53 protein-coding genes and 1 tRNA gene (1 of these 54 running past the window's edge) are annotated in these 57,671 nt (G+C 36.6%); 32 read left to right on the top strand and 22 right to left on the bottom strand.

The genetic code is table 11. The annotated features are described in order from the left end of the window. On the top strand, nt 1-673 hold the 3' portion of the coding sequence (gene gltS, locus M983_RS07420) for a sodium/glutamate symporter (RefSeq protein WP_066749389.1). It extends 542 nt beyond the left edge of the window; the window shows 673 of its 1,215 coding nt (coding positions 543-1,215); its start codon lies beyond the left edge, outside the window; its stop codon occupies nt 671-673. Nucleotides 674-771: 98 nt separating this feature from the next. Here gltS and recG read toward each other — a convergent pair whose 3' ends face one another. The 6 genes from recG to M983_RS07390 form a co-directional block, all read right to left on the bottom strand. Beyond that, a complete protein-coding gene (gene recG, locus M983_RS07415) occupies nt 772-2,859 on the bottom strand; it encodes an ATP-dependent DNA helicase RecG (RefSeq protein WP_066749386.1) in 2,088 nt (695 codons plus the stop codon). Nucleotides 2,860-2,862: 3 nt separating this feature from the next. Next, entirely contained in the window at nt 2,863-3,585 is a 723-nt protein-coding gene (trmH, locus tag M983_RS07410) for a tRNA (guanosine(18)-2'-O)-methyltransferase TrmH (protein WP_066749383.1), read from the bottom strand. A gap of 2 nt (nt 3,586-3,587) precedes the next feature. Further along, nucleotides 3,588-5,714: a bifunctional GTP diphosphokinase/guanosine-3',5'-bis pyrophosphate 3'-pyrophosphohydrolase gene (spoT, locus tag M983_RS07405; protein ID WP_066749381.1), complete on the bottom strand. Its 2,127-nt coding sequence runs from the start codon at nt 5,712-5,714 to the stop codon at nt 3,588-3,590. A 30-nt stretch (nt 5,715-5,744) separates the two neighbouring features. Beyond that, a complete protein-coding gene (gene rpoZ, locus M983_RS07400; RefSeq protein ID WP_064718162.1) occupies nt 5,745-6,020 on the bottom strand; it encodes a DNA-directed RNA polymerase subunit omega in 276 nt (91 codons plus the stop codon). 54 nt (nt 6,021-6,074) lie between these two features. Beyond that, nucleotides 6,075-6,698 carry a guanylate kinase gene (gene gmk / locus M983_RS07395; RefSeq protein WP_066749379.1) on the bottom strand — a complete coding sequence of 208 codons (624 nt, stop codon included), beginning with the start codon at nt 6,696-6,698 and terminating at the stop codon, nt 6,075-6,077. Between the two features lie 315 nt (nt 6,699-7,013). Next, the gene (locus tag M983_RS07390; RefSeq protein ID WP_066749377.1) at nt 7,014-7,631 is read right to left on the bottom strand and encodes a trimeric intracellular cation channel family protein; all 618 of its coding nucleotides are present in this window, start codon (nt 7,629-7,631) and stop codon (nt 7,014-7,016) included. Nucleotides 7,632-7,766: 135 nt separating this feature from the next. On the opposite strand from M983_RS07390, the gene M983_RS07385 reads away from it, so the two are divergent. Next, nucleotides 7,767-9,053: a YidR family protein gene (locus M983_RS07385; RefSeq protein ID WP_066749375.1), complete on the top strand. Its 1,287-nt coding sequence runs from the start codon at nt 7,767-7,769 to the stop codon at nt 9,051-9,053. A 257-nt stretch (nt 9,054-9,310) separates the two neighbouring features. Continuing rightward, nucleotides 9,311-9,742: a selenium binding protein gene (locus M983_RS07380; RefSeq protein WP_066749372.1), complete on the top strand. Its 432-nt coding sequence runs from the start codon at nt 9,311-9,313 to the stop codon at nt 9,740-9,742. Between the two features lie 79 nt (nt 9,743-9,821). Here the strand turns inward: M983_RS07380 and glyS are convergent, their stop codons facing one another. Next, the gene (gene glyS, locus M983_RS07375) at nt 9,822-11,894 is read right to left on the bottom strand and encodes a glycine--tRNA ligase subunit beta (RefSeq protein WP_066749371.1); all 2,073 of its coding nucleotides are present in this window, start codon (nt 11,892-11,894) and stop codon (nt 9,822-9,824) included. 9 nt (nt 11,895-11,903) lie between these two features. Next, complete coding sequence (gene glyQ / locus M983_RS07370) at nt 11,904-12,812, bottom strand: glycine--tRNA ligase subunit alpha (RefSeq protein WP_066749369.1); 909 nt, start codon at nt 12,810-12,812, stop codon at nt 11,904-11,906. Nucleotides 12,813-13,049: 237 nt separating this feature from the next. Here glyQ and M983_RS07365 point away from each other — a divergent pair, with 237 nt between their 5' ends. From M983_RS07365 to M983_RS07355, 3 genes are all read left to right on the top strand, one after another. Then, nucleotides 13,050-13,634 carry a DNA-3-methyladenine glycosylase I gene (locus M983_RS07365; RefSeq protein WP_066749366.1) on the top strand — a complete coding sequence of 195 codons (585 nt, stop codon included), beginning with the start codon at nt 13,050-13,052 and terminating at the stop codon, nt 13,632-13,634. A 170-nt stretch (nt 13,635-13,804) separates the two neighbouring features. Continuing rightward, nucleotides 13,805-15,067, top strand: a complete 1,263-nt coding sequence (locus M983_RS07360) for a valine--pyruvate transaminase (RefSeq protein ID WP_066749364.1) — start codon at nt 13,805-13,807, stop codon at nt 15,065-15,067. Between the two features lie 766 nt (nt 15,068-15,833). Beyond that, nucleotides 15,834-16,193 carry a YceK/YidQ family lipoprotein gene (locus tag M983_RS07355; RefSeq protein ID WP_066749361.1) on the top strand — a complete coding sequence of 120 codons (360 nt, stop codon included), beginning with the start codon at nt 15,834-15,836 and terminating at the stop codon, nt 16,191-16,193. A 43-nt stretch (nt 16,194-16,236) separates the two neighbouring features. On the opposite strand, the gene M983_RS07350 is transcribed toward M983_RS07355, so the two are convergent. Continuing rightward, nucleotides 16,237-16,542: a DUF5339 family protein gene (locus M983_RS07350; protein ID WP_066749358.1), complete on the bottom strand. Its 306-nt coding sequence runs from the start codon at nt 16,540-16,542 to the stop codon at nt 16,237-16,239. 295 nt (nt 16,543-16,837) lie between these two features. Here M983_RS07350 and M983_RS07345 point away from each other — a divergent pair. The 10 genes from M983_RS07345 (at nt 16,838) to M983_RS07300 (ending at nt 29,580) form a co-directional block, all read left to right on the top strand. Continuing rightward, nucleotides 16,838-16,914: transfer RNA gene (locus tag M983_RS07345), tRNA-Pro, on the top strand. Nucleotides 16,915-17,119: 205 nt separating this feature from the next. Then, entirely contained in the window at nt 17,120-18,814 is a 1,695-nt protein-coding gene (locus M983_RS07340) for a ShlB/FhaC/HecB family hemolysin secretion/activation protein (protein WP_066749356.1), read from the top strand. Between the two features lie 521 nt (nt 18,815-19,335). Further along, nucleotides 19,336-20,943 (top strand): dipeptide ABC transporter periplasmic-binding protein DppA, encoded by a 1,608-nt coding sequence (gene dppA / locus M983_RS07335; protein ID WP_066749353.1) that lies wholly within the window; start codon nt 19,336-19,338, stop codon nt 20,941-20,943. Between the two features lie 170 nt (nt 20,944-21,113). Beyond that, on the top strand, nt 21,114-22,133 hold the full coding sequence (gene dppB, locus M983_RS07330) for a dipeptide ABC transporter permease DppB (RefSeq protein ID WP_066749350.1): 1,020 nt from the start codon (nt 21,114-21,116) through the stop codon (nt 22,131-22,133). Nucleotides 22,134-22,145: 12 nt separating this feature from the next. Next, nucleotides 22,146-23,048 (top strand): dipeptide ABC transporter permease DppC, encoded by a 903-nt coding sequence (dppC, locus tag M983_RS07325; protein ID WP_066749348.1) that lies wholly within the window; start codon nt 22,146-22,148, stop codon nt 23,046-23,048. A 12-nt stretch (nt 23,049-23,060) separates the two neighbouring features. After that, complete coding sequence (dppD, locus tag M983_RS07320) at nt 23,061-24,044, top strand: dipeptide ABC transporter ATP-binding protein (protein WP_066749346.1); 984 nt, start codon at nt 23,061-23,063, stop codon at nt 24,042-24,044. Then, on the top strand, nt 24,037-25,041 hold the full coding sequence (gene dppF, locus M983_RS07315) for a dipeptide ABC transporter ATP-binding subunit DppF (RefSeq protein WP_066749340.1): 1,005 nt from the start codon (nt 24,037-24,039) through the stop codon (nt 25,039-25,041). The genes dppD and dppF overlap by 8 nt, the downstream gene beginning before the upstream one ends. A 113-nt stretch (nt 25,042-25,154) precedes the next feature. Continuing rightward, nucleotides 25,155-26,924: a two-partner secretion domain-containing protein gene (locus tag M983_RS07310; RefSeq protein WP_066749337.1), complete on the top strand. Its 1,770-nt coding sequence runs from the start codon at nt 25,155-25,157 to the stop codon at nt 26,922-26,924. Between the two features lie 227 nt (nt 26,925-27,151). After that, a complete protein-coding gene (locus M983_RS07305; RefSeq protein WP_066749334.1) occupies nt 27,152-27,862 on the top strand; it encodes a HAMP domain-containing protein in 711 nt (236 codons plus the stop codon). Nucleotides 27,863-28,035: 173 nt separating this feature from the next. Continuing rightward, complete coding sequence (locus M983_RS07300) at nt 28,036-29,580, top strand: M16 family metallopeptidase (protein ID WP_066749331.1); 1,545 nt, start codon at nt 28,036-28,038, stop codon at nt 29,578-29,580. Between the two features lie 97 nt (nt 29,581-29,677). Here M983_RS07300 and M983_RS07295 read toward each other — a convergent pair whose 3' ends face one another. From M983_RS07295 to M983_RS07280, 4 genes are all read right to left on the bottom strand, one after another. Then, a complete protein-coding gene (locus M983_RS07295; protein ID WP_066749328.1) occupies nt 29,678-30,688 on the bottom strand; it encodes a serine hydrolase domain-containing protein in 1,011 nt (336 codons plus the stop codon). Nucleotides 30,689-30,759: 71 nt separating this feature from the next. Further along, nucleotides 30,760-30,969 carry a 2-hydroxymuconate tautomerase family protein gene (locus tag M983_RS07290; protein WP_066749326.1) on the bottom strand — a complete coding sequence of 70 codons (210 nt, stop codon included), beginning with the start codon at nt 30,967-30,969 and terminating at the stop codon, nt 30,760-30,762. A gap of 66 nt (nt 30,970-31,035) precedes the next feature. Beyond that, on the bottom strand, nt 31,036-32,055 hold the full coding sequence (gene yhjD / locus M983_RS07285) for an inner membrane protein YhjD (protein ID WP_083954570.1): 1,020 nt from the start codon (nt 32,053-32,055) through the stop codon (nt 31,036-31,038). Nucleotides 32,056-32,345: 290 nt separating this feature from the next. Further along, nucleotides 32,346-32,738 carry a DUF1090 domain-containing protein gene (locus M983_RS07280; RefSeq protein ID WP_066749325.1) on the bottom strand — a complete coding sequence of 131 codons (393 nt, stop codon included), beginning with the start codon at nt 32,736-32,738 and terminating at the stop codon, nt 32,346-32,348. Nucleotides 32,739-32,917: 179 nt separating this feature from the next. On the opposite strand from M983_RS07280, the gene M983_RS07275 reads away from it, so the two are divergent. From M983_RS07275 to M983_RS07260, 4 genes are all read left to right on the top strand, one after another. After that, nucleotides 32,918-33,760 (top strand): 23S rRNA (adenine(2030)-N(6))-methyltransferase RlmJ, encoded by an 843-nt coding sequence (locus M983_RS07275; protein ID WP_066749323.1) that lies wholly within the window; start codon nt 32,918-32,920, stop codon nt 33,758-33,760. 142 nt (nt 33,761-33,902) lie between these two features. Then, nucleotides 33,903-35,255, top strand: a complete 1,353-nt coding sequence (gene gorA, locus M983_RS07270; RefSeq protein WP_066749313.1) for a glutathione-disulfide reductase — start codon at nt 33,903-33,905, stop codon at nt 35,253-35,255. A 429-nt stretch (nt 35,256-35,684) separates the two neighbouring features. Further along, entirely contained in the window at nt 35,685-37,109 is a 1,425-nt protein-coding gene (locus tag M983_RS07265; protein ID WP_066749310.1) for an NAD(P)/FAD-dependent oxidoreductase, read from the top strand. Nucleotides 37,110-37,154: 45 nt separating this feature from the next. Then, nucleotides 37,155-37,652 carry a RidA family protein gene (locus M983_RS07260; protein WP_066749307.1) on the top strand — a complete coding sequence of 166 codons (498 nt, stop codon included), beginning with the start codon at nt 37,155-37,157 and terminating at the stop codon, nt 37,650-37,652. A gap of 80 nt (nt 37,653-37,732) precedes the next feature. Here the strand turns inward: M983_RS07260 and M983_RS07255 are convergent, their stop codons facing one another. Next, entirely contained in the window at nt 37,733-38,713 is a 981-nt protein-coding gene (locus M983_RS07255) for a LacI family DNA-binding transcriptional regulator (protein ID WP_066749303.1), read from the bottom strand. 209 nt (nt 38,714-38,922) lie between these two features. Between M983_RS07255 and M983_RS07250 the strand changes: the two genes are divergently transcribed. After that, nucleotides 38,923-40,581, top strand: coding sequence for an alpha-glucosidase (locus M983_RS07250; protein ID WP_066749299.1), 1,659 nt, complete (start codon nt 38,923-38,925; stop codon nt 40,579-40,581). 49 nt (nt 40,582-40,630) lie between these two features. Here M983_RS07250 and mobB read toward each other — a convergent pair whose 3' ends face one another. Both mobB and mobA read right to left on the bottom strand, forming a co-directional pair. Beyond that, complete coding sequence (gene mobB, locus M983_RS07245; RefSeq protein ID WP_066749296.1) at nt 40,631-41,161, bottom strand: molybdopterin-guanine dinucleotide biosynthesis protein MobB; 531 nt, start codon at nt 41,159-41,161, stop codon at nt 40,631-40,633. Between the two features lie 14 nt (nt 41,162-41,175). Continuing rightward, a complete protein-coding gene (mobA, locus tag M983_RS07240; RefSeq protein WP_066749293.1) occupies nt 41,176-41,751 on the bottom strand; it encodes a molybdenum cofactor guanylyltransferase MobA in 576 nt (191 codons plus the stop codon). Nucleotides 41,752-41,971: 220 nt separating this feature from the next. On the opposite strand from mobA, the gene M983_RS07235 reads away from it, so the two are divergent. The 5 genes from M983_RS07235 to polA all read left to right on the top strand — a co-directional run bounded on the left by M983_RS07235 (nt 41,972) and on the right by polA (nt 48,153). Continuing rightward, a complete protein-coding gene (locus tag M983_RS07235) occupies nt 41,972-42,241 on the top strand; it encodes a YihD family protein (RefSeq protein WP_066749290.1) in 270 nt (89 codons plus the stop codon). A gap of 13 nt (nt 42,242-42,254) precedes the next feature. After that, nucleotides 42,255-43,250 carry a serine/threonine protein kinase gene (locus M983_RS07230; RefSeq protein ID WP_066749287.1) on the top strand — a complete coding sequence of 332 codons (996 nt, stop codon included), beginning with the start codon at nt 42,255-42,257 and terminating at the stop codon, nt 43,248-43,250. 20 nt (nt 43,251-43,270) lie between these two features. Then, nucleotides 43,271-43,894 (top strand): thiol:disulfide interchange protein DsbA, encoded by a 624-nt coding sequence (dsbA, locus tag M983_RS07225; RefSeq protein ID WP_066749284.1) that lies wholly within the window; start codon nt 43,271-43,273, stop codon nt 43,892-43,894. A 778-nt stretch (nt 43,895-44,672) separates the two neighbouring features. After that, entirely contained in the window at nt 44,673-45,065 is a 393-nt protein-coding gene (locus M983_RS07220) for a SemiSWEET family transporter (protein WP_083954569.1), read from the top strand. 289 nt (nt 45,066-45,354) lie between these two features. Then, nucleotides 45,355-48,153: a DNA polymerase I gene (gene polA, locus M983_RS07215; RefSeq protein ID WP_066749282.1), complete on the top strand. Its 2,799-nt coding sequence runs from the start codon at nt 45,355-45,357 to the stop codon at nt 48,151-48,153. A gap of 93 nt (nt 48,154-48,246) precedes the next feature. Here the strand turns inward: polA and def are convergent, their stop codons facing one another. Continuing rightward, complete coding sequence (gene def / locus M983_RS07210; protein WP_066749279.1) at nt 48,247-48,765, bottom strand: peptide deformylase; 519 nt, start codon at nt 48,763-48,765, stop codon at nt 48,247-48,249. 300 nt (nt 48,766-49,065) lie between these two features. On the opposite strand from def, the gene spfP reads away from it, so the two are divergent. Beyond that, nucleotides 49,066-49,113 carry a small protein SpfP gene (gene spfP, locus M983_RS18105; RefSeq protein WP_438361642.1) on the top strand — a complete coding sequence of 16 codons (48 nt, stop codon included), beginning with the start codon at nt 49,066-49,068 and terminating at the stop codon, nt 49,111-49,113. 175 nt (nt 49,114-49,288) lie between these two features. Here spfP and yihA read toward each other — a convergent pair whose 3' ends face one another. Beyond that, nucleotides 49,289-49,921, bottom strand: coding sequence for a ribosome biogenesis GTP-binding protein YihA/YsxC (gene yihA / locus M983_RS07205; protein WP_066749275.1), 633 nt, complete (start codon nt 49,919-49,921; stop codon nt 49,289-49,291). Between the two features lie 273 nt (nt 49,922-50,194). Here yihA and ppiA point away from each other — a divergent pair, with 273 nt between their 5' ends. From ppiA to argD, 3 genes are all read left to right on the top strand, one after another. Continuing rightward, on the top strand, nt 50,195-50,764 hold the full coding sequence (gene ppiA, locus M983_RS07200) for a peptidylprolyl isomerase A (RefSeq protein ID WP_066749271.1): 570 nt from the start codon (nt 50,195-50,197) through the stop codon (nt 50,762-50,764). 364 nt (nt 50,765-51,128) lie between these two features. Then, entirely contained in the window at nt 51,129-51,704 is a 576-nt protein-coding gene (locus M983_RS07195; RefSeq protein ID WP_066749268.1) for an aminodeoxychorismate synthase component II, read from the top strand. A gap of 116 nt (nt 51,705-51,820) precedes the next feature. Beyond that, the gene (gene argD, locus M983_RS07190; RefSeq protein ID WP_066749265.1) at nt 51,821-53,044 is read left to right on the top strand and encodes a bifunctional acetylornithine/succinyldiaminopimelate transaminase; all 1,224 of its coding nucleotides are present in this window, start codon (nt 51,821-51,823) and stop codon (nt 53,042-53,044) included. An 85-nt stretch (nt 53,045-53,129) separates the two neighbouring features. On the opposite strand, the gene crp is transcribed toward argD, so the two are convergent. Beyond that, nucleotides 53,130-53,762, bottom strand: coding sequence for a cAMP-activated global transcriptional regulator CRP (gene crp / locus M983_RS07185; protein WP_066749260.1), 633 nt, complete (start codon nt 53,760-53,762; stop codon nt 53,130-53,132). 311 nt (nt 53,763-54,073) lie between these two features. Here crp and M983_RS07180 point away from each other — a divergent pair, with 311 nt between their 5' ends. Further along, the gene (locus M983_RS07180; protein WP_066749257.1) at nt 54,074-54,481 is read left to right on the top strand and encodes an OsmC family protein; all 408 of its coding nucleotides are present in this window, start codon (nt 54,074-54,076) and stop codon (nt 54,479-54,481) included. 86 nt (nt 54,482-54,567) lie between these two features. On the opposite strand, the gene M983_RS07175 is transcribed toward M983_RS07180, so the two are convergent. The 3 genes from M983_RS07175 to M983_RS07165 form a co-directional block, all read right to left on the bottom strand. Continuing rightward, nucleotides 54,568-55,437, bottom strand: coding sequence for a phosphoribulokinase (locus M983_RS07175; protein WP_066749255.1), 870 nt, complete (start codon nt 55,435-55,437; stop codon nt 54,568-54,570). A 68-nt stretch (nt 55,438-55,505) separates the two neighbouring features. Beyond that, nucleotides 55,506-55,727 carry a YheU family protein gene (locus M983_RS07170; protein ID WP_066749252.1) on the bottom strand — a complete coding sequence of 74 codons (222 nt, stop codon included), beginning with the start codon at nt 55,725-55,727 and terminating at the stop codon, nt 55,506-55,508. Further along, on the bottom strand, nt 55,724-56,704 hold the full coding sequence (locus tag M983_RS07165; RefSeq protein ID WP_066749246.1) for a hydrolase: 981 nt from the start codon (nt 56,702-56,704) through the stop codon (nt 55,724-55,726). Before M983_RS07165 ends, M983_RS07170 begins: the two co-directional genes overlap by 4 nt. A 99-nt stretch (nt 56,705-56,803) precedes the next feature. Between M983_RS07165 and M983_RS07160 the strand changes: the two genes are divergently transcribed. Continuing rightward, a complete protein-coding gene (locus M983_RS07160) occupies nt 56,804-57,409 on the top strand; it encodes a LysE family translocator (protein WP_066749430.1) in 606 nt (201 codons plus the stop codon). Nucleotides 57,410-57,671: the final 262 nt, after the last annotated feature.

Raw genomic sequence — 57,671 nt, 5'->3', positions numbered from 1 at the left:
TTTTCTTATTCGTAATATCCCAACACCAGGGTTAGGCGCAGATGAGCATGATATGCCGACTGCGTTTGAAAAACCGACAACCGGTAGAATGATCACGTCAATGGTGATGCTTGAAACGATTGCAATGATTGCAATTTGTTTAATGGCTGGCACTTTCTTATCAGGATTGTTAGAAAATACCGCATTTTCATTGCCTACCTTTGTTTGCGTGTTATTTATTGGTGTGATTTTAAGTAATAGCTTATCAATGTTAGGTTTCTATCGTGTATTTGATAGAGCTGTTTCTGTTCTCGGTAATGTCAGCTTATCACTATTCTTAGCGATGGCGTTGATGAGCTTAAAACTGTGGGAATTAGCATCATTGGCATTACCAATGATTGTAATTTTAGGTGTTCAAGCGGCAGTGATGGCGCTATATGCTATTTTTGTCACATTCCGAGTCATGGGGAAAAACTATGATGCCGCTATTTTGGCCGCAGGGCACTGTGGTTTCGGGCTAGGCGCAACGCCAACGGCTATTGCTAATATGCAAGCAGTCACTGATCGTTTTGGCCCTTCACACCTTGCATTCTTAGTTGTGCCAATGGTGGGAGCATTCTTTATCGATATCGTTAATGCGCTAGTGATAAAGCTATATCTTCTCTTACCTATTTTTAACCCGATAGTCGGTTGATATCATCCTATAAAAAATACCACAGCAATTTTGAACTGTGGTATTTTTCTCGCTATTACGCACTCTAAATGACACTGAGACGATAAATAACTATAAGCCTATGCTTGGCTATATTGTGTTTTTGCAGGAAGCCAGCGCTCAATTAAGGCCTGTGAATTCTTAGGATAGTGTTGATGTATATAGCGTGCAGTGCGTTGTATTTCAGGAATCAGCGCTTGATCTCTTAGTAAATCAGCTACTTTAAACGCCGCATTACCGGTTTGTCGTGTTCCTAAGAGCTCACCTGGTCCACGAATTTCTAAATCTTTTTGAGCAATGACAAAACCATCATTGCTGTCTCTTAATACTTGTAAGCGTAAATGTGCAGCTTGCGTTAATGGTGTTTTATATAATAGAACGCAATGAGAGGCGATAGCACCACGCCCTACACGGCCTCTTAATTGATGTAATTGTGCTAATCCTAAACGCTCAGGATTATCAATTACCATTAAACTTGCATTTGGTACATCTACACCCACTTCAATAACGGTGGTCGCGACTAAAAGTTGTATTTCATTTTCTTTAAATGCCGTCATTACGGCTTGTTTTTCGCTTGGCTTCATTCTTCCATGAACTAAACCTATTTTTATTTCAGGCAATGCCATTGTCAGTTCTTCATAAATCACTTGCGCCGCTTGCGCTTCAAGGACTTCAGAATCCTCAATTAAAGTACATACCCAATACGCTTGGCGCTTTTCGTGTGTACAGGCTTTACGAATGCGTTCAATAATTTCTTCACGGCGTGAATCAGGAATCGCAACTGTTGTAACGGGTGTCCTACCTGGTGGCAATTCATCAATAATTGAGGTATCCATATCAGCATAAGCTGTCATTGCTAATGTACGTGGTATAGGCGTTGCTGTCATCACGAGTTGATGAGGATGAAATCCTTGCTCTTCCCCTTTTTTCCATAAAGCAAGGCGTTGATGAACACCAAAACGATGTTGCTCATCAATGATGACTAAAGCCAATGAATGGAATTTCACTTGATCTTGAAAAATCGCATGTGTACCGATAATGATAGAAACATCGCCATTAGCAATCGCATTTTGTTGTGCTTCTCGAGCCTTCCCTTTTTGTTTACCAGCAAGCCAGCCTACTTGGATACCTAAAGGCTCAAACCATTTTCTAAAGGTGTATGCATGTTGTTCTGCTAATAATTCAGTAGGAGCCATTAAAGCGACCTGTTTGCCATTAGCAATAGCACGTAAGGCACTTAAGGCTGCAACGAGGGTTTTACCTGATCCCACATCGCCTTGTATCAGTCGCATCATGGGATAGTTTTTTTCTAAATCATGCTCAATATCATTAACGACGCGAGATTGGGCTTGTGTGGGGGTAAAAGGCAAAGAAGAAAGAAATTGTTCACGCAATATTGATGTTTTTGGCATCAATAGTGGTTCTGCTCGATAGGCTTGTGCGCTGGCTCGCGCATTTAGCATGCCTAGATTATGTGCGAGTAATTCTTCAATGATAAGTCTTTTTTGTGCAGGGTGCTGGCCTTTTTCAAGTTCAGCAAATGCGATATCAGGTGGTGGAGTATGAAGTGTACGCAATGCACTCGCTAATGGCGGTAAACCATGAATAAATTGTTCTGGTAATAATTCATTGATAGCACAGGTATCAAGTAAAGTCAGAGCTTGCTCTATTAATTTCCGTAATGAAGCTTGGCGTAAGCCTTCTGTTGTTGAATAAATAGGAGTGAGCGTTTCTTGTAATTCAACATCAGAGCCTACTACCTTTATTTTATATTCAGGGTGAATAATTTCAGGTCCTCTAGCGCCTCTTTTTATGTCGCCATAAGCGGTAACTTGCTTACCTTGTGCTAAGTTATTTTTCATGGACGCTGTAAAATTAAAAAAGCGCAGAGTTAAAATGCCGGAGCCATCAGAAATTTGGCATGTCATCATTTTACGACGACCAAAACTGACCTCTGTTCTTAATACTTCACCAGAAACAGTGGCTGGAATACCAGGGAGTAGATCGCTAATTGCATAAAGGTGAGTTTGATCTTCATAACGTAAAGGGAGATGAAGTAGGAGATCTTCAATCGTGACTAACCCTATTTTTGCCAGTTTATCTGCCTGACTTGCACCTACGCCGTGAAGAGTGGTTAAGGGGATTGCATCAAGCAGCTTTCCTTTCATGAGTTAGTACTCCGTCTTTTTTAATTTCCTAAGTTGTTTTTGCGTCATTTGCATTTCTGCCCACCATGAATCAGGTGCTTCAATTTCACCAAGATGATTAATGAAAGGGCGAGCCAAACCTTTACGGCGAGAGACTTCAGCTAAGACTGGGTAACCGCCTTCAAATAAGAGGTTTTGCTGCTCATCTTCTGTCAATGTACTTTCTGCTCGATTATACATGCCAGCAGCCTGACGTTGACGTTGTGCCTCATATAAAATTAAGGCGCTAGCAACAGAAACATTCAGCGACTGTACCATACCCATCATCGGTACAATGATATCTTGATCAGCTAGTGTAATCGCTTCTTGTGAAATACCAGTTTTCTCTTGCCCCATAATAATACAGGTTGGACGAGTATAGTCTATTTCACGAAAATCAATGGCATTTTCTGAGAGATGAGTGGCGAGAATTTGCATGCCTTGTGCACGAAATGACGATATAGCATCCGTAATTGTTGGATGTGTTTCAACGTTAACCCAGCTATTGCTTCCTGCGGCGGGAGAGACCAGCATGCGCATTTTTTCTTTAGGCCAAATCGCATGAATTTTAGGAATACCCACAGCATCAGCTGTTCTTATAACAGCGGCGACATTGTGAGATTTATGCACTTCTTCAAGGCATACTGTCAAATCAGGTTGTCGCATTGCCATCATTTGGCAAATGCGAGCATATCGAATTGGGTTCATCGCTAATTTTTATTACGGCTTACGCGCAAGACATCCGGCATGATACGAAGTTTACGCATAATATTGGCTAATTGAATTCGGTTTTTCGCTGTTAATCGAATAAAAGCGCAATAAACCCGACCATCTTTCTCTTCTGTATTCATACTTTGAATACTCGAGTTTGCATCATTAATTGCGGCTGTTAAGTTAGCTAATGCACCTTGGTGGTTAATCATATCGACTTTAATTTCAGTGATAAAATCGGTGTTGATATCTTGATCCCACTCAACTGGCATAAATTTCTCAGGCTCTTTTTGATAGCCACGAATATTACGACAGGATTCATGATGGATAACTAAGCCTTTTCCTGGGCTAATATGTGCAATGATAGGATCACCAGGAATAGGACGACAACATTTTGCAAAAGAGATAAGAACCCCATCAGCACCTTTAATGGGCAATTTGGGTGTTTCGTTATTCGCATTATCAACAGGGATTTTTTCTTCTGATGTATTATTATCGAGTAGTAAATTATGCGCAATCACAACGCTCATGGCATTACCTAAACCAATTTCAGCCATTAAATCATCAATAGAATGAAGCTTCATTCTCTTTAATTCACGGGCGATATTATCAGTTGGTATATCATTTAGTTTACTATTGCCTAAAGCGTGATTCAGTAATCGACGACCTAAATTAATAGAATCTTCACGTTTTAGGTTTTTCAGTAATTGTCGAATTTTAGAGCGGGCTCTTGAACTCACCACAAAGTTTAACCATGCAGCATTAGGTCTTGCACCGGGTGCGGTAATAATTTCAACTGTTTGCCCTGTATGTAAAGATTGCGAAAGTGGATAAGGCTGTCTATCAACCCTTGCACCAACACAACCATGTCCAATATCAGTATGGACCGCATAGGCAAAATCAACAGGTGTAGCACCAGTCGGTAACTCAACAATACGGCCTTCAGGGGTAAAAACGTAGATTTCATCAGGAAATAAGTCTGATTTTACGTTTTCGATAAACTCAAAAGAGCTACCCGCACTTTGTTGTAGCTCAAGAAGGCTTTGCATCCAACGCTGGGCTCTCACTTGCGCTGTCGTACCTGATTGTTCACCTTGTTCTTTATAAGCCCAGTGAGCCGCTACCCCCATTTCAGCCATTTGATCCATGTCTTCAGTACGAATTTGTACTTCAACAGGCACACCATGAGGGCCAATTAAAGAGGTATGAAGGGATTGATAGCCATTGGCTTTTGGAATAGCGATATAGTCTTTTACGCGGCCAGGACGTGGTTTATATAAACTGTGCATCTGACCTAAAACGCGATAACAGGTATCTACCTCTTTCACAATCACGCGAAAGGCGTAAATATCCATAATAGAATGAAAACGTTGCTCTTTTAGCAACATTTTACGATAGATAGAGTAAAGGTGTTTTTCTCGGCCGTTGACTTTACATTCAATGCCAGCTTCCGTAAGACGACCTTCAATTTCAGAGAGGATTTTGTTAATCATCTCTTTGCGGTTACCACGAGCAGATTTAACCACTTCTTTGATAACACGGTAACGATTTGGGTGAAGCGCCTCGAAACCCAGCTCTTCTAACTCTGTTTTGATATGATGAATACCTAAACGATGAGCCAAAGGACTGTAGATTTCGAGTGTTTCACGAGCAATACGACGACGTTTATCAGGGCGTAATGAACCCAGAGTGCGCATATTGTGAGTACGGTCTGCCAGCTTTATCAAAATGACACGGATATCTTTAACCATCGCCATGATCATTTTGCGGAAGTTTTCTGCCTGAGCTTCTTTTTTATCTCTAAATTTCAGTTTATCGAGTTTAGAGACGCCCTCAACAAGATCGGCAACCGTGTGACCAAATAGGTTTTCGATATCTTGAAAGGTCGCTGGTGTATCTTCAATAACATCATGCAGTAATGCAGCCATGAGCGTTTGGTGATCGAGTCGCATATCAGCGAGAATGCACGCAACCGCAACAGGGTGAGTTATATAAGGTTCACCACTTGAACGAGTTTGTCCCTCGTGGGCATTTCGGGCGACGATAAAGGCTTCTTTTAGTTGTTCAATTTGCTCAGGTGGCAAATATTTTTGAACAATTTGATTCAGACTTTCAAACAGGTACAAGGCAGACCTACCCCTATCTTATAAAGACAATTAACGACGACCTTCTGCAATCGCTGAAACAGCTTGTAATTCTGCTGCTTCTTGCTCTTGTTGTTCTTGACGTTCACGAGCATCAAGAATTTTACCGTTAATCAAGCCTTCTTCAATTTCACGTAGCGCGACAACAGTCATTTTATCATTTTCTTCTGGAACTAAAGGATCTTTAGCACCAATTTGTAACTGACGTGCACGACGTGCAGCGACCAGAACAAGGTCAAAACGGTTACCAATTTTTTCTACAGCGTCTTGAACGGTTACGCGTGCCATATTTGTGTTACTCCAACATTAAAGAAATGACGGGGCATAATACTGAAACTTAACTCAGTCTGCCAATAATTTGCTGATTAAATCACCATGTCGTAGCGTTTGACGATCACGGCGTAATTTTTCTGAGCGAATAATGGATTGTAAATCAGCAAGCGCAGTATTGAAATCATCATTAATCAGCAAATAATCATACTCATTAAAATGTTCCATTTCAGTAACGGCTTGTGACATACGTTTTGCAATTACATCTTCGCTATCTTGTCCACGGCCACGAAGTCGGCGATAAAGCTCTTCTTTTGATGGTGGTAGAATAAAAATTGAGCGAGCTTCAGGCATTTTTTTGCGTACCTGTTGCGCTCCTTGCCAATCGATATCAAGAAAAACATCAACACCGCTGGCTAAAATTTCATTAATAACTTTACCTGATGTACCGTAATAGTTACCAAAAACACAAGCATGTTCGAGAAAATCTTCACTCGCTATCATGCTTTTAAATTCTTCTTCAGTAACAAAGAAGTAATGCTCACCATGGGTCTCTCCTGGTCGCATAGGGCGGGTAGTATGAGAGACTGAGACTTGTGTGTCATATAAAGGCTGTGTTTTTAACAATGCCTGAATAAGACTCGATTTACCCGCACCGCTTGGAGCGGAAACAATATAAAGTGTTCCTTGGATCATGATGACTTTCTGAAGTTGACTGGAGAATAATTAAGTATAAATATATTTTAGGGAATTATCCCCCCTATAGTATACACATACAATACTGTACATACAGTGCCCTTGATAAATATCAGGCTATTTTTTTGTTATCACAAACTCTTTTTTTCTTGGAATAAGATAAAAGCGATATCATGATGATATTAACATAGAATGAAAGGCGATGTGATAGTGTTGGCCTTTTAGTGAAATAAGAAGAAAAAAGAGTATGCCAAAGACTTACTGTGTGGAATATCTTATTAGATAATAAGGCGCTATTATTAGCACCTTATCTTGTTAATCTTGATTTTCGTAATTAAAGACAGGTAATCCCAATTTATAGCGAATTGCTAATAAACGGGCAGTTAATCCTGCGACTAGCGTAATAATAATAACGACATCTTTTGGTAACGGCGTATAAAAAAGTAAGCCCATATAAAGCCAAGCCGCACCAAAAGCGACACCAGCATAAATTTCTTTTTGGAAGACTAAAGGAATCGTATTACAGAGCATATCCCGTAATACGCCACCAAATGCCCCTGTAATGACCGCAGCAATTGCCGCAATAATAGGCCCATATTCCATATCAAGGGCAATTTGTGCACCAATAATAGAAAAAACCATAAGTCCAATAGAGTCTAAAATAAGGAATAAGCGCCGTAAATGTTTCATCATAGGCGCGACCCAAATAGTAATGATTGCAGCGCAAGCGACAGTCACAATATATTCAGGATGTTTTACCCAACCTAGAGGATAATGTCCTAATAAGATATCTCTTACTGAGCCACCTCCGATAGCGGTTGCCGATGCGATAATGATAACGCCAAAAACATCCATTTTACGACGACCAGCGGCAAGCGCGCCTGTCATGGCTTCTGCGGTAATACCAATAATATAGAGAACACTAAGTAACATGATTTTTTTATTTTCTGACTATTTAGTGGGAGTAGAGTAATCACCTAGCGAAAAAGTCTCGACTGAGTTTTTTTAGTGCTAGGTACATTTATTAGTTTTTATAATGTGGAAATTTATTTCTCGTTAAGGATCAATATGTCTTTTCAGGAACAGCAAATTACATTTGATAACCGTAATCATCAGCTGACTAATATAAATGTTTGGACTCCAGATAGCCAGTGGTTAGTCTATGATGTGCGTCCTAGTGGAAGTTCTTTTACAGGCATTACCATAGAAAAAATTCATGTGAAAACAAAACAGCACCAGGTAATCTATACCGCAACTGAAGGTGCTCATGTTGGTGTTGTTACTGTTAGCCCATTAGAGCCTGTACGTTATGTTTTTATTCATGGTCCTGAAAATCCAGATAATGAATGGCAGTATGATTTTCATCATCGTAGGGGCGTGATTATTGATGAGTCAAAACTGGATGTAATACAAAACTTGGATGCTTGTTGTTTAACAGCACCTTATCAGGCTGGCGCTTTGCGAGGTGGTACTCATGTTCATGTTTTTAATCCTGATAGTTCTCGTTTAAGTTTTACTTATAACGATCATGTTATGCATGAATTAGGGGCTGAACATGATCAACGTAATGTCGCTATTGCTGTTCCATTAAAGCCTGTTCAGGTTATAAAAAAACATCCTCGAGAATATGACGGAGACTATTTTTGTACTGTAATTAGCAAAACTGTTGCTCATCCTAAAAAAGGGAGCGATGAAATTAGTCGCGCTTATGAAGAATGTTGGATAGGGACTAAAGGATATATTAATACAAAAGGGTATCGTCAATATTCAGCTATCGCATTTATTGGCGATACAATAAGTATTAAAGGCGAGAAAGTGCCTGATATTTTTTTAGTCGATTTACCTGATGATGATAGTGCATTGACAATTGAAGGCGATATGCCATTAGCAGGAACTGAATTCACATTACCTGCTCCTGCTAAAGGAATTCATCAAGTCCGATTAACGAATACGACTAAGAGAAAATATCCCGGTATTGCCACAGAGCCTCGTCATTGGTTACGAAGCTCACCAAATGGCGAAGCTATCGCTTTTTTAATGAAAGATGATAATGGTATTGTTCAACTTTATACGGTTTCACCAAGAACTAAAAAGATTAAGCAAATAACGATGCAAGATTGGGGAATTCAATCTGCTTTTACATGGAGTGCTGATGGGCAATATTTGACATTTATTTGTGATAATAGTGTGATGTTATGCCACGCTAATACAGGTGAATTAACGCGATTGACCCAAAAAACGCAACTAGCACCAAGTGGTGATGCGGTTGTTTTTTCTCCTGATAATAAAAGCATTGCTTTTATGCGAGATATTGAAGGGTATCGTCAACTATTTATTGTAGAAACAAGATTATAATAAATATTCTAAAAATAATAAAAAGATTTTAAATAAAGAGGCATGAAAATGGCTCTTTATTTATCTTATAAATAAATCATATATCTATTTTAAGCAATCCTAATAAGTGAAATTGTTTTTTATTTAATTTTTATCTCCTAATAAAAAATAATGTTTTTCATTATCTTTAAGTTATTAAAATAATAAAGTTGCTCTTGTATTAAGCCATCATTACTTTTTTATTCCTTATGAATTTAATCATTTTGAAAGGAGATATTATGTACGAGGATTATTCTAGGCAATCATTGCCTTCTAAAAAATATAGAGAATTACTTGGAACTGCTTTTTGTGTATTTAATTCAAATAATAAATTTGTTATTGAAAATATTCTAAAGTTAGATAGATATCATTACTATTCTTGGTATGAATTGATTGATAAAGATTCAGCACTTTTGCTTACAGATATCAAAAAAACAATAACAAGAGAATCAGGCCCTGAAATAGCAGAAACATTCAATGAACTTGTCCAAATGAGAGCGCGATTAGTACAATCTTTTCAAGTTACAGTAGATGATGGTGTAGATAATCAAATATTAGCAACAAGATATAGTGATGGTAGACAGGAGTATATTACACAACAATATTTACTCAATTTTATTAAATTAAATCAAAAACTATCAGATTTGCTTTATGACTTAAGAGGCTATTGATTTCTTTTTTGGTAAAACATGAGCCCTTTTTAAGGGCCCATGTTATTTTTATCACAACTATCGATCAGTACACATTTGATTATTGTAATACAGAGATATCTGCAACTTTTAAGAATAACTCACGTAATTGATTAAGTATGGTTAAGCGATTGATACGAATAGTATCATCTTTATCCATAACCATTACTTTATCAAAGAAGTTATTGACCACATCGCGTAACGAAGCTAATTCAACTAATGCTTCTTGGTAGTTACGTTCTGCAAATAACGGCGCTAATTTATCTTGTAATACAGAAAGATTTGCCGCCAGTTGAACTTCTTCTGGCGCTTTTAGCAATGATGCGAGAACGTTATCATTCAGCTTAACATCAGCTGATTTTGCTAAAATATTAGAAACACGTTTATTTGCTTCTGCGAGTGCGGATGCTTCTTCTAAAGAACGGAAGTAAGTTACTGCTTTCATGCGAGCATTAAAATCAGCTGGTTGTGTCGGGCGACGTGCTAATACAGCTTGAATAGTGTCGATACTATAACCTAACTCTTGATACCAAGAACGGAAACGACCTAACATAAATTCAACAACATCACTGACGACATTTTTATTAGTCAGTTTATCACCGTAAAGGCGAGCGGCTTCTTGCGTTAATTCTTCAATATCGAGCGGTAAATCTTGCTCAACAATAATACGCAGCACACCTAATGAAGCACGACGTAATGCAAATGGGTCTTTGTCGCCTTTAGGAAATTGACCAATACCGAAGATACCCGCCAATGTGTCCATTTTCTCTGCAATAGCAAGCGCGCTAGCGACAGGATTAGACGGTAATTCATCACCAGAAAAACGCGGTTGGTATTGTTCTTTCAATGCTACTGCAACGTCTTCAGCTTCACCATCATGGCGAGCATAATGCATCCCCATAACCCCTTGGGTATCGGTAAATTCGAATACCATATTGGTCATTAAGTCACATTTTGAGAGCAAACCCGCGCGTTTCGCTTGATTAACATCAGCCCCAATTTTTTCAGCAATAAAGCCAGCTAGTGCTTCTATACGATCTGTTTTATCACGCAAAGTGCCTAATTCTTTTTGGAATAAGACCGTTTCAAGACGTGGTAAATTGTCTTCTAAACGTTGTTTGCGGTCTGTATTAAAGAAAAACTCGGCATCAGCTAGGCGAGGGCGTACTACTTTTTCGTTACCACTGATAATTTGAAGAGGATCAGAAGATTCAATATTGGAAACGAAAATAAAGTGAGGAAGTAAGTCGCCTTTTTTGTCATACACAGGGAAGTACTTTTGGTCACCTTTCATGGTATAAACCAGTGCTTCAGCAGGTACTTTAAGGAATTTTTCCTCAAATTTTGCCGTCAGCACAACAGGCCACTCAACCAATGAAGTCACTTCTTCTACTAAGCTATCACTTAAATCAGCAACGCCACCCAGTTTCTCTGCGGCTAAGCGTGCATCATGTAATATGATGGATTTACGATTTTCGTAATCAGCAATCACTTTTCCACGCTCATAGAGAATTTCAGGGTATTGATCAGCATTATCAATAGTAAATTCAGCTTCACCCATAAAGCGGTGACCACGAATAATACGATCGCTTTTAACGCCTAAAATTTCACCATCAATAACAATATCACCTAGTAATACGGTGACTGTATGCACAGGACGAACAAAATGGGTATCTTTATCACCCCAGCGCATGAGTTTAGGAATAGGTAATTTAGCGAGAGAGTGGCGTACCATATCAATCAGTAAATCATTAACAGATTCACCTTTTACCTCTGCTCGATAAAATAGCCATTCACCTTTATCTGTTGATAAACGTTCTGCTTGTGAAACAGTTATTCCACAGCCTCTAGCCCAACCTTCTGCGGCTTTAGTTGGTTTACCTTCGGCATCAAAAGCTTGTGAAATAGCAGGACCACGTTTTTCAATCGTTCTATCTGCTTGTGATTTTGCCATATTAGCCACTTTGATTGCTAAACGGCGAGGTGCAGCGAACCAAGATACATCACCATGAGCGATGTTGGCGTTATCTAACTCTGTTGTAAAGTTAGAAGCGAAGGACTCGGCTAAAGAACGAAGCGCTTTCGGTGGCAGCTCTTCTGTGCCGATTTCCACAAGGAAAGTCTCAGTTGTCATGATAGCCTCTTAGTCCTTTTTACACATAGGGAAACCCAGCGCTTCACGAGAAGCATAATAAGCTTCTGCAACCGCTTTGGTTAAAGTACGGATACGTAAAATATAGCGTTGGCGCTCTGTAACAGAGATAGCTTTACGTGCATCCAATAAGTTAAACGTGTGTCCTGCTTTTAAAATGCGTTCATAAGCAGGTAAAGGTAACGGCTTTTCTAACTCTAATAATTCACGAGCTTCTTTTTCATATTGTTCAAAACAAGTGAAAAGGAAATCCACGTCTGCATATTCAAAGTTGTATGTTGACTGCTCGACTTCGTTTTGGTGATAAATATCGCCATAAGTTGTTTTACCTAATGGACCATCACACCAAACTAAGTCGTAAACGCTGTCTACACCTTGAATATACATAGCAAGACGTTCTAAACCATAAGTGATTTCACCTGTAACAGGCTTACACTCTAATCCACCCACTTGTTGGAAGTAGGTAAATTGTGTGACTTCCATACCATTAAGCCAAACTTCCCAGCCTAAGCCCCACGCACCCAGTGTTGGGTTTTCCCAGTTATCTTCTACAAAACGAATATCATGGATAGTTGGGTCTAAACCTAACTCTCTTAATGAGCCAAGATACAGTTCTTGAATGTTATCAGGTGATGGCTTGATGATAACTTGGAATTGGTAATAGTGTTGTAAGCGGTTTGGGTTTTCACCATAACGACCGTCAGTAGGACGGCGTGAAGGCTGCACATAAGCCGCAGCAATAGGCTCTGGGCCTAATGCACGTAAACAGGTCATTGGGTGTGAAGTACCTGCACCCACTTCCATATCTAATGGTTGGACGATGGTACAGCCTTGGCGAGCCCAATAATCCTGTAATGTCAGAATAAGACCCTGAAAGGTTTTGGTATCAAACTTTTGCATGTTATATCCGCATGGCGATACATAGAATAAAAAGAAAGGTTTCAGTATACCTTCTAGGCGAAAGATATACAGCACGGAATGCGGTCAATTTTCCCTCGATCAAAAAAATAACGCTTTCATTAACTTTATGATGAGGTTCAAACAATTAAATACGGTTTTTATTTACTCATTTACATGTGTATTTATACAGTATATAAGTTGTGTAACTAAATTTTGCAAATAATAAGGAAGCGAATGATGAATAAACAACGCTGTGATTGGGTAACAAGTGATGCCGATTATCTTGCTTATCATGATAATGAATGGGGGATTCCTGAACGAGATAAATACAAACTTTTTGAAATGATCTGTCTTGAGGGCCAACAAGCAGGTCTGTCTTGGTACACAATATTAAAGAAAAGAGCGGGTTATCGTCGGTGTTTTTTTGATTTTAATCCATACAAAATTGCCTTAATGACAGAAGAAGATGTTGATACTTTATTGCAAGATACTTCAATTATTCGTAATAAAGGTAAAATTAATGCCATTATTAATAACGCTCGTATTTTTGTTGCAATGGAAGAAAAGGGTAAGGATTTTAGCGAGTTTATTTGGCAATTTGTTGATAATAAACCCATTATTAATCATTGGAAGGTGATTTCACAAGTACCTGCATCTACACCTATTTCAGAGAATATGACTAAAACGCTAAAGAAAAAAGGATTTAAATTTGTTGGCAGTACAACCTGTTACGCGTTTATGCAAGCAGTAGGTATGGTTAACGATCATATTCTTTCTTGTTTTTGTCGTCATGATGATAAAGAAAACACCAATAAATCTTAGAAAATCTATTTATTTATACAAAATGAACATTAATAGTAGTTCTATATTCTATCTTTTTCTTTTGTATTGATATTGTTATTTAATTATGCACTTTTAACTGTTGATGATGGTTTGTGCTCGCGGTATGGTGTTTATCTTATTAAAAAACACAATAGAAGATACCTGCAACGATGACTCAACTATCACAATTTGGGCAAAAATTTGCCCGTCACTCCGGTATTTCTCGTTTAATGCAAGATTTAAATGAAGGAATACGTACACCAGGCGCTGTTATGTTAGGGGGTGGCAATCCTGCTCATATTCCTGAAATGGATAGTTATTTTCGTCAGTTACTTCAGGAAATGATAGAAAGTGGATCATTAACAGATGCAGTATGCAACTATGATGGGCCACAAGGCAAAGATGCTATGCTAAAAGCATTAGCTGAATGCTTAAAAGAAAAATTAGGCTGGAATATTTCTGCGAAAAATATTGCATTAACCAATGGTAGTCAGAGTGCTTTCTTCTACTTATTCAATTTACTTGGTGGAAAAACACAAGATGGCAACAAAAGGAAAATTTTATTTCCAATCGCACCTGAATATATTGGTTATGCTGATGCAGGGTTAGATGATGCACTTTTTGTTGCCAATAAGCCGACAATAGAGATGCTGCCTGATGGTCAGTTTAAATACCATGTTGATTTTGAACATTTGCAAATTGGCGATGATGTTGGCGCAATTTGTGTATCAAGACCTACAAATCCAACGGGTAATGTCATTACTGATGATGAAGTGATGAAATTAGATGCTTTAGCAAAACAGCATAATATTCCTCTGATTATTGATAATGCTTATGGTGTACCTTTTCCTGGTATTATTTTTTCACAAGCAACACCACACTGGAATGAGAATACTATTCTTTGTATGAGCCTTTCTAAATTAGGCTTACCAGGTACGCGGTGTGGGATCATTATTGCGAGTGAAGAAATAATTTCAGCTGTAACTCATATAAACGGTATTATTAGTTTAGCGCCAGGCGCAATAGGCCCTGCAATGGCACTAGAGATGCTAAAACGTGATGACTTATTGCGTTTATCACAAGAGGTGGTAGGGCCTTTCTATCATCAACGTGTTCTTGAAACGATAAAAATAATTCGACGTTATTTACCTAAAGAACGTTGTCTTATCCATAAGCCTGAAGGCGCTATATTTCTTTGGTTATGGTTTAAAGATTTATCTATTTCGAGTGAAGAGCTTTACCAGCGCTTAAAAAAACGAGGCATTTTAATGGTGCCAGGCCACTATTTTTTCCCAGGTTTAGAAGAAGAGTGGGAACATGCCCATCAATGTATGCGAATGAATTACGTACCTGAGCCTGAGTTGATTGAGAAAGGAATAAAAGTATTGGCTGAAGAAATTGAAAAAGTCAGTCAAACAACGAAAAGTGCATAAAATAAAAATGCCCCTTCCGCGAGAAGAAGGGGCAAAGACAATAACGAGGACTGTTGAGCATAAGTTAGACGGAAAGAAATGGATAACTACACATTGAGCAATCCGTATTAATTTAATTTTCTTAGCACAAGGTTATTAAAACAGATAGAGATAAATCTGATCGGATAAATAAACGCCATTCAATCCCCTAATTGTTCCCCTGTTAAGTAAAATATGGGCATTAAGCTTATTCATCTAATTAGCTCATATATTTCTTGTTTTTCTATATAGATCAGATAATCAGGAAACCTACGCGAAAAAGTTTAAGATTGCCTATCCAAAGTCCTAGAGCTGCGGCTAATGACAACATGATCATTGTTAATGCAATATCACTCATAAAACAATCCTATGCTAAGCGCAATGTAGGAAAACGAGAGTAAATATAAAAATAGTGCGATTATTTTGTCAAAAAAGAAAATAAAACACTGTGTCATATCACACAGATTTCATTTATTTTAGATTTTAAAAAATGTAAAAGATAAATAAAAGGTTAAAGCTTTTATTTAAAATAAATAAGAATGAAATTTAATATTAAAAAAATATTATAAATAATAAGATTACCACACATTACTTTAATAGATTGTTTTATTGTATTTCTATTTATTATTAATTTAATGAGTAATAAAAATTAAGCGTATAGATCATCTTTTCCTTGTTCTATAAGCCAAAACAGGTTTAACTATAGATTAAAGATGTTAGTTTCTTACTGCCATTTTAAAGGTGTTTTATGATAACCGTAATCACTAAAAATTTAACATTGATGACATTTCTAACGGTGTCATTAACGGGATGCTCAAGCGTGATGACTCATGCTGGACCAAATAAAGAGCTTTACTCAGGAACAAAAAATAATATCAGCATGTTATCTGATGATGATACAGGTTGGGCAATGAAGCCACTTGTAGTGTTAGATATACCCTTTAGTGCTGTACTTGATACACTATTGTTACCATATGATTATTACACGGTAAATGATGATAAAAGTAGTGGCTCACCCAAAGAACGAGTTAAAAAACTAGATGCTACCCGCCTTGAGGGTGAAAATGTTGGTGCAACTAAAATTGATAATAATGTACCCCATAAATAATGACTAAATAATTGATAGTGATATTTAGTCATTATTGAGGTATTTACTTTTTATTTGAGTTTTTTTCTTTAGGGCCAAACATTTTATTTAGATTATCCAGTTCTCGCATGCCGTTTTCACAAATCTTTTTTTGTTCTGAGAGAGAGGCCGTTGTTATTTGTTTTTTATTTTGTTCAAAATTACCTTTAATTTCGGGCATGTTGTTCTTTAGATCATCTCTATCCGAAATATATTTAAGAAATTTATCCGCTTCTTGAAAGTAAACACGACAAGTATGTGCGGTAGTGGCTTGTGCAGGAAGTGAGATGACTAATAAAAAAAGTACACTGGCCAACCAACGTTGTTTCATGTTTTTAATTACCTACCTTATTTGACATAGCGTAATTATATAAAAAGCATATAAAATAAACGAGAATATTAACGAATAATTTTGTCATTTTTCTTCGTTTTTTCTTGTTAACGTAAAGAAACTATAAAAGTGTATTTCAAACTCAAATACAACCACGGTTGCTACTCAAAATGATTGTTTTTTGTATAAAAAAGCTAAAAAATGTTCTTTTTGATTGAAAACCATACGAACAATCAGGGAATACTAAAAAAGTATTGACGATACCCCCTTCAGGCAGTAAGATGCACCTCGATTTCGGCGAGTAGCGCAGCCTGGTAGCGCAACTGGTTTGGGACCAGTGGGTCGGAGGTTCGAATCCTCTCTCGCCGACCATATTTAAGAACCCCGCTTTTTTAAGCGGGGTTTTTGCATTTGTAATCTACAATATTGTATTCTTAATAATCCATCCATTTGTTCACATCTCCAAGCTTTTATCTTAAATCGCATCTTTTAATGGAAAAGGGTGATTTCTCAAAATCATCAGCGGATCAATTCGGTTATATCTAGGCACATTATTTTCTATTTAGGTGCTAAGTGAATGCGAGTTAGATTTTTTCTTTTATTGATTTTATTCCTTGTTTTAATTGCGGGTTATTGCCACCACTCATTGGCTAATGAAAATGAATTAGTAATGCCTGAACCGTTGATTCTTCCTTCAGAAGATATGTTTAAGGATGCAATAAGAGAACAGCAAGATAATGTCTCCCTTAATAACTTACCAAAACAGCAAGAAGCCCATTTAGATTCTTATTCATCGAGTTGCTTTATGATTAAACAAGTGACATTACATAATCGGTCATTGTTTTCATCATCTTCATTGCAACGCGCAATAGATAAGTGGAAAAAACAATTAGAAGGTCATTGCCATTTAGAGATTATGCTAGAACAAGATATTAATATTCTAAATGCAATACTTTATGATGCGGGCTATATCACGAGCGAAGTCGGTAATGTTGACCTTTTTGCTGAGGATGAAGTATTAGATATTACACTAAATGCAGGCAAAATTGCTGATGTGGTGTCCCAAGATTCGACGAATAAACCCTACTTACTATCACAAATCATGCCAATAAAACGGGGCGATATCTTAAATATAAAAGATATTGAACAAGGTGCTGATAATTTAAAAAGCAGACCGAATAGCAATGCAAAAATTGAATTGAAGACTTCACCTAATCATTCTCAGGAAACGATCGTCTCCATCAATAATCTTAGTAAGCGAACATTTAGTGGCGCATTTTCTATTGATAATAAAGAGCAAAAAAAATATGGATCTTTATTTGGTACAGCACGATTTAACTTCGGTTCACTCTTTCAACTGAATGAAACGATGGCGTTTGTGTTATCTAGCGATTTAGATAGAGTAAAATCACGTGGTATAAAAAAACAGATCTTCTTTTTACAAGTTCCCTATCAATATTGGCGGTTCTCTCTATTTGGTTACAATATTGAATCTACAAATAACATATCGAAAGAATTATCAGGTTCGCAAATAACGCGACAGCAACAGCTTTCTTTTGAAATACAACGTCAATTTCGTCCTTCTACACAACGCACTGTTAGCTTAGTAGGAGGTATCCAATATTACACTTATCAAAACACAATATTAGATCGTTCAATTTCAGTCCATCAACGTCGTAGCCCGTATATAACAGCAGGAATTGAGCATAATTATCAATTTATGCGTGGAGGCTATCTTCAAGTAAAATTTAATTATAAACAGAGTGTCCCTATTTTTAATGCACACCTTTCTCCTATTGAGTCTGTTAATGGGGTCCCTATCTTTAATTTTAGCCTTAATGCATTAACGCCAATGACATTTGGTTCACAGCGCTTTTTTTATCAACCTGAATTGAATGTACAGCTGACGAAATCAGATATTGATGGTTTACTTGATAAAAGTACGATTGGTGGTCTTGATAGTGTGTATGGGTTTGCTTCAGGAACAGGTTATTCAGATATGAACCAATTAGTTTTTAGACAGAAATTATCCTGGATGACACCTATTCAAAGCCATATGCTCTTTTCAGCACTCGATTATGGCTCAGTATCAGAAAAACGAAATAGCGTGATTTATAATAAAGATAAATACTTAGTTGGTATGGCGTTGGGTCTTGAAGGTTCGATAAAACGACTATCTTATCAAGTTTCTTGGGGTATCCCTCTATTTATGCCGAGTGAGAAAGGGCGAACTTCATCTCAAATATTCTTTAGTGGGCAATGGAACTACTGATAATATGATATCACACATCTATGATTACCTAGTTAACGGATAAATAAGCTTATCTATCACTAAATTCGGTAGAAAATAGAGCAGAGCCATTTGTCTTAAGTATACTTCTGATATTTGGCTCTCTTTTTTATATTGGTATGAATTAGAGTAGCTTTTTAAAATACGATAACTTCCTACGCATAACAGAATAAACCACTCATTTCCTTGTTCCATTTCAAATTATTCGTTCAATATTTAAGCGTTCAATCACAATTTATTATATTTTTTTAAATAGTCATTTTACTTATATACCACATAAAAAATGGTGTTATTAACTGTCTGTTAAGTAAAAGTTCATTTTTTTATCCTGAATTTGTTCAATATTTGTCTTGTTTGTGTTTATAACTTGTCCATTTCACCCTAAAAGCCCTTATTGACGGAAAGGGATACAGTTGGTTAATTGAATGATGAACAAAATAAAAAGGTATTCCGTTTTAAATAGGAAACCAAAAAACACAACAAAGTAATTTCGGAGAGTAATAATGAACAGCTCCATAAAAAAGACAGGAATTTTAAGCGCCACAATCGGATTACTTGCATTAGCAGTATCAGCGGGAGTGCAGGCAAAAACATTAGTTTTTTGCTCAGAAGGTTCACCTGAAGGCTTTAATCCTCAATTATTTACGTCAGGAACAACCTATGATGCGAGTTCAGTTCCTATTTATAACCGTTTAGTGGAATTTAAATTAGGTACTACCGAAATTATTCCAGGTCTTGCAGAAAGCTGGGATGTGAGTGATGACGGTAAAGTATATACCTTCCATTTACGTAAAGGAGTTGATTGGCATACTAGCAAAACATTTAAGCCGACACGTCAATTTAATGCTGACGATGTGATTTATACCTTTATGCGCCAGCTAGACCCAAATCATCCTTATCATAAAGTTTCAGGTGGAAGTTATGAATACTTCACTGGGATGGATATGAATAACATGATCGAGAAGATTGAAAAGGTTGACGATCATACCGTTCGCTTTGTGCTTACTCGTTCAGAAGCGCCTTTTATTGCTGATATGGCAATGGACTTTGCTTCAATACTCTCTGCTGAATATGCTGATAATATGCTAAAAGCGGGTACACCTGAAAAAGTGGATTTAGATCCTATTGGAACAGGACCTTTCCAGTTACTACAATATCAAAAAGATTCACGTATTCTTTATAAAGCTAACGACAAATATTGGGGTAAAAAGCCTGATATTGATCGTTTAGTATTCTCTATCACACCTGATGCCTCTGTTCGTTATGCTAAACTGCAAAAAAACGAATGCCAAGCGATGCCTTATCCAAACCCCGCAGATATCGCGAAAATGAAACAAAACGGCAATATTAATTTATTAGAGCAGCCAGGGCTGAATGTGGGTTATGTTTCATTTAATGTTGAGAAAAAACCGCTCGATAATCAAAAAGTTCGCCAAGCATTGAGTATGGCAGTGAATAAAGATGCCATTATTGAAGCGGTTTACCAAGGCGCAGGCCAAAAAGCGAAAAATCTTATTCCTCCTACAATGTGGAGTTATAACGACGATATTGTCGATTATGAGTATAACCCAGAAAAAGCGAAAGCCTTGCTAAAAGAAGCAGGTCTTGAGGATGGTTTTACTATCGATTTATGGGCAATGCCAGTACAGCGTCCATATAATCCAAATGCACGTCGTATGGCAGAAATGATCCAAGCTGACTGGGCAAAAATTGGTGTGAAAACCAAAATTGTTAGCTATGAATGGGGCGAATATCTAAAACGTGCAAAAGATGGTGAACACCAAGCCGTTATGATGGGATGGACTGGTGATAATGGTGATCCTGATAACTTCTTTGCCACATTATTTAGTTGTGCAGCGAAAGAGCAAGGTTCAAATTATTCTAAATGGTGTTATCAACCTTTTGAAGATCTTATTCAACCAGCGCGGATCAGTTCTGATCACGAAAAACGTGCTGAATTGTATAAACAGGCTCAGGTTGTTATGCACGATCAGGCACCTGCATTGATTATTGCACATTCTACCGTTTATGAACCAGTGAGTAAAAAAGTGGAAAACTATGTGGTTGATCCATTAGGAAAACACCACTTTAGTGATGTCACTATAAAGTAATCATACTATTCAATTTAGCCTTAAGAACGGTGCCTTTTATACTTTCATATAAGAAAGGCACCGTACAATCATAATAAAGAATACATTCAGTACACTGTGAGCGCAGGGGGTATTTCCTCCTGATTTATCAGCGCTATCTTTTAGCTGATGTTTAACAAGAGAACTAGGATATGTTGCAATTTATCCTTCAACGTTTGGGGCTTGTGCTGCCAACGTTTATCGGAATTACGTTACTCACGTTTATCTTTGTCCATCTAATTCCTGGCGATCCTGTCATGATAATGGCAGGAGAACGTGGCTTATCACCTGAGCGCCATGCTTATCTGATGGCAGAGTTAGGGTTAGATAAACCGCTATGGGAACAATACTTAACCTATCTTAACGGCATTCTTCATGGTGATTTAGGTATCTCATTAAAAAGCCGTATTGGTGTGTGGGATGAATTTTTACCTCGCTTTAAAGCAACTTTAGAATTGGGCATTTGTGCCATGATTTTTGCGGTATCTGTGGGTATTCCTGTTGGTGTACTCGCTGCTGTAAAACGAGGCTCAATTTTTGATCATACGGCGATTAGTGTGTCATTAGCGGGTTATTCCATGCCGATTTTTTGGTGGGGAATAATGCTTATCATGTTGGTTTCAGTCAAACTCGATTTAACACCTGTTTCTGGTCGATTAGATGACAGCGTCTTTCTTGATGATAGCCAGCCATTAACCGGATTTATGTTGATAGACACTTTATTCTGGGGTGAAGAAGGTGATTTCTTAGATGCTATCCACCATATTATTTTACCTGCAATCGTATTAGGTACTATTCCACTTGCTGTCATTGTGCGTATGACGCGTTCAGCCATGCTAGAAGTTTTAGGTGAAGATTATATTCGTACTGCAAGAGCAAAAGGGTTAAGCAGAGCGCGCGTTATTCTTATTCATGCATTACGTAATGCGATGTTACCTGTAGTCACTGTTATTGGCTTGCAAGTAGGCACCATGTTAGCGGGTGCGATATTGACGGAAACTATTTTTTCATGGCCTGGTTTAGGGCGTTGGTTAATAGATGCATTACAGCGACGTGATTATCCCGTTGTTCAAGGCGGTGTATTGTTAATTGCCACGATGATTATTTTCGTCAACCTGTTGGTAGATGTGCTTTATGGCATCGTCAATCCACGTATTCGGCATAAAAAATAAGGAGTGCACATAATGAGTGAAAATAACGCAACTCCCGTGATGAATGCACCCATACCGATGACACCTTTTCAAGAATTTTGGCATTATTTTAAGCAAAATAAAGGTGCAGTCGTTGGGCTTGTTTATATCGTTATCATGTTACTTGTAGCATTATTTGCTGGTGTTTTAGCACCTCATGCTCCTGATGAGCAATTTCGCGATTTCCTATTAACGCCTCCAGTTTGGCAAGAAGGTGGAAATTGGAGCTTTATTTTAGGCACCGATGATGTCGGTCGAGATATTCTTTCTCGATTAATGTATGGCGCACGCCTTTCATTATTGGTGGGCTGTATCGTTGTTGTTTTGTCCCTCTTCTTAGGCATTATTCTAGGATTAATGGCGGGTTATTTTGGCGGTATTGTTGATATCTGTATCATGCGTGTTGTCGATATTATGCTGGCATTACCTAGCTTATTATTGGCGCTGGTATTGGTTGCTATTTTTGGTCCTTCTATTGTCAATGCATCTATCGCGCTAACGTTTGTTGCGCTTCCTCACTATGTTCGTTTAACACGAGCAGCTGTTTTGATTGAAGTGAATCGTGATTATGTTATTGCTTCTCGCGTAGCAGGCGCTGGCTCATTACGACAAATGTTTATTAATATTTTACCGAACTGCCTAGCACCTTTAATTGTACAAGCCTCATTAGGTTTCTCTAATGCCATTTTAGATATGGCCGCATTAGGCTTTTTAGGCATGGGAGCACAACCACCGACACCAGAATGGGGAACCATGTTATCTGATGTGTTGCAATTTACACAAAGTGCATGGTGGGTAGTGACGTTTCCAGGACTTGCTATCTTATTAACCGTTTTAGCCTTTAACTTAATGGGCGATGGTTTACGAGATGCACTTGATCCGAAATTGAAGCAGTAACGGAGTAAGAACATGCCATTATTAAATATTAACCAATTATCTGTTCACTTTGGTGATGAAGATACTCCGTTTAAAGCGGTAGACCGTATTAGCTATCAAGTTGAAGAAGGTCAAGTGGTAGGGATTGTCGGTGAGTCTGGCTCAGGTAAATCTGTTAGTTCATTAGCGATTATGGGATTAATTGATTTTCCAGGCCGTGTTAGTGCCCAAGAATTACAGTTTGATGGACGAGATTTAATGAAAATCTCTGAATCAGAACGTAGAAGCCTTGTTGGTGCTGATGTCGCGATGATTTTCCAAGATCCGATGACAAGCCTGAATCCATGCTTTACTGTGGGCTATCAAATTATGGAAGCGTTAAAAGTCCATCAAGGTGGTAGCCGTAAAACGCGTAAACAACGTGCAATAGACTTACTTAAGCTGGTGGGGATTCCTGATCCAGCTTCGCGTTTAGATGTTTATCCTCATCAACTTTCAGGCGGTATGAGCCAGCGAGTAATGATTGCGATGGCAATAGCATGTCGGCCTAAATTATTGATAGCTGATGAGCCAACAACGGCACTGGATGTCACTATTCAAGCTCAAATTATTGAATTATTGTTAGATTTGCAAAAACAGGAGAATATGGCGTTAGTGCTGATTACTCATGATCTGGCATTGGTTGCTGAAGCTGCTGATACCATTATTGTGATGTATGCAGGGCAAGTCGTTGAGGCAGGAAAAGCTACTGAAATTTTTACAACCCCCCGCCACCCTTATACACAAGCCTTATTAAAAGCATTACCTGAGTTTGCAAAAGATAAAGCGCGTTTAGAATCCTTACCTGGTGTTGTACCCGGTCGTTATGATAGGCCCGTAGGATGTTTATTAAATCCTCGTTGTCCTTATGCTCATGAAGAATGTTACCAAAAAGAACCTGAGCTAAAAGAAATCGGCTCTCATCGCGTGAAGTGCCATACCCCATTAGATGATAGAGGGAGACCTAGCCATGTCTGAAATGCAATCAAATGAACATACTCCCTTATTAAAAGCGGTGAATTTAGCAAAATATTACAGCACAAAGGGGGGATTTTTCGCTAAAGAAAAAACGGTAAAAGCATTAGATGGCATCTCTTTTGAGCTTGAACGTGGAAAAACACTGGCTATTGTTGGTGAATCCGGTTGTGGTAAATCGACGTTAGGCCGGTTACTCACGATGATTGAAACGCCAACATCAGGCCAACTTTCTTATCGTGGTCAAAACCTTTTAATCAAAGATAAATCTGCCGAAAAATTACGTCGTCAAAAGATCCAAATTGTATTTCAAAATCCCTATGGATCGCTCAATCCTCGTAAAAAAGTAGGGCAGATCTTAGAAGAGCCTTTATTAATTAATACTTCACTCAGCGCATCAGAACGTAAAGAGAAAGTATTATCTATGATGGCAAAAGTAGGATTGAAAACGGAACACTATAGCCGTTATCCACATATGTTTTCAGGTGGTCAACGTCAACGTATCGCAATTGCCCGAGGATTAATGCTAGAACCTGATATTGTGGTCGCTGATGAACCTGTATCTGCACTTGATGTTTCTGTTCGAGCTCAGGTATTAAATCTGATGATGGATCTGCAACATGATATGGGACTTTCCTATGTGTTTATTTCACATGACTTGTCGGTAGTTGAACATATCGCAGATGAAGTGATTGTGATGTATTTAGGGCGTTGTGTTGAAAAGGGAACAAAAGAGCAAATTTTTGAAAATCCTCAACATCCTTATACTCAAGCATTACTTTCAGCGACACCAAGATTAACACCAGAATTAAGGCGAGCGCGTATTAAGTTAACAGGAGAGCTTCCTAGCCCACTAAATCCGCCACCAGGCTGTGCATTTGCAGCTCGTTGTCGTCGCGCTTTTGGAATGTGTACACAATTACAGCCTATCTTAAAAGATTATAATGGGCAGCTCATCGCTTGTTTTGCAGTTGACCAAGATAATGCTCATCTAAGCTAGTTTCCTCTCTTTACATATTAAGAACAACAATATATTTGTTGTTCTTAATTTTATATCTCATATATATTTTTTGATTTAGATTTCCTTTAAATTTATTTATTTAAAGGATTATTATGTCTTATAAAAAAATACCGTTATTAAGCCCACTTTCTGTTTCTCTTGCTTTCATTTTTATGCAAAGTAGCGCACTAGCCAATAATACTTCTGTTGATTTGGAAAAATCTAAAAATGATAAGAGTATAGAGACTATCCATATTAATAAAGCAAACGATATTGGCTTATCGGTCAACTATTTTCAAAATTTTAATGTTGTTAAACAAGGGGTTAATATTGATAATAGCAAAGTAAAAGCTAAAATTATTCTTAGTGAAATCACTTCTAATAAAAAAAGTTTATTAGAAGGTACTCTTTCAGTGCTAGGTGAAAAGGCAGAATTAATTATTGCAAATCCTAATGGAATTGAATGTAATGGCTGTAAATTTGTTGGTTCTGATAATGTAATGTTGATATCGGGAAAATCTAATAGCAATCGTGGAGATAGTTTCGATTTAACAGATGGATTTGTTAATTTTAATAATTTCAAGGCATTAGACTCAAATCAAATAATTAGTATTATCTCTAATAGAATTAATATATCCAAAGAAAACAATATTTCAAACATCAATATAATTAATGGTTATCATAGTGCTAATTTCGTTGATAATATTTTAACAGGTGAAAAAGAAAAAACACTCTCTAAAGAAAAAGGCGAAGGTGTTAATATTTTAGATGGTGCTCTATTAAAAGGTAATGATTTGTTTTTAAAAGGAGGAATACTTAATATTGATGGAAGTCTAAAAGTTAAAAAAATAAATAAAATTATAAATAAAAATATAGATGTTAGTAAAAATGGAGTATTTTCAATTTTAGATGAGGAAAATGTATTTAGAAAATATAAAAATTTAGAACTAAGAACAGAGTTAGCATTAATAAAGTATAAAAAGGCACTAGAAGTCGCAAAAACATTAAATGAAATTGCAGAAGAAGCTTTAAAGTTAGCTAACGAAAAACCTAATGAATATAATGAAAAACTTGCCTTGAAAACTAGCGAAATGACTTTAGAAGCATCTGAAAATTTAAAAAATATAGAAAAGTCTTTCTTATCGATTGATTTACTTAGAATCACGGAGAAAAATGTTTTATATGCTGCAGGAAAAACAATAATCCCTTCTGAACAGTATATAGAAAGTGATAATATTAATATTGAAGGGCGCTTTAATGTTGTAAATGGTGAAGTCAATATTAATGCAAAAAATCTCAAATTTAATAGTAATCCAGAGAAAGCACCCTCATATTTTAACAATTCAGGTGTTTTATTTAATGTTCATGAAGACTACGATTTCAAATCAAGTAAATTTAATATAATTGATAGTGATATTAATATTACAGGAAATCGTGGTTTTATGTTAGGCAATGAAGGACGTTATGCTTCTTACGATACTATAAGAAATGAAATTATGGTGAATAAGAATATTGATATTCTTTTTAAAGGTCGTTTAATAAGTGATAATCTAAATAATATTAATTTAAATAATTTATCTATATTTGGCTATGGAAATGTGACTGTGATCGGTAACAAGATTAGCATGATAGATAGCAAAGTTAAGTTTAATAACGTGAAAAAATTTGGTGATAAATTACAAACGTCAGGTTATATAGATTTAATTGCTAATGATGTTATTACTATCAATAATAAGGAAAATACGCGTGCTTTCTCCTTGACAGATAAAGGAAAACTGCGAATAGATGCTGAGAAAACAATTGTAAATGGTAAGGAAGTTCTTCCTTCTGATGTTTATGATTCACAAAAACGTAATAAAGTGAAACCAACAAAAGAAGAATAAGTATAATGAAAATTCATTTGAATAACTATCAAAGTAATAAAATCATCGTTTAAAAGATAAATATTATCTGGTTAGTCGTGTTTATAACCAGATAATCCTTTTTATTGATTTTAACATGAACGAAGACACGCTTTTTAGCGTGTTTTTCTTTTTTCAAGGGTGATACACAAGACAAAAAATACAGTATAATCTTCTCTGTTCAAGCATGTTTACTGGAAATAGCAACAATGAAACCTCATCTTAAACGCTCATTAACGATAAAACAGATGGCTGCTGTCGCAGGCGTCACGTTAGTGACTATTGCTATTTTTATCAGTATTCAGCTTGTTTATCTCATTGATCAACGCCGTGAAGATTATCAAAATCAGCTCTTTAATGCGGGAATGAGTATTCAACAATCCCTTGCTGATGCATTGTTACGTTCAGATTTGAATGATGCTAAACAACAAATTATCTCATTAAAAACAACAGGTATCCTAGGCAAAGCCATTGTGATTCAACCTGAGAACTTACAAATTCTTAATTTGGATTTTGCACCTAAAAAAGAGGTCTCTCCATTTTCTCAGTGGCTTTTCCATATCCCAGTAGAAGTTACCATTCCTTTGCACCCTTTAGGTGTCGTTTATACTGAGGATAAGGCTTATACAGGCCGCCTTATTTTACAAGCAGATACCAATCGAGTTTATCGTTTTGCTAGCAACACTGTGGCTCTCGTGCTTACGACTTATCTATTAATGGGACTTATCCTGACTATCGCGATTAGTTGGTGTATTAACCGAATTGTCGTTAAACCTTTACGCAAAATCGCCGTTACTCTTAATGAAGAAGATAAGATTTGTACATTAACTTGTCCTAAATCTCATCATGACGATGAGATTGGTTTGCTGGTTAAAGGATATAATCATCAAAAATCTGATCAAAAATTGCCGAAGGTCTGAACCTTCTTGTGTCACAATGAGTCTAATCACCATAGTGATTTAGTCTGATAAACGATGGTATTAAAAAAGGGTGACACAAAATACAGGCATTAAGCATCTCACATGTCTTCCGGCACTTATTGTTAAACCTCATAAGTGGTTTAATACCAAGGATTAATACAACAGAGGTTCACATGCAGGGTGTATTAACACGAATTTTTTTGGGAAGCGTTATGTTAAGCGCTGTAACTTGCCAAGTTCAAGCAGAAGCACTACAGCCTGATCCTGCTTGGCAAGAAGGGCGACTGACTAACGGTTTTCAATGGCAAATATTACAAACTCCGCAGCGCCCTAATGATAGGATACAACTCCGTTTATTAGTGAATACCGGTTCATTATCAGAAAAAAGCAATGAAACGGGTTTTTCAACGTTAATTTCAAAATTAAATGTATTGGAAAATAAAGGGTTAACACCTGAAAAGCGCAATAATTTGTGGAAGAATGCAGTCGATCCTGATTATCCTCTGCCTCCAATGATAGTTTCTTATGATTTTACGGTTTACAATTTAAGCCTACCTAATAATCAACCAGAGTTACTGAAAGAAGCATTTGCACTTCTTTCTGATGTTGCAAAACCCGCCGAATATACAGAAGATGCCGTGCGTAATGCAGTTCAGTCCCCACTTTCTGTTGCTACATTTCCAGCAAATATTGATGATCCTATTTGGCGCTCACGTCTTGAAGGCTCAAATTTAAAAGGACATAAACCTGGCTCTGTCCTTAATAAATCGGTTAACACTAAAGAATTATCAGAATATCAGCAACGTTGGTATACACCTGATGTGATGACGCTATATATTGCAGGTAATGTTGATAATCGCGTCTTAACCGAAAATATTAATCAGGCCTTCTCCCCACTGTCAGGTAAACGCTCAGCGCCAGTGCCCGTTCCTGTGCTTGCAGATTTAAAGCCAGAAACACTTTATGTTCAAGAGCCAATGCGTGAGAACGATAGAATTTCCTTAATTTGGGATCTTGATTGGTCGCCAGTTAAAGATTCAGAAACATTAAATCAATATTGGTTAAGTGATTTAGCGCGTGAGGTTATTTTTGTTCATTTAGGTCGTAGTCTTGAACATCGTAAAGAAAAAGACAATACCCAACTGAATATCGACTGTCGAGTTCAATATCAGCGTGCAAGCTGTTCATTGAATATTGATACACCAACTGCGAATATTCCCGCGTTAGCTTCTTGGGTAAGTGAAGAATTAGGGCAATTGCGTAACAAAGGTATTTCTGACGAGCTTTATCAAGAGCTTCAGCAAGAAAAACAAACTCAGCTAACACAGCTTTTTGCCCGTTATGCAAAAACCAGCACTGCGCTATTAATTAATCAACGTTTGTTATCTCAACAAAGTAATATTATTGATATTCCACCAGAGCAATACCAACGTTTACGCCAAGCTTTTTTAGCGGGCTTAACGAAAGACACGCTCAATCAAGCATTATCAAAAATCTTATCTGAAGATATTGCATTTGTTTTAACACAAAGTGGTGATGCGCCAACAGTCAATCTTGGTGAGTTGCGAATTCAATTTGAAAAGCATGTCCATCCTGAGAAAACAAAAGTATCAGCAGAAGTCAATAATGCACAACAAACGAACCCTGCTAATGTCGCAGAAACGGTTGTGCCTGAAGTTATGCCTTCATCTGCAAAAGAGAGTACACCAAGTAAATAATAGCGAATTATATCGATAGTTCGTTATTTAAATAATAAAGCCAAAAGTTGATTGTGACTTTTGGCTTTTATTTTGTCTTATATTCATCATATTAAAGTTAAAGGTGTTTAATTGCGTCTTTAACAATAGTGATTAAGGCATCCCTGTCATTGCGTTGAGTGGTAAAAGCGGCGATGGCTATTTTTTTCTCTGGGAGGTAATAAGCCATGGAGCCCCAATATCCTAAATGATAATAGAGTGTACCTAACTCAGTATCTTCAGTCATTAATCCTAAACGATAGCGCTTGGCATCAGTATGAGATCCTTGCCACATCATTTCATTTAAAGTACTAGGCTGTGAATAGACTTTATCTTCAAAGAGATCTGCCGTAAATTTAGCAAGCTCTTGAGTTGTCATAACAAGTCCACCGCCACCAAAGATATCCATTGATGGATCAATATCTGTTGTTTCTCTTTCTCCAACAAATTGCCTAGCTCTTGGTTTGGCGTTAGTAGGTTGTGATTCTAATGACTCCCACCATGTTTGAGGCAACTCTAAACTTTCAAAATGAAGAAGTTCACGCACTGCAAGTGGCAATGTTTTTTTAGTGATCCGACAGAGAATATCGCCTAATAGAATATATCCCGTATCAGAGTAAATAAACCGCTTACCCGCAGGAATAATAGGGAAACCTTGCTGTGTATACCGCGCTATTTGCTCATCACGAGTCCATTGATGAGAAGGCGTGCGAAATACATCGTCGAGATACGTTTCATTTGCGTGATCAAATAATCCGCTACTATGACTTAATAAATGACGTAATGTTATCGTCTTAACGCAATAGCCTAACTCTGAGAGTGTTTGCTGATAGTGTGGACTAAGATATTGGCTAATAGCATCATCAAGAGAAACGATATGATCTTCCCATAGACGCAAAAACGCCGCAGCGAGAAACATTTTTGTATTGCTAGCGATACGAAAAGGGGTATCGACAGTGAGCTTTTTTTTACTTCTTTCATCGGCAAATCCATGTGCCATGCCAAAAGGATATTGAATACCTGCACCTGTAATATAAATAGCGCTTGCATTAGGTAATGCATTGAAAGTATCCGTCATCGATTTCACCATAATGATTTCCTTATTTATAAAGTAATAAATCAAAAAAAGGATACTTTTGGCATCCTCTTTATTTTTCTGAATTATTGACTTTTATCTTGAGCGCGTAAATCCGTTACTGTTTTTCCGCCTATTCCCCAATTGTCTGTATCAACTTCATCAATCACAACAACAGTTGTTGCAGGGTTTTTACCTAATACATCGACTAAAAGTTGGGTTGCACCAGCAATAAGCTGTTCTTTTTGCTCTGCAGTGGCACCTTCTCGTGTAATTTTAATATTAACGTAGGGCATTATTTTTCCTTATTACGTTATCATTAGGCGGTTATAGTTAGAAAACTCTATTGTTTTATCATAGGGCTACGATGCTAATTCAGCTTCGTGTCGCTGTTTTTTACGTATATTTGGTCCATCAGTTGCAATCCAAGCAGCACAAAACAGTGTTAAACGTGCAAAAAAGTAGAAAAAAGCCATCAAACCAATGACTGAACCAAAAGCAGCGCCTGAAGGTGAGCTTGCTATTCTTGGCAACATCCACGTCATTACTGATTTTAATACCTCAAAGCCAATAGCCGCGATGAGTGTGCCTTTTAAAAGTGATATGCGTTTAGGTTGATGACGAGGTAAAATCCAAAGTATCCATAAAAACAGTAAATAGTTAGCTGTAATAGAAATAGCTAAACCAATGGTTGTCCATGCTGGAGTTAACCATTCAATACCATCTAAACCTAATGTATGAACAATGATTCTTTGTGCTGAACCTGCAACCGAAGTCAAAGTGATAGTGATAATAAGCGCAATAAGTAATCCAATAAGTGCTAAAAAATCACGAAGATAACGAAAGTAAATTTTTTCTTGGTCTTCTTCATTTCTTTCCCAAACGGTACGTGACTGCGCTAAAATCGCTTGGCGTAAATTACCAACCCAATTCACCCCAGAATAAAGTGCGATGGCTAAACCCGTTAACCCGACTGTTGTACGTTGGCGAACTGCGGTATCGATACTTTGTTGCACTGTGGATGCTAAAGTTGGGTCGTCAATGCTATTAGCAACACCTGAAATCAATTTTGCCAATAAATCAGGATTTGAGGCTAAAACGAAACCAGCGCATGCGAAGGAAAGCATTAATATTGGAATTAATGATAAGAATGAGAAATAGGTAATTGCAGCACCAAACTGATTTCCCATTCTGTCATTAAAACGTTCAGCGGCCCTAATAAGATGAGCAATAAAAGGGATATGCGTAATAAAATTTGTGATTTTTAACCCAATACCAATGGCTTTTTTACTGTTATCCAGCCCTTTTTCAAGCCCTTTCTTTATAGGCTGAGTCAGTTGAGTTTTTTCATGTACTTCTTTTTTTTGCATCTCTTCTGACATATATCCTCTTTATGAGATCTATCTATTTCAATACATTAATGTGATTACTATAGTTTCTACTTAAAAATATCATAGCTTAATTTGTATTACACACATGATGCTTAATATAGATACCACTAATTTTGTAAATATTGCATTGAATACAAAAATAAAGTGTAGATGAAATTCAGTTAAACTGTGATAAGGCACATAAGCGAAGAAAAATACTAGCATATAAAATAAATGGTTTATGGCGCTCAATATGTATTATTGTGATGATAAACATATTCTCTGCGCCATAATATGTTAGCTTATTTTTTTGTTAGTAGTTCTAATTCATTTTCAAGTTCTTTTAACTCGGCTTTAGCCTCAGCTAATTTATTTTCTCTTTTTGAGACTTTATTCAGATTATCTTTAAACTGTGCTTCTCGTAATTCTAATTCACGCTCTTCAACTTCTCGTTGCTTTTCTAGAATTTCCATACGTGTATTTTCAACCACCTTTTCAGGTGTGCAATGCTGTTCAATATTACTTAATGCTCTTTCTAATCCTTTTACACGATAATAGTTATTATGTGCTTTAGCATAATCTAATTGTCGTTGAACATTTTGTTTTTTTATCTCACAACCATTGATTGGGTTAGATGCATATGCATTACCAATAAACAGGCTGAGTGCGATAACTGAGAAGGCTATTTTTTTCATCACATTATCCTTAGTATTTATGTTAAATATTGCTTTATCATAACGGCTGAAAACCAAGACACAACGTTTCTTTCGCTTTCAATAAAGAAGTTCGGCTTTTTCTGATACACTGAGCAATATAACGCTTTTCAGAGTAACTAAATTACTTTGCTATATCCATTTCTAACGGAAGATAAAGAATGCTGAGCTATCGCCATAGTTTCCATGCTGGTAACCACGCCGATGTTGTAAAACATATTGTTCAAACCCTTATTATTGAGTCTTTAAAAGAAAAAGAAAAACCGTTTCTTTATTTAGATACTCATGCTGGTGCTGGTCGTTATCAATTAACAAATGCACATGCAACACGTACTGGCGAATATTTAGACGGTATCATGCGTTTGTGGCAACAAGAGGAAGTGCCTGAGCTTATTATTCCTTATCTTGATATTATTAGCGCGCTAAACCCAAATGGTGAGCTACGCTATTATCCAGGCTCACCGCTATTGGCGGCTAACTTATTACGAGAACAAGATAAACTTGCGCTTACTGAGCTTCATCCAACCGATTTCCCTTTATTACGTACGGAATTTTCTCGTGATGATCGAGTTCGCGTTGCTCGTGAAGATGGATTTGGTCAACTAAAATCAAAATTACCACCCGCAAGCCGTAGAGGTTTCGTTTTAATTGATCCACCTTATGAGCTAAAACAAGACTACAGTGCGGTTGTGAAAGGTATTGCTGAAGGCTATAAACGTTTTGCTACTGGGACTTACGCGATTTGGTATCCTGTTGTTCATCGTCAACAAATTAAACGTATGTTAAAAGAACTTGAAGCAACAGGTGTTCGTAAAATTTTGCAAATTGAATTGGCAGTAAAACCAGACAGTGATCAACTAGGTATGACAGCATCAGGCATGATTGTTATTAATCCACCTTGGAAGCTTGAATCACAAATGAAATCAATTTTACCTTGGTTACATAAAACGTTAGTCCCAGAAGGGATAGGACATACATTGGTTGAATGGGTTGTTCCTGAATAAGTATCTGCAATGGTTTTTGCCTATTACTGTAAAAGCTAAAATCTGAAGTGCAGGTTGCTAAATTTTGTCATAATAGACTTTATTCTATGAAAGAATTAGCCTGTTAGTTACCTATTTTCTACAGATAAATGGATTAGATAAGATGAGCAAACATTACGATTATATCGCCATTGGTGGCGGTAGCGGCGGTATCGCATCAATCAATAGGGCGGCTATGTATGGCCAAAAATGCGCATTAATTGAGGCGAAAGCATTAGGTGGCACGTGTGTAAATGTGGGGTGTGTACCTAAAAAAGTGATGTGGCATGCGGCACAAATTGCAGAGGCTATCCATCAATATGGTCCTGACTATGGTTTTGACACCAAAGTAAACCGTTTTGATTGGGATACACTCATTAGCAACCGTACTGCTTATATTGATCGCATCCATCAATCCTATGAGCGCGTTTTAGGTAATAATAAAGTTGATGTTATTGAAGGATTCGCCCGTTTTATTGATGCGAAGACTGTTGAAGTCAACGGCGAAAAAATTACCGCTGATAATATCCTTATTGCAACAGGAGGACGCCCTGTTCAGCCTAATATTCCTGGCGCTGAATATGGTATTAACTCCGATGGTTTCTTTGAACTCACGGCATTACCAAAACGAGTCGCCGTTGTCGGCGCGGGGTATATTGCGGTGGAGCTTGCTGGTGTATTAAATGGATTAGGCAGTGAAACGCATCTTTTTGTGCGCAAACATGCGCCACTACGTACGTTTGATCCACTGATTGTTGAGACACTTATTGAAGTGATGGAAACAGAAGGTCCACAATTACATACTCATGCTATTCCTAAAGCCGTTGTGAAAAATGCGGATGGTAGCCTGACACTACAACTTGAAAATGGTGAAGAGCACACGGTAGATACATTAATCTGGGCAATTGGTCGTGAACCTGCAACAGATAACCTGAATCTTCAAGTGACAGGTGTTGAGCTCAATGAAAAAGGCTATATTAACGTTGATAAATTCCAAAATACCTCAGTAAAAGGAATTTATGCCGTAGGTGATAATACAGGTGCTGTTGAATTAACGCCTGTTGCTGTTGCTGCGGGTCGTCGTTTATCTGAGCGTTTATTTAATAATAAGCCTAATGAACATTTAGATTATTCAAATATTCCAACTGTGGTATTTAGTCATCCACCTATTGGTACTGTTGGTTTAACAGAGCCTCAAGCCATTGAACAGTATGGTGAAGATAAGGTAAAAGTCTATAAATCTTCCTTTACGGCTATGTATAGTGCAGTAACTCGTCATCGTCAGCCTTGTCGAATGAAGTTAGTTTGTGTTGGTGATGAGCAAAAAATTGTCGGCATTCATGGTATTGGCTTTGGTATGGACGAGATGCTACAAGGTTTTGCGGTTGCCTTAAAAATGGGTGCAACCAAAAAAGACTTTGATGATACTGTGGCTATCCATCCAACAGCGGCTGAAGAATTTGTTACCATGCGGTAATTGTTAAGAAAACATGATCCCATAAGATAAAAGCGAATATTTTTTAATCAATATTCGCTTTTTTTTATATAATCGTGCTGTAAAAATCGCTAATTTCATTAATAAATACTCATCTTACTCCCTCTTTTTTACCAAAAAGTTAATAAAAAATTCATTGAATCTATCATCAATAATCTTTTTCTTTTCTGTTTTTTCCTTATTAATCAATAAATAAAATTTTCACCTCATCAGTATTTGATAGTTTTTAATCTTATTTTTTAGAGGGTTACATCATTATGTAACCATAATGTATATGAGGTTATTGTAACTCATTAATATAATTAACATGTAATTATATTCATTAACAATATTATTTAGTGTGGTATTATTTAGTCTCTGATTAATAAACTAATAACAATATAAATAATAAGTCCATTACTGAGGTAGAAGATGAAAATTTCAAGGAGAAAGCTTTTGCTAGGCATTGGTGCTGCTGGCGTACTTGCTGGTGGTGCGGCCACTTTAGTTCCAATGGTTCGCCGTGATGGTAAATTTGTTGAATCTAAATCAAGAGCTTTATTTGTTGAAAGTACTGAGGGTGCCCTGCCATCAGAATCTGATGTGGTCATTATTGGAGGTGGTATTCAAGGTATCATGACAGCGATTAATTTAGCTGAACGTGGTATGAGTGTCACCATTTTAGAAAAAGGCGAGGTTGCTGGAGAGCAATCAGGCCGCGCATACAGCCAAATCATTAGCTACCAAACGTCACCCGAAATTTTCCCATTGCATCATTACGGAAAAATTTTATGGCGTGGTATGAACGAAAAAATTGGTGCTGATACCAGCTATCGCACACAAGGTCGAGTTGAAGCGCTTGCTGATGAAAAAGCATTAGATAGAGCGCAAGAATGGATCAAAACAGCCAAAGAAACAGCAGGATTTGATGTACCTTTAAATACTCGTATTATTAAGGGTGAAGAGTTATCAAATAGATTAGTAGGTGCACAAACACCTTGGACTGTTGCTGCTTTTGAAGAAGATTCTGGTTCTGTCGATCCTGAAACGGGTACACCAACATTAGCGCGTTATGCTAAACAAATTGGTGTTAAAATCTATACTCATTGCGCAGTAAGAGGTATTGAAACAGCAGGTGGTAAAATTTCTGATGTTGTCACTGAAAAAGGTGCAATAAGAACATCTAACGTTGTTCTTGCTGGGGGTATTTGGTCACGTTTATTCATGGGGAATATGGGGGTTGATCTTCCAACCTTGAATGTTTACTTATCACAACAACGTGTATCCGGTGTTCCAGGCGCACCACGTGGTAATGTGCATTTACCAAATGGTATCCACTTTCGAGAACAAGCTGACGGCACTTATGCTGTAGCCCCACGTATCTTCACAAGCTCCATTGTTAAAGATAGTTTCCTATTAGGGCCTAAATTTATGCACTTATTAGGTGGTGGTGAGCTACCATTAGAATTCTCTATTGGTGAAGACTTGTTTAATTCATTCAAAATGCCTACATCATGGAAATTAGACGAAAAATCACCTTTTGAGCAATATCGCATCGCGACTGCAACACAAAATACTGAGCATTTAGATGCTGTATTCCAAAGAATGAAAACAGAATTCCCAGTATTTGAAAAATCACAAATTGTTGAACGTTGGGGTGCAGTTGTAAGTCCAACATTTGATGAATTACCGATTATTTCAGAAGTAAAAGAGTACCCAGGTCTTGTTATCAATACAGCGACAGTGTGGGGAATGACAGAAGGTCCTGCTGCCGGTGAAGTTACCGCAGATATTGTGACGGGTAAAAAACCCGTCATTGATCCAACGCCATTTAGTTTGGATCGCTTTAAGTCGTAAATAGTCAATTATTTTACTGTATATCTAACTTATTAAGGAATTAGTATGCGCTATAAAAGTTTACTTGTTGCTCTACCTTTTATCTTTGGTGTTGCAAGTGCAAATGCAGCGGAGAAAGTTGTGCATCATAAATTAGACGGTATGCCTATTTCAGAGGCAGTTGAAATTAATGCAGGCAATAATCTCGTTTTCTTAAGTGGTAAAGTACCTACCAAGAAATCAGCAAATGCGCCAGATAATGAGCTGTCTTCTTATGGTAATACTGAAGAACAAACCATTAATGTATTAGAGCAGATTAAGGCAAACTTGAATAAACTGGGTCTGGATATGAACGACGTGGTTAAAATGCAAGTTTTCTTAGTGGGTGGTGAAGAGAATAACGGAACTATGGACTTTAAAGGTTTTATGAACGGTTATTCTAAGTTCTTTGATGCTTCAAAAACAGACCAACTACCAGCACGTTCTGCGTTCCAAGTAGCAAAACTAGGTAATCCTGCTTGGCGTGTCGAAATTGAAGTAATAGCGGTTCGTCCTGCTAAATAAGAGATACGTTTTTTAATTAATAAAAACTTTTAAAAAAATGCCAAAGCGAAGTATTCCTTTGGCATTTTATATTGGCTCGTTTAACTTGTTTCACCTTGAATAAATTGTACAGGGATGACAGTCATTTTCTCTGTTACTTCTTCACCTTCAATGAGTGAGGTAATAATCTCTACACTTTTTTCTGCTAATTGCTCAAAGGGTTGCTCAATACAAGTTAATTTATTAATAGTTTGATTTAGCCAAGGACTACCATCATAAGCGATAATTTTTAGTTGTTCTGGAATGGCTATATTTTTTCTTAATGCTTCATTAAATAATGCTATTGCAGGAATATCAGCGGCAAAAATAGCATCTATATCTGGGTGTGTATTGAGTATTTTTTTAGCAAATGTATGAAAATAATCTTTTTCTTCGGTTTTCCAATTTACTTGGTGAGAAATAGGGTTAATACCCACCTGATATAATCTCTCTTTAAATGCTAAACAACTTTTATAAGACGGTGTAGACGAGAGATAATTAGAGTTATCTTCAATCAAAAGAATTTTTTTACATCCTTTTTCAATCAGATGTTCTGCAGCTAATTGCCCACCAGTATGATGATCTGAACAAACTAGCGGAATATCAGAGAGATGACGATCGAGTGTAACGACCGGTTTTTGAATATGTTGATATTCTCTATCATTGAGTAAGAGATATTCTGCAATAATACCGTCAATCTGGCCACGTTTTAACATATCAAAAAAGATACGTTCACGTATTTTGCTATTTTGAGTTGCACATAACATCATGCTATAGCCTTTTTCAGCGAGTTTGTTCTCAATAAAACGAGTAACAGTTGCAAAATAAGGATACTCAAGGCTATTAATAATAACGCCTACAACGGCGCTTTTTTGTTGATATAAATTTCTTAACCAACTATCTGGAATATAATCCAGTTCTTCTATCGCTTTTTTTATTTTTTCGCGAGCTGATTGTGAAACATAACCACTATTGTTAAGTGCTCTGGAAACAGTACTAGCAGCAACATTTGCTCTTTTTGCGACATCGCGGATCCCGGCCATTGAATATGCTGTAGCTCCTTTCTATAAGAGTGTGAAAAACTAATATATCTCAATCTGATTAAGATAAAGTGATATTAATCGAGATAATTATCACTATTTAATATGAGCCGTTTCACAGTTTAGTAAGCTCATTTCCTTATTGACGTTTTTCGTGTCTATATTAATGTGGAACTGTTCCATATTTAATTTATTATCACTAAGAGGTGAATATGTCTAGTACTTGGTGGAAAGAAGCCGTGGTCTATCAAATTTATCCTAAGAGTTATTATGATAGTAATGGTGATGGTATTGGAGACTTAGCGGGTATCACAGAGAAATTAGATTATATACAGTCATTAGGTACCAATGTTATTTGGCTATGTCCTATTTTTAAATCGCCTATGAAAGATAATGGCTATGATATTGCCGATTATTCTGTGGTTGACACTATTTTTGGTGATAATAGTGCATTAGATACACTAATTAGTGAGGCGAAAAAACGCGATATAAAAATATTATTAGATTTGGTGTTAAACCACTCTTCTAATGAACATCCTTGGTTTAAAGCAGCATTAGCTGATCCTGATAGCCCATATGCAGACTATTATATTTTTAAACATTGGGATAAGCCGACACCACCTAATAATTTACGCACTTATTTTGATTGCTCTGTTTGGACTCGTATCCCTAATTCAAATCGTTGGTATTTTAATTCTTTCGGTCCTGAGCAGCCGGATTTAAACTGGGAAAATCCTCAACTTCGTAAAGAAATTATCGACATGATTAATATGTGGATTAAAAAAGGTGTTGCAGGATTTCGTATTGATGCCATTGGTAATTTAAAAAAATCCCCAGAATCATTAAGTGAACATCGATTTGAAGCAGATAGAGAAGACGGCTCAGCATCTTTAGTACCTTGGGTATTAAATCAACCAGGTATTGATAAATTTTTAACGGAATTAGCGGATAAAACCTTTAAGCCAGCCAATAGTATGACGGTTGCTGAAATTGATGTACCAGAAAAAGACTTACTTGCCTATGTGGGTGAAAATGGTTATTTCTCTATGGTATTTGATTTCAGTATTGCAGATTTAGATATTCGCCATCAAAAGCCATTTACTACATCTCCCATAACAGGAGAAAGTTTAAAACCGGTATTTATTAAAAGCCAATTAGATACGCAACGTATTGGTTGGGGAGCGCCTTATCTTGAAAATCATGATCAACCTCGTTCATTAAATAAATTTCTGCCTAAAGGCGCAATTAATTCTATCAGCGCTAAAATGTTGGCGACATTTTTATTAACCCAACGAGGAACTCCTTTTATTTATCAAGGACAAGAAATAGGGATGACGAATTGTTCTATGACCCTTGAGGAACATGATGATTTACATGTTTTCAAATTAATAGAATGGGGGAGAAGAGAAGGTTATAGCGATGAGCAAATGATGGAATATTTTAATTTACGTAGTCGTGATAATTCAAGAACACCATTTCAATGGAATGATAAAGATAATGGTGGATTTACAACGGGTAAACCTTGGTTAAAAGTAAATCCTAATTATGTGGAAATTAATGCGGAGCAAGAGTGTAGCGACAAAAAATCACTTTTCTCATATTATCAACAATTAATCGCACTAAGACGCCATTCTGATATTAGCGATATTTTAATTTACGGTGATTTTATACCTCTTGATTCACCTAGTGATGTCATTGCATTTAAGCGGCAACATGAAGGTAAAATGGTGAATATTTATTGTAATTTTAGCGGTGAAGAAAAACCATTATCTATCAATGAACAACAGATATATTTGCATAATAGCCCAATTGTGAATGATAAAGAGGGTAAAATTATTTTACAACCTTATCAAGCGATTATAATGTCTTAATAGTAATGTGATGAGCGCTATAAAGGCGCTCTCTTTATCAATACTTATTTTACTTATTTTTATTTTTCTGATTAAGCCAATCTGCAATAAATTGAGCAATAGTTTCTGGGTTATTGATATCAAGTAGCGGATAATTAATCTCCAACTTGCAATCACTTGCCACAGCAATGATATGTTTATCTAGTAATTCATTAAAATCACGCTCATTGATATGACGATAAAGGGCAATTTTAGGAATCGCTTCTCCTTTAAAACCTTCAACTAAAATTAAGTCTAATTGGCTTGCGTTAAATCGAGAGGCAAGGTAGTAAAGATCTAGTTCAGGTAATTCTGGGGTTTCTGTCATTAAAGCCCAACGCTGTTGGCTAGCGACTAGCGTTTGGTCTGCACCTGCTTTACGAAGCTCATAACTATCTTTACCCGGTTTATCAACATCCATATCATGATGGGTGTGTTTTATCATACCAACTCGTATTTTGCGCTTACGCAACTCAGGAATAAGCTTTTTAAGTAAAGTTGTTTTTCCTGTACCACTCCAAGCCGTTATCCCTAAAAGCGGTAAATCTACGTTATTTTTCATTATGTTTGCTCTCTTTATTTATGTGCTTTTTGGATATCTTGAAGGGTATTTAAATTAATAAATGCTTCTGCTTGATCTGCAAATAAAACAGGCTTTGCTCCGATTTGTTTCATGAAAAGCATTAATTTGCGATCACCTTGCGCTAGGTATTTTTCTAGCATAGGAATAACACGACGATTTAACAGTGAAAGCGTGGGGTGTTCTCGATTTCCATCATAAACATAAGATGCTAAAGCATCCCCTTTTTGTTCATAAAGATTTTTAACTAAATTAACTGGAAAATAAGGAACATCACAAGGAACAAAAATGACCCAAGGTGTTTGTGCATTTTTTAATACCGCTAACATGCCTGCTAACGGGCCTGCAAAGTCTTCTATTTCATCGGTTATAACAGGATAATGACTTTTACGATATTCATCTAAATTACGATTAGCGCTGATAAGGATATGATCAACATGAGATGAAAGTTTATCTGCAATATGTAAATAGAGTGGTTTCCCCTCTAAAATTTGTAGCCCTTTATCAACCCCACCCATACGAGTTGCTCGACCACCTGCTAGTATGCCACCTGTTATCATTTTATTTTTCATATTCAATATTTGTGAATAAATTAGCTAAAAATTCCGAAAGATATTTATCAAGTAAAGACGATATAGTAATAGAAAGTACTGACTTATTGCTATTTCATGTAAATCAACCGTAATTATTATCAAAAAAGCGTAATATTTACGCAGATTGACAGAGGTTTTCTTTTTCTATTGGATAATACTTGGTACTTTGTTGTTGTTTTTTATAATAAGGATTTTTAGTATGAAATGTCACCGTCTTAATGAAGTTATCGAATTACTACAACCTGTTTGGGTTGAAAATTCAGATTTAAACTTAGTTCAATTATTACAGAAACTGGCTGATGATGCGGGTTTTAAAGGTGATTTGTCTGATCTAACTGATGATATATTGATTTATCATCTAAAAATGCGTGGTTCAGCACCAACTGATGCAATTCCTGGATTAAAAAAAGATTACGAAGAAGACTTTAAAACTGCGATCCTACGTGCTCGTGGTGTGATTAAAGACTAATTTAGGATAGCAAATGGATATTTCTACCTCGTTTAATTTCCAAGGACTATCACCCGATAATATATGGGATGCACTCCTTAAAATTGGTTTTTATCCAGAATCTGGGTTAACTGAATTAAACAGCTATGAAAATCGTGTTTTTCAATTTATGGATGAGCACAAGCAACGTTATGTTGTGAAATTTTATCGTCCTCAACGTTGGTCTTATCAGCAAATAAAAGAAGAGCATGATTTTGTTGTTGATTTAAAAGAAGCTGATATTTCTGTTGCAGCACCTTTAATGATTAATGGTGATACCGTTCACCTTTCTGATGACGGTTTTTATTTTGCACTATTTCCAAGTATTGGCGGTAGGGCTTATGAAACAGATAATTTATTCCAGCTTGAAGAAGTAGGGCGTACATTAGGGCGTATTCATCAAATAGGCAGAAAAAAAACCTATCAATACCGACCTACAATTTCTGTTGAAGAATATCTGATTGCACCAAAATTAGTATTTGAAAAAAGTCCTTTAGTACCTAATAACCTTAAATCGTCATTTATTGAGGTTATTGACAAGCTGATCCACGATGTGAGCCCTCTTATTAATGACTCTACATGGAATATATTGCGCCTACATGGAGATTGCCATCCTGGTAATATCTTGTGGCGTGATGAAATTGTTATGGTTGATTTTGATGATTCTCGAATGGGAATGGCAATACAAGATTTTTGGATGCTATTAAACGGTTCGCGACAAGAACAGGTGCTACAGTTAAATACGCTTCTCGAATCTTATTATGAGTATCAAGATTTTGATTTAAAGGAGTTATCCTTAATTGAACCATTAAGAGCAATGAGAATGGTACATTATCTTGCCTGGGTTCTTAAGCGCTGGGAAGACCCTGCTTTTCCTCGTGCTTTTATTTGGTTTCAAGATGCTGATTTTTGGCTTAAACAATTAACTTTATTTAAAAGGCAAGTTGAACAATTAAATGAAGCTCCATTACAACTTACCCCAATGTATTAATTTTTAGGAGAAGATAACAAATGAAAAAGATTTGGCTCGCGTTAGCAAGTATGGTTTTAGCTTTTAGTGTTTCAGCTGCAGATATTACAGAAGGAAAACAATACAATAGCCTATCCAAACCCGTTGCAAATGCACCTGACGTTGTTGAGTTTTTCTCATTCTATTGCCCTCACTGCTATCAATTTTCGGAAGTATTTAAAGTAAATAGCACTGTTGAAAAAAATGTCCCTGAAAATACGAAAGTTGTTCGTTATCACGTTGATTTTTTAGGCAAATATGGTAAGGATTTAACTCGTGCATGGGCTGTTGCAATGGCTTTAGGTGTTGAAGATCAAGTCTCACCAGCATTGTTTAAAGCCGTTCAAGAAAATCAATCTATTAATTCTGTAGAAGATATTCGTACTACTTTTATTAATGCCGGCGTTAAAGCTGAAGATTATGATTCAGCAATTAATAGCTTTGTTGTTAACTCATTAGTGAGTCAACAAGAAAATGCGTTAGCGGATTATCAAATCAACGGTGTTCCTGCCATGATTGTTAACGGTAAATATAAAATAAGAAATGATAAAATTGATGCTAAATCACCAGAAGAATACGCTAAAGCATATTCTGATATTGTTAATCAACTTATCGCAAAAAAATAAAAAAGAATATTTCTTTTATAAGATGACGAATGTCATATAAGATTTTTGTCTGAGAAAATAGCGCTTATATCCCATGAGCGCTATTTTTTTCTTTTTAATTTTTCTAATTCTATAACTATCCACATTCGTAAAAATATTTTTTTATTATTATTTTTTTTTGAAATAAAGCTAAGTTATTGATTTTTTGATTATGTTAACAAAATGAAAAGAGGGATAACTTATTAATATAGATGAAGTTAAAAAATATTCACAGAGTTATCCACAGGTTGTTATTGTTATCGTCACCAGTATTTAGCATCTAACAAATCAAATGTGACATTTATGTGAACAATAAATGCCCAATTAGGATCTTAAAATAATTATCTGAGAATTTTGACTTTTATAAAATAGTCAATTAATAGTAAGTAACTTACTGATATATTTATTGGTTATGATTAAGGTGCTTACTCTTGATATCTCCTCTATTCATTGATTTTTACTATTCTATGCTTGTTTTATCGTTTGTGACATGAGTGTTAATAGTATTTTTTTGATTCAAAAATAATTAAAAGTCATCGATATTCATTTGTTTGACAATCTATTTTTTTCTATGATAAAACAAATTAACCGTAAAATTTATATGAGAATGATAGAAAGGAATTAAATTACTCTCCAAGTAAATATGGATATATTTTAAATTTTATTAACTATTATATTGATAATAATTAAGTTTAGTCTTGGTTTATTCGAAATTTATAGTAGTTACTTTTTCAAAATTATCAATAAAATCGGAGGTTCGATGCAAAACGAAATTGATTCAGAAAATCTCAATTTAATTGAAATAACGGGTAAGAATACATCGACGACTATTTTGAGTAGTATTAGTCAACCATTGTCTCTGTTATTTAAAACGCTCAACAATAAAATTGCTAAATTAAATGAAATTAATATTGTCACATTGGTGAGTTGGGTCGCCACAATCACTGCTTGCGGTATGTATATCTCTTATATTCCGCAAATTATGGACAATCTTAATGGCATTAAAACCAGTCCTTTTCAGCCTTTTGTTGCAGCAATAAACTGCTTTCTTTGGACCTATTATGGTGTGAAAAGTAAAGAATATCCGGTAGCAATCGCCAATGCTCCTGGGATATTATTTGGTAGTTTTGCATGTTTAAGCGCAATTATTTAATAATAGCTATCTTGTTTTTAATTCTGCTTAATTAGAACAAGGATGTTTTAATTAAATAAAAATTTGATAATTATTTATATTCTTATTTTAATAAATGTAATTTCTATTTTTAAATATCTTTCTATAAAATTATTATATTTAATTATCTGATATCGGTATGATTATCTTATTTGTTTAACGATGATTCATCGAATTTAAGAAAATTTCATGGCAGGTAATATTCGTCTATTGGCTCGCAATGTGGCATTCTAGTCCTATCCACGAACCTCAGAGCAATGATGAATAGATTATGGTCCAAATAGCAGAAAACCCCTTTATCCTTGTAGATGGCTCCTCATACCTTTATCGTGCCTATCACGCGTTTCCTCCGCTAACTAATAGCAAAGGTGAACCAACAGGTGCTATGTATGGTGTGCTTAATATGTTACGTAGCCTTATCATACAGTATAAGCCAAGTCATGTGGCGGTTGTGTTTGACGCTAAGGGTAAGACATTCCGTGATGAATTATATGAAGAATATAAATCAAATCGCCCACCAATGCCTGATGATCTCCGTGAACAAATAGAGCCTTTGCACGAAATGGTGCAAGCGATGGGATTACCTTTACTCTCAATAACAGGCGTTGAAGCTGATGATGTTATTGGCACTTTAGCGTTAAAAGCAGCCTCAGAGGGTAAAAATGTATTAATCAGCACGGGTGATAAAGATATGGCGCAACTTGTTACGCCAAATGTCACACTGATAAATACAATGACAAATGTCATTTTAGGCCCTGAAGAAGTTAAAGAAAAATATGGTGTACCTCCTGAGCTTATTATCGACTTTCTCGCCTTAATGGGCGATTCTTCAGATAATATTCCTGGTGTACCCGGTGTTGGTGAAAAAACGGCATTAGGCTTATTACAAGGTATTGGTAGTCTTAAAGAGATTTATCAACAGCTTGATAATATCGCCACATTGAGTTTTCGCGGTGCTAAAACATTAGGCGCTAAAATGGCAGATCATGAAAAAATTGCCATGCTCTCTTATAAATTAGCGACAATTAAAACGGATGTTGAGTTAGATAAAACATTTGACGATCTTAACGTTAATGAGCCTGATCTAGACAAATTACTCGATATGTTTACGCGTTATGAATTTAAACGCTGGATAAGTGATTTGCAAAATGGCGGGTGGTTAGCGCAACGCAGTAGTCGTAAAGCTCCCGTTCCTTATTCTGCACAACCTGCTGAAAACAAAGACACAGTCGCGACCGCAGATTTCCCTCTTATTACGCAAGAAAATTACGAAGCGATATTAACGCATGAAAGCTTAGCGCGCTGGGTTGATATTTTAAAAAATGCGCCTGCATTTGCTTTTGATACTGAGACTGACAGCTTAAATAATATCGATGCTCGATTAATTGGTATGTCTTTTGCTGTTGAACCCGGTAAAGCCGCTTATCTTCCATTACGACATGATTATCTTGATGCGCCAGAGCAACTGCCTATTAATGAAGTTCTCGTTGCTTTAAAACCGATTTTAGAAGACGAATCAATCGCTAAAATCGGGCAAAATTTGAAGTTTGATCGTGGCATTATGGAAAATGAAGGAATTGAGCTAAAAGGTATCGATTTCGATACGATGTTGGAATCATACGTGCTCAATAGCGTTAGCAATCGTCATGATATGGATACTCTCGCTGATAAGCATCTTAATCATAAAACGACAACATTTGAAGAAATAGCGGGTAAAGGCAAAGGTCAGTTAACGTTTAATCAAATTGAGGTTGAACAAGCTACGCTATATGCCGCTGAAGACGCGGATATCACGTTGCTATTGCATCAAGCACTTTATCCTCAAATAGACGCTGTTAAACCGCTTAAACACATTTACAGCGATATTGAGATGCCATTAGTACCTGTGCTTTCTCGAATGGAACGCAAAGGTGTATTAATTGATGCACAAGTGCTTGCTGAGCAATCAAAAGAAATTACTCAACGTTTAGCTGAAATAGAGAAAGAGACATTTGAGTTAGCAGGCCAAGAATTTAATCTTTCTTCACCTAAGCAATTGCAAGAAATTTTATTTGAAAAGCTACAGTTACCTGTTATCAAGAAAACCCCAAAAGGGGCTCCATCTACAAATGAAGAGGTGCTAGAAGAGTTAGCCCATAGCCATGAGTTACCTCGCTTGATTTTAGAGCACCGCGGACTCGCGAAATTAAAATCAACGTATACTGATAAATTGCCGTTAATGGTGAACAGTAAAACAAAGCGTGTGCATACTTCTTATCATCAAGCTGTTACGGCAACAGGTCGTCTTTCTTCTCGTGATCCTAATCTTCAAAATATCCCTGTTAGAAATGAAGAAGGACGTCGTATTCGCCAAGCATTTATTGCACGTGATGGCTTTAAAATTGTGGCCGCTGACTATTCGCAAATTGAGTTGCGTATTATGGCTCAATTATCTCAAGATAAAGGTTTATTAACGGCTTTTGCTGAAGGTAAAGATATTCACCGAGCAACGGCATCTGAGGTATTTGGTATTCCATTAGATGAAGTGACTTCAGAGCAACGTCGTAGCGCTAAAGCCATTAACTTTGGCTTGATTTATGGTATGAGTGCTTTCGGCCTATCTCAACAAATTGGTGTAGATCGTAAAGAAGCACAGCGCTATATGGATCTCTATTTTGAGCGCTATCCTGGTGTACTAGAATATATGGAACGAACACGTAAACAAGCTGCTGAAAAAGGCTATGTTGAAACATTAGATGGACGTCGATTGTATTTACCAGAGATTAACTCTAAAAATGCGATTCGTCGTAAAGCCTCTGAGCGTGAAGCGATTAATGCACCAATGCAAGGTACTGCGGCTGATATTATCAAAAAAGCGATGATAGCTGTAGATAATTGGATCTGTAATGAATGCCCTGATGATGTGCATATGATTATGCAAGTGCACGATGAATTAGTGTTTGAAGTTCGTGAATCTTATTTAGACAAAGCGAATGAGATGATCCATCAGCTAATGGAAAGTAGTATGACTTTAGCGGTTGCACTAAAAGTAGAAGTTGGCGTCGGTAATAATTGGGATGAAGCCCATTAATAGTAACTGACTAAATAATTAAAGTTCTATTTAGTTTTAAAAAAGCGCAGTTATTAACTCGTAATAACTGCGCTTTTGCCATATTTAGAGCAATTAAGCGATTTGTGAATCGTTTAATTTGCTGAGTTTCTTTTGTTTCTTTTCAATACGCTGGCGTTTCAGCGGTGATAAATGGTCAATAAAGAGTTTTCCATCAAGATGGTCTATCTCATGTTGAATACAGCCTGCAAAAAGATCAGATGCTTCAAGCTCAATATCATTCCCATTTCTATCCCATGCTTTGACCTTTAAGAAACGATAACGCTCTGTTGGTGCAAAAGAGTCAGGAATAGAAAGGCATCCATCCATCATATCCATCAATTCGTCTTCTGTGCTGACAATGATTGGATTGATAAGAGCAAGGGGTTGATCCCGGTTTTCAGAAACATCAATAACAATAATACGTTTAGATACATTAACTTGAGGTGCGGCTAAACCGATACCTCTTTGTGCGTACATGGTCTCAATCATGTCGTCTATTAATGTATGTATTTCGTCATCTACTTTTTCCACCGGCGTTGCCACTTTGCGTAGACGCTCATCAGGAAAACGCAATAGCGTTAATACAGCCATGGATACCTCATACTTATCGCTAATAACAAATTTACTACAGTCTCGCGATAAGCCTACCATAAAATTAATAGAGGGAAACCGCACATTTTGTGTCATTTGCTCTCTTTTTAATCATATTCTTAGGGGGTATTCTTGTGAGTGATTTAGATCTCATAAATATGTAATTAAACTACATTTATTTAGAGTTAAAACGCATTTAAGTATGGCTGAATCGTGTTTGCATATGAAAAAAAACTACAAAAGGGCTTTTATTGAGCAAAAAAATGGAGTACATTATCTCTCGTAGGGTACAGAGGTAAGATGTTCTATCTTTCAGACCTTTTACTTCACGTAATCGGATTTAGCTGAATATTAGCTGCCCCAGTTGAGTTTATTTCAACTGGGGCATTTTTTTGTCTAAATTTCAGTGAAATAGAGGTTGGTGCGACTCAATAAGAAGAATGAAAAGAAAGGTGGGGCAGTATGAGTAAAATAAAGGGAAGATCATCCCCTTTATTTTTAGAAAAAGAATATCGTTTTGCGATTAAGCTTTATTATCAACAATAGCTGTTTGCGAAGTTCCAGAAAACCAACCATTTAGTGTGTCACGTAGCTTATCGATACCTATTTTCTTTAATGAAGAAAAATACTCTACGCGAATATCGCCCGATTTTTCTGATAGGGTGTCACGAACACTCATTAACTGCTTTTTACGAGCCCCTGATGCTAACTTATCTGCTTTTGTCAGCAGAACTAATGTAGGCAATTCAGAATCTACAGCCCAGTCAATCATTTGCATATCAAGATCTTTTAAGGGATGGCGAATATCCATTAAAATAACTACACCACGTAAACATTCTCGTTTTTGAAGATATTCTCCTAAAGAACGTTGCCATTTACGTTTCATCTCTTCTGGTACTTGTGCATAACCATAACCGGGTAAATCCACTAAACGGCGACCTTCTTCAATTTGAAAAAGGTTAATTAATTGTGTTCTTCCTGGTGTTTTACTTGTTCTTGCTAGTCCATTTTGTTGAGTTAGTGCATTTAATGCACTCGATTTACCAGCGTTAGAGCGACCGGCGAAGGCAATTTCAATTCCTGTATCGGGTGGTAAATGACGGATATCAGGCGCACTAATGATAAAATGTGCTTTTTGGTAATTAAATTGCGTCATTCTGATATAAGCCTCTTTGAAATTAATGCTATGTCTAATGCATGCTAATTAAATCTGTGCATTGAGATTAAATACGATAAATTATCTATTGGCTCTATTTTGGCGTAATTTAAGCGGTTATGACAGCGATTAAAAATTAAATTTTCCCAATTCTTGTGTAAATGGGGTTATTAAGCGTAAATAAAGGTAAATGATTGGCACTATTTATCTGTGCGAATTAGAATCCTTGCATATTAAGTAAGTTGTAGACTATTAAAGTAAAGGAATCCCTGCATGTTAAAACGTTTTCTTGTCACCTTCGTTACCGCTTGCACCTTAACAACAGCAAACTTTGCAATGGCAACGGGAGAGACCTTAGTTAAATTAGTCACATCTGAAGGCAATATTGAATTTTCACTGGATAATAAAAAAGCACCAATTACAACCAAAAACTTTATTCAGTATGTCGAAGATGGTTATTACAATGGCACGACATTTCATCGTGTTATTCCTGGTTTTATGGTTCAAGGCGGTGGCTTCACTGCGGATTTACAACAAAAGCAAACCAAAGCACCAATCAAAAATGAAGCTGATAATGGATTACGTAATTTAAAAGGTACAATCGCTATGGCGCGTACATCTGATAAAGACAGTGCAACGAGCCAATTTTTTATAAATGTTGCAGATAATGCCTTTTTAGATCATGGTCAGCGTGATTTCGGTTATGCCGTATTTGGTAAAGTCATAAAAGGTATGGATGTTGTTGATAAAATTTCTCAAGCACCAACCCGTAATATTGGGCCTTATCAAAATGTACCTGTAAAAACGGTAACTATTTTATCAGCTGAAGTCGTGAAAGAATAAAACAGCACTAGTGTAGACAGTTGATTTATTCTAAATAAGAGTAAAAAACAGGAACCGGAATAATATTTATTATTCCGGGGCTTTTTCTACGAAATTTTTTAGTGTTTTTTTTCGAACTATCTGCTAGTTAGTGGTAGTAATACATAATTAAACTCTTTATTTATCAATAATCATCGAGATTATTGTTATTGCGCAATAAAACAGCAGGATTTCTTACTTACTATTCATATTTTATACCTGTGCTATGATAATCGGCTTTGTTGTACCCAAGTTGGTTAAGCAACGAGCTATTTTGTCAGGGATTGTTGATTTTCAAAATAGCAAAAAATAGATAATGATAATAAAATCAGTCGGATAGGCTAATATGCTGTTACTTATTGATAATTACGATTCGTTTACCTACAACCTCTATCAATATTTTTGTGAACTGGGTGCTGAGGTTGTTGTTAAACGTAACGATGAAATTGGGCTTAAAGAGATAGAAAAGATGATGCCAGCACATCTTGTTATCTCACCGGGTCCTTGTACACCAGACGAAGCGGGTATCTCTCTTGAGGCGATACAGCGATTTGCAGGAGAAATACCTATCCTTGGCGTTTGTCTTGGGCATCAGGCTATTGGGCAAGCTTTCGGTGCATCAGTGATTAGAGCACGCGAAGTGATGCATGGAAAAAACGCGTTGATACATCATAATCAGCAAGGCGTTTTTAAAGGACTTAACCGACCTTTAAGTGTAACGCGTTATCACTCACTCGTGATTGATGCGACGACATTACCCGTTCCTTTTGAAGTTACGGCGTGGAGTCAGCATGATGGTAATGTTGATGAAATCATGGGAATACGTCATCGTACGTTACCGATAGAAGGGGTTCAGTTTCACCCTGAAAGTATTCTTAGTGAACAAGGTCATGAACTATTAAATAATTTTCTTAAATATTAGTTAGATAACAGTTTTTAAGAGAATAAAGTTGTTTTTATTGCAAACCAGATTTGATTTTTTATTCATATTTAGTGATTATATTTTCACTTAGGTCTAAATATCAATTTGGTGGGATAATGACAAAACAAAGCGTTAATCGGGCAACATACGATCAAGTTATGTTGCCAATTTATTCACCTGCCGACTTTATTCCTGTAAAAGGACAAGGAAGTCGTGTTTGGGATCAACAAGGTAACTCCTATATTGATTTTGCAGGTGGAATCGCCGTTCTTGCCTTGGGGCATGCACATCCTGCGCTAAATCAAGCCATTAAAGAGCAAAGTGAAAAACTATGGCATGTTAGTAATGTGTTTACTAACGAGCCAGCTTTAGAGTTAGCACAAAAGCTTATTGATAATACCTTTGCTGAACGTGTCTTCTTTGCTAATTCAGGCGCTGAAGCTAATGAAGCTGCTTTTAAACTCGCTCGTCATTATGCAATTACTCGCCATAGCCCTTATAAAACCAAAATTATAGCATTCCATAATGCTTTTCATGGACGAACTTTCTTTACGGTTTCTGTTGGTGGACAAGCTAAATATGCTGATGGTTTTGGCCCTAAACCTGCCGATATCATTCATGTACCTTTTAATGATCTTAATGCTGTAAAAGCTGTCATTGACTCTCATACTTGCGCCGTTGTCTTAGAACCTATTCAAGGTGAAGGTGGCATTACAGCTGCAACACCTGAATTTATGCGTGGATTACGTGAGTTGTGCGATGAAAACCAAGCTTTATTGGTGCTTGATGAAGTGCAAACAGGTATGGGACGCACTGGAAAGCTTTTTGCTTATATGAACTATGATGTAACACCTGACATCATTACAACGGCAAAAGCATTAGGCAGTGGCTTCCCATTAAGCGCCATGCTAACAACAGCCGATATTGCGTCAGTAATGGGGGTTGGAACTCATGGAACGACTTATGGTGGTAACCCATTAGCGTGTGCTGTTGGTAATGTCGCCTTTGATTTGATTAATACGAAAGAAGTATTAGAGGGCGTACAGCAACGTTATCAGTGGATTGTTGATGAATTGATGGCAATTAATCAGCGTTACGGTGTTTTCTCTCAGATTAGAGGACAAGGCTTATTAATTGGTGCTGAATTAGCACCTCAATATGCAAATCAAGCAAGGGATATTTTAACGTTAGCAATAAAACAAGGGTTGATGATGCTAAATGCAGGCACTAATGTCCTACGGTTCACGCCTTCGCTAATTATTACGCAAGAAGAACTTGCTGAAGGGATGAAAGCATTAGATAAAGCGATTGCTGAATTTGTTCATTTATCGTCTATTTAATATAAAGATAAAACCCCATCAATAATGAAGGGGTTTTATACGATACGGTAAGCGATAGTCTAGATAGACTTTTTAAACAACTTACTTAGCGAGTACCGTAAACGACAATAGTTTTACCGTGAGCGGAAATAAGATTTTGGTCTTCTAACATTTTTAGAATACGACCCACAGTTTCACGTGAACAACCAACAATCTGACCAATTTCCTGACGTGTAATTTTGATTTGCATGCCATCAGGATGCGTCATTGCATCAGGTTGTTTTGCTAAGTTAAGTAAGGTTTGTGCAATGCGTCCTGTTACATCAAGGAAAGCAAGGTTACCCACTTTTTCTGACGTTGTTTGTAATCTGCTCGCCATTTGAGCGGAAAGACGCATCAGAATATCAGGATTGACCTGAATTAATTGGCGGAATTTTTTATAGGAGATTTCTGCTACTTCACAGGCTGTTTTTGCTCGAACCCATGCACTACGTTCTTGATCTTCTTCAAATAATCCAAGTTCACCAATGAAGTCACCTTGATTAAGGTAGGAAAGGATCATCTCTTTTCCTTCTTCATCTTTAATAAGAACAGCTACGGAACCTTTGACGATATAATAAAGGGTTTCCGCTTTCTCACCTTGGTGGATCAGCGTGCTCTTGGATGGATATTTGTGAATATGGCAGTGTGACAAAAACCATTCAAGAGTCGGATCTGTTTGCGGCTTGCCGAGAACCATTCGCGTTATCCTCTGTACGTTAAATGCAGCCATTCAAAACGGAGAAGGCTCCTTTTGAGACAGCATGCTTAAAAATCCTATCTTTACCGATTTACTTCCTGATAATGCGGGAAGTTAATATGGGATAGATTATAATAAATGAGAAAATAATGCATTGATCTTAACCACTATCATCAAGCAGATATTGTTTTTAACACAGTTTACGCATTAAGTCTCGTTTTACGCAGTCAGCATAATAAACCTATTTGCTAATTGCTAGTTGTATTATGAGAATGTACTCTTTTAGTTTCTATGCTGTTGAGGGTGAAATAATGGAAGCACGAGTTAAATGGGTTGAAGATTTATCTTTTATCGGTGAATCATCTTCAGGTCATCAAGTTGTAATGGATGGTAATTCTGGTGATAAAGCACCAAGTCCAATGGAATTATTATTAGTTGCTGCAGGTGGATGTAGTGGTATTGATGTAGTTAGTATTTTGCAAAAAGGTCGTCATCAAGTGACTGATTGTGAAGTGAAATTAACATCAAAGCGTCGTGAGGAAGCACCTCGCTTATTTACTGATATCAACTTACATTTTATTGTTTCTGGCAAAGATTTATCCGATAAAATAGTAGAAAGAGCGGTTCAACTTTCTGCTGAAAAATATTGCTCTGTCTCTTTAATGTTGGGTAAAGCTGCGAATATTACTCACTCATTTGAAATTAAAGAATCTGAATAAATTTTATTTTTTAAAATAAAGTTTAAATAATAAAATAATATCCCTCATTTGATGGGATATTATTTTTATAGAAATTAAAAATAAAATTAACTTATTTTTTCCCCATTCAGTAATTTCTTAACTAGTGGCGCCATTATTAATTCCATCGCTAAACCTAATTTTCCACCAGGAACGACGATAGTATTAATTGTTGACATAAATGAGCCATGTAACATAGCTAATAAATAAGGAAAATCGATATCCGTTAGGCCACGAAAGCGAATAACAATAAAACTTTCATCAAGGGTAGGAATGCCTTTAGCAGAAAAAGGATTTGATGTATCAACAGTTGGCACGCGTTGGAAATTGATATGAGTACGAGAAAATTGAGGGATGATATAGTTAATATAATCATCCATAGAACGTACGACAGAGTCTTTTACTGCCTCTTGTGAATGGCCTCGTTCCGTTGTATCCCTTATAAGCTTTTGTATCCATTCAAGGTTAACGATAGGAACTACGCCAACGAGTAAATCAACATGTTGTGCGACGTCATGCTCATCTGTAACAACACCACCATGTAAGCCTTCATAAAACAGCACATCTGTATTTTCAGGTAAAGCTTCCCAAGGGGTAAATGTACCTGGTAATTGATTATAAGGTGTGGCTTCATCGTAAGAGTGGAGATATTTACGTGATTGGCCTTCACCTGTATTACCATATTGGCTTAACGTGGCACTGAGTAGACTAAAATCATTGGCTTCAGGACCAAAATAGCTGATATGTCGGCCTTGTTCTTTGGCTTTTCTAATCGCCATATCCATTTCAGGGCGAGTGTAACGATGAAAGCTATCGCCTTCAATCAATGCCGCATGAGCATTGATTTGTTGGAATATTTTACGAAAAGCTTGGCTTGTAGTGGTCGTTCCAGCACCACTAGAGCCTGTGACTGCGATGATAGGGTGTTTAGTAGACATATCTTATCCTTTATAAAAATAAGGGAACGTTCCTTATTGGTCGATGCTATGTCGCTAACTCGAGGTAATTAATCAGGGCGGAACTGTGATGCAGGCATAATATTAATGCTCTCATGGAGTTCAGACCAAACCAATACCGCTTCACCTGATATGAGTTGTTTTTTTACGTCAGCGACTTTTTGTTCAAGCGTTTTCTCTTGCATACCATAATCAGTCCCTTCTCGTAAAACGAAACTTTCAATAAGATTATCTAGCGCCTCAGTCGAAAGCTCTTTCCAAGGTATAATCATTTTGATTTCTCCAAATACGTCGTTAACCAATCCGGAATACGTTTTTCTAACCACATAACGGGTTTAGAAAGTTTCCCACTGACAAAACCAACATGCCCGCCAAATTCTGTTAATTGATATTCTATATTTTTGGGTAATGTGGCGATATCAGGTATCACATCTGTCGACATAAAAGGATCATCTTTGGCATGTATGATAAGCGTTGCTTTTTTAATATTATTCAATAAAGGCAACGCGCTACATTGGCGATAGTAATCTAAAGCATCTTTAAAACCGTGTATTTTAGATGTGATCAAATCATCGAATTGGCGTAATTTTTTGATAGATTTTATCGACAATAAACTAATGGGCAACGAGTGTGGATAACGAATTAGCTTGCGTGTCGCGTTACTTTTTAGTCCTTTTAAAAGATACCATTGATAGAAACGAGAAAATCCTTGCTCAATTTTTATTGAGCAAGGTTCTAGCATTAAAGGTGCAGAAACAATAACGGCAGCATCTAAAACAGCATTGTCACCACTTTCAGCGAGATAATAAGCGAGCATATTACCGCCTAGTGAATAACCAACCGCTGCGGTAGGTTGAGGCCCAAATTCTGCTTGTAGCCAGTTTAAAAAATAACGAGCATCATCGGTTTCACCTGAATGATAAATTCTTTTTTGTCGATTAGGTTCGCCACTACAACCACGAAAATGCATAACAACGCCTAACCAGCCTCTCGCTTTTGCTGCAGATAGCATGCCATGAGCATAAGGACTTTTAAAACTACCTTCTAACCCATGAAAAATAACTAACCGAGGCTTGTGCGAAGCCAATTTAGGATCTTCACTCCATGCTAAATCGACAAAATCGTTATCAGGTAGATTAAGTCGTTGCCAATAGGGCGTTAATCGCGGTGTTCTACGCACTATTCTTGGTAATAGTGTTTGTAAATGTGGATTTTTAGCCCAGCGAATTGGATAAAAGTATTGAGACATAATTTCGTTTATTAAAATTAATTAACACTTGTTTGCTAAATAACATACTGCTATTTTCAGTAAAAATAAAACCACCGTCACACTTTTGAGCATATCATGATGACAACAAGTCTTGTTTTTTCTTTAAGCGTTTTCCTTTTTATTGCCGCTATTACTCCAGGACCTAATAATTTATTGTTAACCTCTTCTGGCGCTCATGTTGGCTTTAAAGGCTCATTAAAGTTGATGGCTGGCATTATGCTTGGAATGCAATGCGTGTTATTTAGTTCTGCATTTGGTATTGCTGCACTATTAATTATCTACCCTGCATTACACACAGGATTAAAAATAGTCGGCAGCCTCTATTTACTCTGGTTAGCTTGGAAAACCGCCACGTCATCTTATCAACGCTTAGATATTCCAGCTAAAGCCCCTCAAACTGTTAGTTGGTTTCAAGGTGCTTTATTACAATTTCTTAATCCTAAAGCGTGGATGATGGGTCTTGGTGCTGTAGGAAGTTTCAGTTTGTCTGGTGATACCTATTTTAACTCAATTATAATCATTAGTATTGCAATGTTTCTGGTTAATTTAGTTGCAGGTGTAATTTGGATTTTAGGTGGGGCATTGATTAGTTTATTTTTACAAAGTCGTCGTGCTTGGTTTATTTTTAATATTTCGATGGGAATATTAACAGCGATTTGTGTTCCGTTGATTTGGATTGAGTAAATGGTTAAAAAGAATAAGGCATAAATAAATTATATTGATTACATTATAAAATTGATATTTTTTATGTTTAAAAGGGATGTTGTTTCATTTTTATTAAAAATAAAAGTTTATTTATCTAGAAAATATTAAAAATTAAAAAAATACAACCGTAATTTGACACACATAGCAAAATAAAAAAAAGAATAATTGTTTATACTTTTACTTATTACTCATTAAGATTAATGTTAATTATAAAAATAGTATGGTGTTGATATGATTTTTT

This window comes from Proteus myxofaciens ATCC 19692 (genome assembly GCF_001654855.1).
Taxonomy (GTDB): Bacteria; Pseudomonadota; Gammaproteobacteria; order Enterobacterales; family Enterobacteriaceae; genus Proteus; species Proteus myxofaciens.
The sequence above is the reverse complement of the archived record's forward strand: the minus strand, read 5'-3'. Positions and strand labels throughout refer to the sequence as shown.

Coding starts and splice junctions, on each gene's coding strand:
- recG (WP_066749386.1), bottom strand. CDS start 2,859: ATGAAAGGAAAGCTGCTTGATGCAATCCCCTTAACCACTCTTCACGGC.
- M983_RS07220 (WP_083954569.1), top strand. CDS start 44,673: ATGCAAAACGAAATTGATTCAGAAAATCTCAATTTAATTGAAATAACG.
- dsbA (WP_066749284.1), top strand. CDS start 43,271: ATGAAAAAGATTTGGCTCGCGTTAGCAAGTATGGTTTTAGCTTTTAGT.
- glyQ (WP_066749369.1), bottom strand. CDS start 12,812: ATGCAAAAGTTTGATACCAAAACCTTTCAGGGTCTTATTCTGACATTA.
- yhjD (WP_083954570.1), bottom strand. CDS start 32,055: ATGTCAGAAGAGATGCAAAAAAAAGAAGTACATGAAAAAACTCAACTG.
- mobA (WP_066749293.1), bottom strand. CDS start 41,751: ATGAAAAATAAAATGATAACAGGTGGCATACTAGCAGGTGGTCGAGCA.
- M983_RS07230 (WP_066749287.1), top strand. CDS start 42,255: ATGGATATTTCTACCTCGTTTAATTTCCAAGGACTATCACCCGATAAT.
- gorA (WP_066749313.1), top strand. CDS start 33,903: ATGAGCAAACATTACGATTATATCGCCATTGGTGGCGGTAGCGGCGGT.
- M983_RS07275 (WP_066749323.1), top strand. CDS start 32,918: ATGCTGAGCTATCGCCATAGTTTCCATGCTGGTAACCACGCCGATGTT.
- M983_RS07235 (WP_066749290.1), top strand. CDS start 41,972: ATGAAATGTCACCGTCTTAATGAAGTTATCGAATTACTACAACCTGTT.
- M983_RS07360 (WP_066749364.1), top strand. CDS start 13,805: ATGACTCAACTATCACAATTTGGGCAAAAATTTGCCCGTCACTCCGGT.
- M983_RS07305 (WP_066749334.1), top strand. CDS start 27,152: ATGAAACCTCATCTTAAACGCTCATTAACGATAAAACAGATGGCTGCT.
- glyS (WP_066749371.1), bottom strand. CDS start 11,894: ATGACAACTGAGACTTTCCTTGTGGAAATCGGCACAGAAGAGCTGCCA.
- M983_RS07340 (WP_066749356.1), top strand. CDS start 17,120: ATGCGAGTTAGATTTTTTCTTTTATTGATTTTATTCCTTGTTTTAATT.
- M983_RS07180 (WP_066749257.1), top strand. CDS start 54,074: ATGGAAGCACGAGTTAAATGGGTTGAAGATTTATCTTTTATCGGTGAA.
- M983_RS07295 (WP_066749328.1), bottom strand. CDS start 30,688: ATGGTGAAATCGATGACGGATACTTTCAATGCATTACCTAATGCAAGC.
- M983_RS07310 (WP_066749337.1), top strand. CDS start 25,155: ATGTCTTATAAAAAAATACCGTTATTAAGCCCACTTTCTGTTTCTCTT.
- gmk (WP_066749379.1), bottom strand. CDS start 6,698: ATGATCCAAGGAACACTTTATATTGTTTCCGCTCCAAGCGGTGCGGGT.
- M983_RS07175 (WP_066749255.1), bottom strand. CDS start 55,437: ATGTCTACTAAACACCCTATCATCGCAGTCACAGGCTCTAGTGGTGCT.
- dppC (WP_066749348.1), top strand. CDS start 22,146: ATGAGTGAAAATAACGCAACTCCCGTGATGAATGCACCCATACCGATG.
- M983_RS07255 (WP_066749303.1), bottom strand. CDS start 38,713: ATGGCCGGGATCCGCGATGTCGCAAAAAGAGCAAATGTTGCTGCTAGT.
- M983_RS07290 (WP_066749326.1), bottom strand. CDS start 30,969: ATGCCCTACGTTAATATTAAAATTACACGAGAAGGTGCCACTGCAGAG.
- dppB (WP_066749350.1), top strand. CDS start 21,114: ATGTTGCAATTTATCCTTCAACGTTTGGGGCTTGTGCTGCCAACGTTT.
- mobB (WP_066749296.1), bottom strand. CDS start 41,161: ATGAAAAATAACGTAGATTTACCGCTTTTAGGGATAACGGCTTGGAGT.
- M983_RS07250 (WP_066749299.1), top strand. CDS start 38,923: ATGTCTAGTACTTGGTGGAAAGAAGCCGTGGTCTATCAAATTTATCCT.
- yihA (WP_066749275.1), bottom strand. CDS start 49,921: ATGACGCAATTTAATTACCAAAAAGCACATTTTATCATTAGTGCGCCT.
- M983_RS07260 (WP_066749307.1), top strand. CDS start 37,155: ATGCGCTATAAAAGTTTACTTGTTGCTCTACCTTTTATCTTTGGTGTT.
- M983_RS07300 (WP_066749331.1), top strand. CDS start 28,036: ATGCAGGGTGTATTAACACGAATTTTTTTGGGAAGCGTTATGTTAAGC.
- M983_RS07350 (WP_066749358.1), bottom strand. CDS start 16,542: ATGAAACAACGTTGGTTGGCCAGTGTACTTTTTTTATTAGTCATCTCA.
- polA (WP_066749282.1), top strand. CDS start 45,355: ATGGTCCAAATAGCAGAAAACCCCTTTATCCTTGTAGATGGCTCCTCA.
- M983_RS07385 (WP_066749375.1), top strand. CDS start 7,767: ATGTCTTTTCAGGAACAGCAAATTACATTTGATAACCGTAATCATCAG.
- dppD (WP_066749346.1), top strand. CDS start 23,061: ATGCCATTATTAAATATTAACCAATTATCTGTTCACTTTGGTGATGAA.
- dppA (WP_066749353.1), top strand. CDS start 19,336: ATGAACAGCTCCATAAAAAAGACAGGAATTTTAAGCGCCACAATCGGA.
- M983_RS07280 (WP_066749325.1), bottom strand. CDS start 32,738: ATGAAAAAAATAGCCTTCTCAGTTATCGCACTCAGCCTGTTTATTGGT.
- def (WP_066749279.1), bottom strand. CDS start 48,765: ATGGCTGTATTAACGCTATTGCGTTTTCCTGATGAGCGTCTACGCAAA.
- M983_RS07165 (WP_066749246.1), bottom strand. CDS start 56,704: ATGTCTCAATACTTTTATCCAATTCGCTGGGCTAAAAATCCACATTTA.
- argD (WP_066749265.1), top strand. CDS start 51,821: ATGACAAAACAAAGCGTTAATCGGGCAACATACGATCAAGTTATGTTG.
- M983_RS07170 (WP_066749252.1), bottom strand. CDS start 55,727: ATGATTATACCTTGGAAAGAGCTTTCGACTGAGGCGCTAGATAATCTT.
- M983_RS07355 (WP_066749361.1), top strand. CDS start 15,834: ATGATAACCGTAATCACTAAAAATTTAACATTGATGACATTTCTAACG.
- ppiA (WP_066749271.1), top strand. CDS start 50,195: ATGTTAAAACGTTTTCTTGTCACCTTCGTTACCGCTTGCACCTTAACA.
- crp (WP_066749260.1), bottom strand. CDS start 53,762: ATGGTTCTCGGCAAGCCGCAAACAGATCCGACTCTTGAATGGTTTTTG.
- rpoZ (WP_064718162.1), bottom strand. CDS start 6,020: ATGGCACGCGTAACCGTTCAAGACGCTGTAGAAAAAATTGGTAACCGT.
- dppF (WP_066749340.1), top strand. CDS start 24,037: ATGTCTGAAATGCAATCAAATGAACATACTCCCTTATTAAAAGCGGTG.
- M983_RS07195 (WP_066749268.1), top strand. CDS start 51,129: ATGCTGTTACTTATTGATAATTACGATTCGTTTACCTACAACCTCTAT.
- M983_RS07160 (WP_066749430.1), top strand. CDS start 56,804: ATGACAACAAGTCTTGTTTTTTCTTTAAGCGTTTTCCTTTTTATTGCC.
- trmH (WP_066749383.1), bottom strand. CDS start 3,585: ATGAACCCAATTCGATATGCTCGCATTTGCCAAATGATGGCAATGCGA.
- M983_RS07390 (WP_066749377.1), bottom strand. CDS start 7,631: ATGTTACTTAGTGTTCTCTATATTATTGGTATTACCGCAGAAGCCATG.
- M983_RS07365 (WP_066749366.1), top strand. CDS start 13,050: ATGAATAAACAACGCTGTGATTGGGTAACAAGTGATGCCGATTATCTT.
- M983_RS07265 (WP_066749310.1), top strand. CDS start 35,685: ATGAAAATTTCAAGGAGAAAGCTTTTGCTAGGCATTGGTGCTGCTGGC.
- M983_RS07380 (WP_066749372.1), top strand. CDS start 9,311: ATGTACGAGGATTATTCTAGGCAATCATTGCCTTCTAAAAAATATAGA.